At 35.9% G+C, this 57,671-nt stretch carries 52 protein-coding genes, 2 tRNA genes, 2 pseudogenes and 1 riboswitch (2 of these 57 cut by a window edge); of the genes and pseudogenes, 44 read left to right on the top strand and 12 right to left on the bottom strand.

Translation table 11 applies throughout. From position 1 onward, the window contains the following. Both ERK18_RS01430 and ERK18_RS01425 read right to left on the bottom strand, forming a co-directional pair. A protein-coding gene (locus tag ERK18_RS01430) for a C39 family peptidase (protein WP_187153982.1) crosses the window boundary here: on the bottom strand, positions 1–661 show its 5' portion. It extends 50 nt beyond the left edge of the window; only the first 661 of its 711 coding nucleotides appear in the window; its start codon is at positions 659–661; the stop codon falls past the left edge of the window. A 92-nt stretch (positions 662–753) separates the two neighbouring features. Then, entirely contained in the window at positions 754–2,331 is a 1,578-nt protein-coding gene (locus ERK18_RS01425) for a multicopper oxidase family protein (protein ID WP_187153981.1), read from the bottom strand. 360 nt (positions 2,332–2,691) lie between these two features. Between ERK18_RS01425 and ERK18_RS01420 the strand changes: the two genes are divergently transcribed. From ERK18_RS01420 to lacG, 6 genes are all read left to right on the top strand, one after another. Next, positions 2,692–3,237: a hypothetical protein gene (locus ERK18_RS01420; protein WP_187153980.1), complete on the top strand. Its 546-nt coding sequence runs from the start codon at positions 2,692–2,694 to the stop codon at positions 3,235–3,237. A gap of 121 nt (positions 3,238–3,358) precedes the next feature. Then, on the top strand, positions 3,359–3,979 hold the full coding sequence (locus tag ERK18_RS01415) for an LVIS_2131 family protein (RefSeq protein ID WP_187153979.1): 621 nt from the start codon (positions 3,359–3,361) through the stop codon (positions 3,977–3,979). Positions 3,980–4,160: 181 nt separating this feature from the next. Beyond that, positions 4,161–5,024 (top strand): PRD domain-containing protein, encoded by an 864-nt coding sequence (locus tag ERK18_RS01410; protein ID WP_187153978.1) that lies wholly within the window; start codon positions 4,161–4,163, stop codon positions 5,022–5,024. 4 nt (positions 5,025–5,028) lie between these two features. After that, complete coding sequence (locus tag ERK18_RS01405; protein ID WP_187153977.1) at positions 5,029–5,382, top strand: PTS lactose/cellobiose transporter subunit IIA; 354 nt, start codon at positions 5,029–5,031, stop codon at positions 5,380–5,382. A 23-nt stretch (positions 5,383–5,405) separates the two neighbouring features. Continuing rightward, complete coding sequence (locus ERK18_RS01400; RefSeq protein WP_187153976.1) at positions 5,406–7,160, top strand: PTS lactose transporter subunit IIBC; 1,755 nt, start codon at positions 5,406–5,408, stop codon at positions 7,158–7,160. A gap of 11 nt (positions 7,161–7,171) precedes the next feature. Beyond that, positions 7,172–8,596 carry a 6-phospho-beta-galactosidase gene (gene lacG, locus ERK18_RS01395; RefSeq protein WP_187153975.1) on the top strand — a complete coding sequence of 475 codons (1,425 nt, stop codon included), beginning with the start codon at positions 7,172–7,174 and terminating at the stop codon, positions 8,594–8,596. Positions 8,597–8,734: 138 nt separating this feature from the next. Here lacG and ERK18_RS01390 read toward each other — a convergent pair whose 3' ends face one another. Next, positions 8,735–10,270 carry an O-antigen ligase family protein gene (locus tag ERK18_RS01390; RefSeq protein WP_187153974.1) on the bottom strand — a complete coding sequence of 512 codons (1,536 nt, stop codon included), beginning with the start codon at positions 10,268–10,270 and terminating at the stop codon, positions 8,735–8,737. 108 nt (positions 10,271–10,378) lie between these two features. Further along, positions 10,379–10,693 (bottom strand): DUF2187 domain-containing protein, encoded by a 315-nt coding sequence (locus ERK18_RS01385; protein ID WP_187153973.1) that lies wholly within the window; start codon positions 10,691–10,693, stop codon positions 10,379–10,381. A 94-nt stretch (positions 10,694–10,787) separates the two neighbouring features. Between ERK18_RS01385 and ERK18_RS01380 the strand changes: the two genes are divergently transcribed. The 4 genes from ERK18_RS01380 to ERK18_RS01365 all read left to right on the top strand — a co-directional run bounded on the left by ERK18_RS01380 (position 10,788) and on the right by ERK18_RS01365 (position 14,023). Next, complete coding sequence (locus ERK18_RS01380; RefSeq protein WP_187153972.1) at positions 10,788–11,342, top strand: guanylate kinase; 555 nt, start codon at positions 10,788–10,790, stop codon at positions 11,340–11,342. A 190-nt stretch (positions 11,343–11,532) separates the two neighbouring features. Continuing rightward, a complete protein-coding gene (locus ERK18_RS01375) occupies positions 11,533–12,024 on the top strand; it encodes a C40 family peptidase (protein ID WP_390885848.1) in 492 nt (163 codons plus the stop codon). A 199-nt stretch (positions 12,025–12,223) separates the two neighbouring features. Continuing rightward, entirely contained in the window at positions 12,224–12,955 is a 732-nt protein-coding gene (locus ERK18_RS01370; protein WP_187153971.1) for a C40 family peptidase, read from the top strand. Between the two features lie 153 nt (positions 12,956–13,108). Next, positions 13,109–14,023 (top strand): C40 family peptidase, encoded by a 915-nt coding sequence (locus ERK18_RS01365; RefSeq protein ID WP_187153970.1) that lies wholly within the window; start codon positions 13,109–13,111, stop codon positions 14,021–14,023. A gap of 119 nt (positions 14,024–14,142) precedes the next feature. On the opposite strand, the gene hflX is transcribed toward ERK18_RS01365, so the two are convergent. After that, positions 14,143–15,423 (bottom strand): GTPase HflX, encoded by a 1,281-nt coding sequence (gene hflX, locus ERK18_RS01360; protein WP_187153969.1) that lies wholly within the window; start codon positions 15,421–15,423, stop codon positions 14,143–14,145. Between the two features lie 668 nt (positions 15,424–16,091). Here hflX and ERK18_RS01355 point away from each other — a divergent pair. From ERK18_RS01355 to ERK18_RS01290, 14 genes and pseudogenes are all read left to right on the top strand, one after another. Next, a complete protein-coding gene (locus ERK18_RS01355) occupies positions 16,092–17,525 on the top strand; it encodes an MFS transporter (protein ID WP_187153968.1) in 1,434 nt (477 codons plus the stop codon). A gap of 130 nt (positions 17,526–17,655) precedes the next feature. Next, positions 17,656–18,990: pseudogene (locus ERK18_RS01350) on the top strand (IS3 family transposase). A 153-nt stretch (positions 18,991–19,143) separates the two neighbouring features. Beyond that, entirely contained in the window at positions 19,144–19,431 is a 288-nt protein-coding gene (locus ERK18_RS01345; protein ID WP_187153967.1) for a type II toxin-antitoxin system HicB family antitoxin, read from the top strand. 344 nt (positions 19,432–19,775) lie between these two features. Beyond that, the gene (locus tag ERK18_RS01340) at positions 19,776–20,342 is read left to right on the top strand and encodes an aldose epimerase family protein (RefSeq protein ID WP_187153966.1); all 567 of its coding nucleotides are present in this window, start codon (positions 19,776–19,778) and stop codon (positions 20,340–20,342) included. A 102-nt stretch (positions 20,343–20,444) separates the two neighbouring features. Continuing rightward, positions 20,445–21,566, top strand: a complete 1,122-nt coding sequence (locus ERK18_RS01335; RefSeq protein WP_187153965.1) for an LCP family glycopolymer transferase — start codon at positions 20,445–20,447, stop codon at positions 21,564–21,566. After that, positions 21,566–22,185 (top strand): annotated as a pseudogene (locus ERK18_RS01330) (glycerol-3-phosphate acyltransferase). Before ERK18_RS01335 ends, ERK18_RS01330 begins: the two are co-directional and overlap by 1 nt. Before the next feature lie 26 nt (positions 22,186–22,211). Continuing rightward, positions 22,212–25,193 (top strand): LTA synthase family protein, encoded by a 2,982-nt coding sequence (locus ERK18_RS01325; RefSeq protein ID WP_187154258.1) that lies wholly within the window; start codon positions 22,212–22,214, stop codon positions 25,191–25,193. Positions 25,194–25,463: 270 nt separating this feature from the next. Then, complete coding sequence (tyrS, locus tag ERK18_RS01320; protein ID WP_187153964.1) at positions 25,464–26,729, top strand: tyrosine--tRNA ligase; 1,266 nt, start codon at positions 25,464–25,466, stop codon at positions 26,727–26,729. 100 nt (positions 26,730–26,829) lie between these two features. Next, positions 26,830–27,225, top strand: coding sequence for an NUDIX domain-containing protein (locus tag ERK18_RS01315; RefSeq protein ID WP_187153963.1), 396 nt, complete (start codon positions 26,830–26,832; stop codon positions 27,223–27,225). A gap of 70 nt (positions 27,226–27,295) precedes the next feature. Then, on the top strand, positions 27,296–27,634 hold the full coding sequence (locus ERK18_RS01310) for a heavy metal-binding domain-containing protein (protein ID WP_187153962.1): 339 nt from the start codon (positions 27,296–27,298) through the stop codon (positions 27,632–27,634). Between the two features lie 63 nt (positions 27,635–27,697). Next, positions 27,698–27,770, top strand: a tRNA-Thr gene (locus ERK18_RS01305). A gap of 185 nt (positions 27,771–27,955) precedes the next feature. Next, positions 27,956–28,522, top strand: coding sequence for a hypothetical protein (locus ERK18_RS01300; RefSeq protein ID WP_187153961.1), 567 nt, complete (start codon positions 27,956–27,958; stop codon positions 28,520–28,522). After that, complete coding sequence (locus ERK18_RS01295; RefSeq protein WP_187153960.1) at positions 28,513–28,722, top strand: hypothetical protein; 210 nt, start codon at positions 28,513–28,515, stop codon at positions 28,720–28,722. The genes ERK18_RS01300 and ERK18_RS01295 overlap by 10 nt, the downstream gene beginning before the upstream one ends. A 320-nt stretch (positions 28,723–29,042) precedes the next feature. Next, positions 29,043–29,696 (top strand): HD domain-containing protein, encoded by a 654-nt coding sequence (locus tag ERK18_RS01290; protein WP_187153959.1) that lies wholly within the window; start codon positions 29,043–29,045, stop codon positions 29,694–29,696. A gap of 60 nt (positions 29,697–29,756) precedes the next feature. Here ERK18_RS01290 and ERK18_RS01285 read toward each other — a convergent pair whose 3' ends face one another. Continuing rightward, positions 29,757–30,287: a methylated-DNA--[protein]-cysteine S-methyltransferase gene (locus ERK18_RS01285; RefSeq protein ID WP_187153958.1), complete on the bottom strand. Its 531-nt coding sequence runs from the start codon at positions 30,285–30,287 to the stop codon at positions 29,757–29,759. 294 nt (positions 30,288–30,581) lie between these two features. Between ERK18_RS01285 and ERK18_RS01280 the strand changes: the two genes are divergently transcribed. The 6 genes from ERK18_RS01280 (at position 30,582) to ERK18_RS01255 (ending at position 37,516) form a co-directional block, all read left to right on the top strand. Next, positions 30,582–31,673 carry a BMP family lipoprotein gene (locus ERK18_RS01280; RefSeq protein WP_187153957.1) on the top strand — a complete coding sequence of 364 codons (1,092 nt, stop codon included), beginning with the start codon at positions 30,582–30,584 and terminating at the stop codon, positions 31,671–31,673. Positions 31,674–31,793: 120 nt separating this feature from the next. Next, positions 31,794–32,864: a BMP family lipoprotein gene (locus tag ERK18_RS01275; protein WP_187153956.1), complete on the top strand. Its 1,071-nt coding sequence runs from the start codon at positions 31,794–31,796 to the stop codon at positions 32,862–32,864. 74 nt (positions 32,865–32,938) lie between these two features. Continuing rightward, complete coding sequence (locus tag ERK18_RS01270) at positions 32,939–34,474, top strand: ABC transporter ATP-binding protein (RefSeq protein WP_315984342.1); 1,536 nt, start codon at positions 32,939–32,941, stop codon at positions 34,472–34,474. Beyond that, positions 34,467–35,615 (top strand): ABC transporter permease, encoded by a 1,149-nt coding sequence (locus ERK18_RS01265; RefSeq protein WP_187153955.1) that lies wholly within the window; start codon positions 34,467–34,469, stop codon positions 35,613–35,615. The genes ERK18_RS01270 and ERK18_RS01265 overlap by 8 nt, the downstream gene beginning before the upstream one ends. Beyond that, the gene (locus tag ERK18_RS01260) at positions 35,612–36,568 is read left to right on the top strand and encodes an ABC transporter permease (RefSeq protein ID WP_187153954.1); all 957 of its coding nucleotides are present in this window, start codon (positions 35,612–35,614) and stop codon (positions 36,566–36,568) included. Before ERK18_RS01265 ends, ERK18_RS01260 begins: the two co-directional genes overlap by 4 nt. A 9-nt stretch (positions 36,569–36,577) precedes the next feature. Continuing rightward, positions 36,578–37,516 carry a nucleoside hydrolase gene (locus ERK18_RS01255; RefSeq protein ID WP_187153953.1) on the top strand — a complete coding sequence of 313 codons (939 nt, stop codon included), beginning with the start codon at positions 36,578–36,580 and terminating at the stop codon, positions 37,514–37,516. Positions 37,517–37,589: 73 nt separating this feature from the next. Here the strand turns inward: ERK18_RS01255 and ERK18_RS01250 are convergent, their stop codons facing one another. The 3 genes from ERK18_RS01250 to ERK18_RS01240 form a co-directional block, all read right to left on the bottom strand. Continuing rightward, complete coding sequence (locus ERK18_RS01250; RefSeq protein ID WP_187153952.1) at positions 37,590–38,906, bottom strand: C1 family peptidase; 1,317 nt, start codon at positions 38,904–38,906, stop codon at positions 37,590–37,592. Positions 38,907–38,998: 92 nt separating this feature from the next. After that, positions 38,999–39,610 (bottom strand): PH domain-containing protein, encoded by a 612-nt coding sequence (locus tag ERK18_RS01245; protein ID WP_187154256.1) that lies wholly within the window; start codon positions 39,608–39,610, stop codon positions 38,999–39,001. 546 nt (positions 39,611–40,156) lie between these two features. Next, positions 40,157–40,579 carry an Hsp20/alpha crystallin family protein gene (locus tag ERK18_RS01240; protein ID WP_034978036.1) on the bottom strand — a complete coding sequence of 141 codons (423 nt, stop codon included), beginning with the start codon at positions 40,577–40,579 and terminating at the stop codon, positions 40,157–40,159. A 208-nt stretch (positions 40,580–40,787) separates the two neighbouring features. On the opposite strand from ERK18_RS01240, the gene greA reads away from it, so the two are divergent. The 4 genes from greA to ERK18_RS01220 all read left to right on the top strand — a co-directional run bounded on the left by greA (position 40,788) and on the right by ERK18_RS01220 (position 43,741). Then, entirely contained in the window at positions 40,788–41,249 is a 462-nt protein-coding gene (gene greA, locus ERK18_RS01235; protein ID WP_034978035.1) for a transcription elongation factor GreA, read from the top strand. 78 nt (positions 41,250–41,327) lie between these two features. After that, positions 41,328–42,641, top strand: a complete 1,314-nt coding sequence (locus ERK18_RS01230; RefSeq protein ID WP_187153951.1) for a Y-family DNA polymerase — start codon at positions 41,328–41,330, stop codon at positions 42,639–42,641. Then, complete coding sequence (locus ERK18_RS01225; protein WP_187153950.1) at positions 42,634–42,990, top strand: hypothetical protein; 357 nt, start codon at positions 42,634–42,636, stop codon at positions 42,988–42,990. The genes ERK18_RS01230 and ERK18_RS01225 overlap by 8 nt, the downstream gene beginning before the upstream one ends. 88 nt (positions 42,991–43,078) lie before the next feature. After that, positions 43,079–43,741, top strand: a complete 663-nt coding sequence (locus ERK18_RS01220) for a CPBP family intramembrane glutamic endopeptidase (protein WP_187153949.1) — start codon at positions 43,079–43,081, stop codon at positions 43,739–43,741. A 66-nt stretch (positions 43,742–43,807) separates the two neighbouring features. Here the strand turns inward: ERK18_RS01220 and ERK18_RS01215 are convergent, their stop codons facing one another. From ERK18_RS01215 to ERK18_RS01205, 3 genes are all read right to left on the bottom strand, one after another. After that, complete coding sequence (locus ERK18_RS01215) at positions 43,808–45,871, bottom strand: BspA family leucine-rich repeat surface protein (RefSeq protein WP_187153948.1); 2,064 nt, start codon at positions 45,869–45,871, stop codon at positions 43,808–43,810. Positions 45,872–46,105: 234 nt separating this feature from the next. Next, positions 46,106–46,176 (bottom strand) — tRNA-Gly (locus tag ERK18_RS01210). 187 nt (positions 46,177–46,363) lie between these two features. Beyond that, a complete protein-coding gene (locus tag ERK18_RS01205; protein ID WP_187153947.1) occupies positions 46,364–46,969 on the bottom strand; it encodes an SOS response-associated peptidase family protein in 606 nt (201 codons plus the stop codon). A 97-nt stretch (positions 46,970–47,066) separates the two neighbouring features. On the opposite strand from ERK18_RS01205, the gene trpS reads away from it, so the two are divergent. The 10 genes from trpS to purR form a co-directional block, all read left to right on the top strand. Then, entirely contained in the window at positions 47,067–48,086 is a 1,020-nt protein-coding gene (trpS, locus tag ERK18_RS01200) for a tryptophan--tRNA ligase (RefSeq protein ID WP_187154255.1), read from the top strand. Positions 48,087–48,090: 4 nt separating this feature from the next. Beyond that, positions 48,091–48,570, top strand: a complete 480-nt coding sequence (locus tag ERK18_RS01195) for a deoxycytidylate deaminase (RefSeq protein ID WP_187153946.1) — start codon at positions 48,091–48,093, stop codon at positions 48,568–48,570. Beyond that, positions 48,500–49,162, top strand: a complete 663-nt coding sequence (locus tag ERK18_RS01190) for a TPM domain-containing protein (RefSeq protein ID WP_390885843.1) — start codon at positions 48,500–48,502, stop codon at positions 49,160–49,162. Before ERK18_RS01195 ends, ERK18_RS01190 begins: the two co-directional genes overlap by 71 nt. Before the next feature lie 67 nt (positions 49,163–49,229). Beyond that, positions 49,230–49,395, top strand: a riboswitch (M-box (ykoK) riboswitch). Between the two features lie 89 nt (positions 49,396–49,484). Then, entirely contained in the window at positions 49,485–52,175 is a 2,691-nt protein-coding gene (gene mgtA, locus ERK18_RS01185; protein WP_187153945.1) for a magnesium-translocating P-type ATPase, read from the top strand. Between the two features lie 116 nt (positions 52,176–52,291). Further along, positions 52,292–54,268: a methionine--tRNA ligase gene (gene metG, locus ERK18_RS01180; protein ID WP_187153944.1), complete on the top strand. Its 1,977-nt coding sequence runs from the start codon at positions 52,292–52,294 to the stop codon at positions 54,266–54,268. Further along, on the top strand, positions 54,268–55,035 hold the full coding sequence (locus ERK18_RS01175) for a TatD family hydrolase (RefSeq protein ID WP_187153943.1): 768 nt from the start codon (positions 54,268–54,270) through the stop codon (positions 55,033–55,035). The genes metG and ERK18_RS01175 overlap by 1 nt, the downstream gene beginning before the upstream one ends. Further along, on the top strand, positions 55,022–55,588 hold the full coding sequence (gene rnmV / locus ERK18_RS01170; RefSeq protein ID WP_187153942.1) for a ribonuclease M5: 567 nt from the start codon (positions 55,022–55,024) through the stop codon (positions 55,586–55,588). The genes ERK18_RS01175 and rnmV overlap by 14 nt, the downstream gene beginning before the upstream one ends. Beyond that, complete coding sequence (gene rsmA / locus ERK18_RS01165) at positions 55,578–56,471, top strand: 16S rRNA (adenine(1518)-N(6)/adenine(1519)-N(6))-dimethyltransferase RsmA (RefSeq protein ID WP_187153941.1); 894 nt, start codon at positions 55,578–55,580, stop codon at positions 56,469–56,471. Before rnmV ends, rsmA begins: the two co-directional genes overlap by 11 nt. 84 nt (positions 56,472–56,555) lie before the next feature. Beyond that, positions 56,556–56,801 carry a Veg family protein gene (locus tag ERK18_RS01160; protein WP_034978009.1) on the top strand — a complete coding sequence of 82 codons (246 nt, stop codon included), beginning with the start codon at positions 56,556–56,558 and terminating at the stop codon, positions 56,799–56,801. A gap of 122 nt (positions 56,802–56,923) precedes the next feature. Beyond that, on the top strand, positions 56,924–57,671 hold the 5' portion of the coding sequence (purR, locus tag ERK18_RS01155; RefSeq protein WP_187153940.1) for a pur operon repressor. Its footprint extends 83 nt past the window's final position; only the first 748 of its 831 coding nucleotides appear in the window; the start codon lies at positions 56,924–56,926; its stop codon lies off the right edge, out of view.

Below are 57,671 nucleotides of genomic sequence, written 5' to 3'. Positions count from 1 at the left end.
GATTTTTCCAAGGAATTTTCTTATTTTTATGACCAAAAGGATCGTTGACGTAGACAATACGTGCCTTTTTATCAAAGCCGGTAATGACACAAGCATGTGAAGACGGAGTCACGTGCACCTCACCTTGAGCTGTCTGCCACGTTTGCATGTCGCCCACATGATTAAAATTGGTGGTAGTAATGATCAGAACCGGATGACCGTCAGAAACCAGTTTCATTACTTCGATAAAATCATGGCTTGTGAAATTACGAATGCGATTAGTGTACTTGAGGGCCACTTGCTCTAAGGGTTCATTATAAACGCACCATCCTGCATTTGCCTGACTCATGTAACCAACAAAACCAACATGAGGGTTACCCCGATATTTGCCATTATCAGTATAAGAGGAAACGTGTTTTATGTTTTCAGACAAATTTAGTTTGTTTACCTTGATACCATAATAGCGTAAAAGCATTGACAGAGAAGTTACTTCGCAACCATTAGGCAGGTCAGGATATTGATTTTCTAGGGGAACACTTAGCTTCTGGGAAGATTTCAAGGTTAACCAGTCATAACGGTCTTTAAAACCAGACGAGTTAAAGATTGTAAAAACTAAACCTAGAGAAAAAATACCCAATAGTAGTATCAAAATTGCTTTAAGGGAAAATCTTTTCTTTTTCATAAAGCTATTTAAACATAGGAAGATTATTAAAAGCAAAAAATCGCTCAAATTAATGAGCGATTTTGCTAAATTTTATTTATTGAAGGTAGAGATTAATGGTGAGTTGCGCTTGATAAAGCATCAAGACTATGATCTTCACCTTTAACTGCCATACCTTCAACGTCCATACCTGGGCAGAAGACTTCATCTTCTGGCACGCCTCTTTCTTCAGCAAAAGCCTTATTCAGAGTTTCCATGTCCATCAAATGATATTTCTTGTCTGGGTGTTTTGGATCAACAATTTGAATTTGCGCCATCATACCGGCATCTTCGTGCTCGATAATGTGGCAGTGATACATGAAGACACCAGTGTTTTGGAAGTAAACCTTTATACGAACTGTTTCTTGAGGTGCTACTTCGATAGTGTCCTTATAAACTCCTCTTTCGTTTGGATATGGGTCTTTACCGTTACGTGATACAACAAGGAAGTGAGCTCCGTGAGTGTGGAATGGGTGCAACATGCCGTTAACTTTATCGTTAGTGTTAGTTACGTCCCAGTATTCAGCATTCATCAATTCCTGCTTCATGTCAATTCTTTCCATTGAGAACAACTTGCCGTTAATCATGTTGTGGTTATCCATAGTAACATGAGGAACTGGTGAGTTAGGGTTAACAACTGGATCATATGCTTTGAATAAAGTATCAGGAATTACGCTGTCGTCTTTTTCATAACTGTGAATTCTGAATTCAACCAGCTTGAAGTCGTCAGTGTAAAGGTTGACAACATCGCCATCTTTATAATTGCTGAAATCAACAACTACTTGTTGACGCTCACCTGGTCCAATTAAGACTTTAGTCAATTTAACTGGGTGCTCCAAGAATGAGTCGTCACCTGCGATTTGGGTCATTACCAAGTCATCGCTAAAGTGCAGGCGCCATTCACGACGGTTAGAACCACCTAAGAAAAGCAAACGTACTTTTTGAGTAGTGACATCAACGTATGGCCGAACAACACCATTGATGATTGGAGTGTCGCCAAAGATACCCATTGCGTTGTAGTCTGCCTTATAGTCAAATTGGTTGTCTTCGTGGAAAATACGGTCTTGTAAAATAATTGGGAACTCGTCCTTGCCGTAAGTCTTAGGAATTGGCAACTTAGCTTCGTTAGCATCAGTAATAACAACGCCCATAGCTAATCCCATCCAAACTTGCATGGCAGTTGATGGACATGGGTGAGCATGAAGCCATGTTAAAGCAGCTGGTTGCTTAACTATGAAGTCAATGTGCTTTTCTTCACCTGGGTAAACCGGTGAGTGACAAGCACCATCGTTACCAGGACCTGAAAGTTCCATACCATGCCAGTGGTAAGTAGTCAATTCTGGCAAGCTATTCTTCAAAGTTACGTGAACATGTTGACCTCTGGTTAAAACCATGGTCTTACCAAGAACTGGGAAGTTGTAGCCCCAAGTATGAGTCTTTTTACCTGGCAAAAATTGGAAGTCACCTTCTTGGGACTCAATTGTGTACCAAACATCATTGTTTTCTTGTTTATCAGGCTCTAATACTGGTGGAACGACTAAAGGTTGAGCTTCAACACCTTCAGGAATGTGAAGATCCTTGTATCCCATTTCGTGATTTTTATCAAAATCTTCGGAATTATAGAAATAATCTGTGTAAACTTTATCTGACATATTCGTCTACCTTTCAGTTAAAAAATTTAGTGAAAAATTTTTAGTTACATGATAAATTTACTCTATGTGAAAACGCTTGTAAAGTAGATACAGCTAAGTTTTTTTAATAATAATTTATAAAAGCGCTTTTTCAAAATTTTATAGAGCAAAGTGTTATTTAATATTGGCAAAAATTCTGCTTAAACAGTGGTTTTCTTTGAATAAAAACAGCATTTAACTATTTTTAGTTAACATTGATTAGCAAAAGTGTTTTTTAAAAAATTTTTTTTAAAAGAAATAAAAAAATTGTTTTTAAACAAAACTTTTTGTATCGTATAAAAGACTGATAAAATTTGATAAATTTAGATAAGGGATTTTAATTTGAAAATAAGCTTAACAGATTTAACTGCAAAAATAGAAAAACAAGATTATATTGAAGACTTAGAAACTGTTAAATACGCAGAAATTAGTAAGTCAAAAGCCAGAATACAAGAGTTGGCGGCTAAATTAGTTGAAGAAACCAGAGCTGCGCTTAAACATAATTCATTAAGTCATGTTGCACTTGAAATAAGCGGACAGAGATCAGTTGCCTTTGCTTTAGAAAGCAATATTATTAATTTGCCTTATAGTAATTACAAAAAGATCGCTAATTTCTTCGAAGAAGGTAAAGAATATCCTGTTGCTATATATTTTGAGACACAATCAGAATATTTGAATGCATCAGGGTTTAGAATTGACCAGATAGCAACAGAAGAAGAAATTGAACAAGATGAAACCGGTATTGTAGACAGACTGACAGATGCAATGCAGGAAAAAATTAAACAGGTGCGTGAATATCAAAAGCCTTCGACCAAAAAAAAGCCTGCCACTAAAAATACTGCAAAAACTAAGAAAACTAAGAAAACTACTACTAAAAAGACTAAATAGAAATCCTTATTTTTTAACAGGGAAATGTTTTTAATTATTGCTTTAATAATGCTATTTTTAAGCTCAGCTATTCAAAAGATACTTTTTACAATATAATGGAGAAAGAAGCAGGAGGTCCATTATGGTTAGCTGGAATCTACTTGGAGTTTTGTTATGGGTAATTGTTATTCTTTATTTAGTTTTTGTTGTGCAAAATATTCGCAAACGCCGAATTACTATGATTATCAAGAAGCACAGGCAGTTTAGCTGGCCAAATTTTTTAATCGATATTATTGAAGTGGTTGCTTTAATAGTAAGTATTGTATGGTTGTTTAACAAAACTATACTGGACAATCCTGACCTTGAGGATACAAGTAAAATTACGTCGCATATTACTTACGAACCTATTGTCATGAACACCGGGGAAGGTAATTCAAGTTACGTTACGATTAATTCGAAAAAGAAAAGAATTAGCACTCAGACTTTTACCTATTATAGACCAGGTAAGAAGATCAAAGTATCCAGCGATTTTGCCACTGTTGCATATGGCAAAAGCCCTTTAGACCTTAATGCTGCAAAAATTCCGTATGATAAAAAAGAACTACAGAAAATGGACCGTAAGTATCAACGTGCTTATGTTGCAATTTATACGGCCGATTATAAAAAAGTATGGCAGAATGGCATTGGAATGCATGCTGGTCATAATGCGACTCGCTACTATTTAATTAGAATTCCAGATTCATCATTTATCAAAGAGAAATAAAATTAATTTAAATAAAGCGCTTGCATAATTTTAAAAGTGTGCTATGCTTTATTTACATTGAAAGTTTAAGTAGATTGTTACTATCAAATTAGGCGAGACTACTAGTAAAACTGGTGAATTTTATATTATTCATCAGCTGTTGCTAGTAGTCTCTTTTTTTTCGTAAAAAAGGAACAAAGATATGCGCCTTAAAAAAATTTTTAATAATAACAGCATTTTAGTTGATGTTGGGAAAGGACAAGAAGCAATTGTTTTCGGTAAGGGAGTGGGATTTGAACAAGGAAAAAACAGACATGTTGATTCTAGTAAAATTCAGAAGATTTTTTATTTAGATAATAAAAAAGATAAAGAATCGTTTGACTATTTATTTCATAATATCCCGGCAGACATAATTGCAGCAGTTTTTGCAGTTATTGAAAATGCAAGAATAAATTATCATTTGCAAGTTTATGATTCGATTTATTTAACATTAAGTGAACATATAAATGGAGCTTATAAATTACTTTTGGCAGGAAGGTACCAAGAAAATGAGATCCCAGATTTAAGCGCAAAGTATCCTGAAGAATATCAAATAGCAAAAGAAGCACTTGGGATTATTAACAACAAGTTAGGCGTTGAATTTCCAAATTCTGAGGTTAAAAGTATAGCCCTTCATTTTATCAATAGCAAGATTCCTAATGGCATTGCAAAGCATGAAGGCAAATCAAAATATATTTTTGACACTTCCAAATTAATTAACGTGGTACTCAATGTGTTAGACAACAATAATGTTTATCAAAACAGCAAAAATAGGGATAGTTTCAGGCGATTTCTGATTCATCTGCAGTATCTGGCTAAAAGGCTTTGGCGCCCACCAGAAAAGAATGAATCTATTGATAAAAAGATTGAATGTGACATGATCAAAGTTTATCCACGTTCGTATCAAATAACTCAGGAAATCTTTCAGGCGTTAGACGGAGAATTTGATTTTCATCCTTCTGATGCGGAAAGAGTGTATTTTATCATTCATATTCATCAAATATTAGGACAAGAAAAAAAGGAGTAAAAATATGGTAACCAAAGAAGAAATTTCAATGGCCGGTTTTGAAATAGTTGCTTATGCAGGTGACGCAAAGACTGCAATAATCAATGCTTTAGATGAAGCCCGAAATGGCAACTACGATAAAGCCAGAAAATTAGTCAAAAGTGCAGATAGTTCACTAAATGATGCTCATAATGCGCAAACAAAATTAATGAGTAAAGAAGCCAGTGGTGAAGAAATGGAGACTACATTCATTATGTCTCACGGGCAAGACACATTAATGACTACAATGCTGCTAAGAGATGAAGCAAAGTATTTTATTGATTTATATGAAAAGTATAATTCCGCTTTAAAGGAATTGAATGAACTAAAAAACAAGTAATTGCATGAGAAAGAGGTTTAAAAATGAATGCTGTAATTAAGCAAATAGAAAAAGCGCAGCCGTTTTTTCAAAAAGTTGCTGCCAATAAATATTTGCGTGCCGTAAGAGATGGCTTTATAGCTTTAATGCCAATTATTATCTTTTCAAGTATCTTTTTATTAATAGCAAATGTGCCTTTAATTTGGCACTTTGCCTGGCCTACTAAAGTGGCTAATGCTCTAAACATGTTTTACAACATGTCAATGGGTGTTTTAGCCTTGATGGCTTCTTCATCAGTTGCCAAGGCTTTGACTGATTCATTTAATCTGGACTTGCCCAAAACTGACCAGATTCCAATGGTAGGTGTGCAGTTTACTGCTCAGGTTTCTTTTGTCTTAGTTGCTGTTGACACTTTAACTGATAAAATGAATAATCTGTATTTTGCAGTTGCAATGATCGGTACTAAAGGCCTGATTTGTGCTTTCTTAGTAGCATTTATTGTACCTAATGTCTACTATCAATGTTTTAAGCATAATATCACTATTAAATTACCAGATGCAGTACCTCAAAATATTGCGGGAGCTTTTAAAAATATTATTCCTTTTGCAATCAGTACATTTTTCTTCTGGATTTTCTCTTTAGCCTTTAGAGCGATGACTGGCACCAATTTAGCAGCTTGGATTATTCAGGTTTTATCACCTTTATTTACCGCAGCAGACGGGTATTTTGGCTTGGCAATAGTGTATGGTGCAATGGCTTTCTTCTGGTTCATCGGAATTCAGGGACCATCAATTGTTGAACCAGCGGTTACTGCTATTTATTTGAGTAATGTTGAATTAAACTTGTCGGCTTGGAAAGCTGGCAATATTGCTGGAGCAAACAGGATTTTAGCTCAAGGTACGCAATACTTTGTTGCTACTTTAGGGGGTACTGGTGCTACTTTAGTTATTACATTAATGTTTGCTTTCATGTCTAAGTCCAAGGAATTAAAAGCGGTTGGTCGAGCTGCTTCAATTCCAGTACTATTCGGGGTCAATGAACCGATTTTATTTGGAGCGCCCTTAATTTTGAATCCGGTCTTCTTTATCCCCTTCATTTTGACACCAATTGCCAACGTCTGGCTTTTTAAGATATTTGTTGATTTCTTCCATATGCCTGGTTTTATTTATAACCTTCCTTGGACTACTCCAGGAACACTTGGATTAATAATGGGTACAGGGTTCTCAGTCGGTTCAATTATTTTGGCAATTTTGCTATTAGTTGTAGATGTTGTAATGTACTATCCGTTCTTTAAAGCTTATGACATTCAAAAATGTGCTGAAGAAGAAGCAAAAGAAAATGCCGGCGCAAACACTGTGACTAATGAAACTCAAACCGAAACTAATGCTAATAATGCAGAAACAGATAATTCAAATAGTTCAGGATCAGGAAATAATGTTGCAAGCGCAAGCAAGATTCCTTTAGCAAGAACAAAAGATGGGAAGAACCTAAATGTTTTGGTTCTTTGTGCTGGTGGTGGTACCAGTGGTATTTTAGCAAAAGCCTTGAACAAGTTAGCTGCTGAAAACAATTTGCCTTTAGCAGTGGCTGCTACTTCATTTGGTGCTCACCATGACTTGCTTTCAGGAATGGATATTGTTATTTTGGCACCGCAAATGAATGCTATGAAAGATGAACTGAAAAAGGAATGTGATAAGAATGACGCTAAGATGATTACGACTACTGGGAAGCAATATATAGATATGACACAACATGCTGACAAGTGTCTGGACATGATAATTGCTAACATTTCAGAATAGAGGAGAATAAAATGACTTTACTAAATAGAGTACAAAAATTACCTCACGATTTCGTGTGGGGTGGTGCCACTGCCGCTTATCAAGTTGAAGGTAGCACTCAAGCTGATGGCAAGGGCAAAACAATGTGGGATGATTACCTTGAAAAACAGGGCAGATTTTCACCAGATCCTGCTAGTGACTTTTACAACCGGTATCCAGAAGACATTGGGCTTGCCAAAAAATATGGTTTAAATGCTGTGCGCGTTTCAATTGCTTGGACCAGAATCTTTCCTGAAGGTTACGGTCAAGTAAATCAAAAAGGCGTGGAATATTATCATAAATTATTCAAAGAATGTCTTGATAATGGCATTGAACCTTACGTTAGCCTGCATCATTTTGATAGTCCTAAAACTCTATTTGATAATGGTGACTGGTTAAATCGCAAAAATATTGATTATTTTGTGGAGTATGCCAAGTTTTGTTTTAATGAATTTAAAGAGGTAAAAAACTGGTTTACTATTAATGAACTAATTTCTTTAGCATATTCACAGTACATTGCCGGTACTTTTCCACCAAACCATCATTTTGATGTCACCAGTGCAATTCAGGCCGAACATAACGAATTAGTGGCACATGCCAGAGTAGTTAATTTATATAAAGAGATGGGTTTACCCGGTAGAATTGGCCTAATTCATGTTATTCAACCAGTATATCCAATATCAACCACTACTGAAGATAAACATGCAGCTAAATTGCAAGATGCGCTTTTGAATAAGTTTTTGCTTGATGGGACGTTCTTAGGTTATTACTCAGATGATACCATGGCATCAATTAATGAAATATTGCAGTTAAATGATGCTCATTTGAATATTCAAGACGGTGACTTGGACATTCTGGCTAAGGCAGCAAAGCAAAACGATATTTTTGGTTTGAATTATTATCAAAATCAGTTTATTAAGGCATATCATGGCGAAAGTGAAAACCACTTTAACGGTACTGGTGACAAGGGTACTTCTTCCTTTAAGTTTAAAGGAGTAGGAGAAACTGTCAAAAAGCCGGGGGTACCGACAACTGATTGGGACTGGAATATTTTCCCCCAGGGTCTCTATGACACATTAAAATGTATCAGTCATGATTATCCTAACTGCAAGACAATTTATGTGACTGAAAATGGTTTAGGTTATAAGGATAAATTTGTCAGCCCAGATAAGATTATTGATGATACTCCAAGAATTGATTTCATTGATCAACATGTCGCTGCCCTTTTAAAAGCTCGCAGTGAAGGAGTGAATGTCCAAGGCTACTTTGTATGGTCTTTGCAAGATCAATTTTCCTGGGCAAATGGCTACAACAAACGTTATGGTCTATTTTATGTAGATTTCAAAACTCAGAAGCGTTATGTTAAAAGGAGTGCTTTATGGTTTAAAGAATTAGCAGATACAATGAATAAAGAATAAAATTTAAGCAACTAACTTAGTTTAAACCCCGAAATTGGATAAATTTCGGGGTTTTCTAATGGTCAAAAAAGTTAATAAAGGTAAAAATAAAGGGACCGAGTCCGATAGTGACATGAGCCCCTTAATTAAAATTAAATCTTATGATAAATTTGCAATTTTGTATTGTACTGCTTCCTTTTTACGAACTTGAACCAGGAGATTTCCTTCGATAAAAGCGAGAATAAAGCTGGCTGTCAAGAAGTCGACTACATTACCGGAAGAAAAAGCTGCCAATAAAATGAAACTGCTGGAAACAATTAAAGAACTGGCTAAATAGGTGCGTGATGTCTTATATCTTAGCCATCTGTAAGCACTATAAATTAATACTGCCAAGTATGGTCCGACAAACAAGAGCATTCCGAGCCAACCTAAAGAATATATTTGAGCAGTGAAATCGCGCTCTAAATTAAAGATGTTGTTTTCTCGAATGTATGAAATACCCAAAAATTTATCTAGCTTGTTGTTATTGGTTTTGACTACTTGATTAAGCATTGCTTTTTCAATATGGCGATTTTCCATCCGCGCTTGACCCGGTTCATTCATAATTTTGAGCCAAAATTCTGGATCATACTGGTACGGGTAACTTTTGAAAACAAACTTGGGATTGAGAGCATATTCCTGATAATTTTTCTTAATGAAGTAACGTAAAAATTCAGCTCTTTTTTCGCCACTGGGATATTTTTGTAAGCCCGCAGTCAGCTCCTTTTTTTCATCAGTTAAGTCGTGGTCAGATTGTTTGGCTAAATAAATTTCATAATTGTAACGCTGAATTGCAGGGCCAAAAGGCAAAATTACCAGAGTTCCTACTTCAATCAAGACTGCAACTAAAAATGCCTTACCGCCTTTTTTCACATCTTTAATTAGATATTTATGAAGGCCGAATAGGATAAGGCCAATAATTATGCCACCAATTAGGCCAATTGCTGCTACTTTAGTACCAATCTCAATCATTGCCAGAGCTTGCACAACATTTAGCAAAACTGTATGCCAGCTAAATGAACTAAAAAGGTAGAACAGCATAAGTGGCAGCAGCATGAACAAGACTGCCGAGATCATATTGGTAAAGTTGAAGAAACCTTTGGAAGCCATATGAGAATAGCCAATATTAGGATTAAAAAACCATTCAAAAATATTGGCGCTAATAGTTCCTGTTTCATATGATTTAAGGGATATGACAAAAAGGTTGGAAACAACGATAGTGCCTGAAAAAAGTCCTGAAATGCCTTCAATCACCAGTTGCAACTGTTTTTGATTAAAGTCTAATTCATTAGTCAAATAAAGAACTGTTATGGGCAGCATCATTCTAATTAAATAAAAGATTTCTCCACTGGCAGTATAGCCGTAATTGTTGGGGCTAACACTGGTAAAGTGCTGCACATGCACTAAATGTAGCGCTGAATAGATGGCTAAAAGAACAAGATAAAATAGCAGCAATTTTTCATGTGATAGTTTCTGCCATGAATTTTTTGAGCTAAAGTAAAGACAAACTAGTGCAGCCACAGCCAAAATACGGATAATTGTGGGCAAAGTAAATGGTAAAATATTAGCCAGAGTGCCATGATAAAACCAATATAAATCTAAAAAAGGTTGAATTAAAATGAACCAAAATAAGACAGTTCTTGCTTTTTCTTTCACTTTTTTCTCCATAACATAAATATTTACATGGTTTAATTTTAGGCAAAAATGAGTCAAAAAAAAAGAGCAGTGAATCTAATTCACTGTTTCTTAATTAAAAAATAGTTATTAATCTTTCTTTTTATCAGTATTTGTTTTTTCTTTACCAGTCTTTTTGATTTTTTCTACCTTGACATCACTTTTGGCCAATGCTTGAATTTCTTTGATTTTCTTTTTAGAAATGCTTTTCAAGTTTTTAAAATTCACTACAATTTTTTGATTAAGATCACTAACTGCAGTTCTGTCAGCGGGATCAAAATCAATGATTTTTAGCAGGGCAGAATTTTCGTAAATTTTTTCTACTTTACCTAAAAAAGGTTTAGTCAGTTCTTCTTCAGATTTAGCGCTAAGAATGTCATCTGCTTTCACATCTGCTTTTTTCATAATAAGTTTTACTTCCTCTCTTACCCATGTTTCATTATAATAGAAAGATATTATTATAAAAGCGAATTGTTTTCAAGTAAAGGAAGCTTGGATTTTGCAAAAATTAATTTTAATTGCTGGCCCTAGTGGTGCAGGCAAAACTACTATTTCAGAGTATTTAGCAAATAAGTTTGATATTCCCAGAGTCTTGACTCATACGACTAGGCCAATTAGACCAGGAGAAAGTCCCGAGAGTTCTTATCATTTTGAAACTAATGACAGTTTTAAAAAATTGCATTTTTTTGAGCACGTTAAATATGGCTCATATCAATATGGCTCGAGCAGAGAAGCATTAGAGAAAGCCTGGCTGGACCATGATATAGTATCCTTGATTGTTGATATTAAGGGAGCTGCTTCATATTTGGCTGCAATCGATAAGCAAGTTTATTTTTTATATATTACTACCAGCTCTAAAGAGATGCTTGCTGAGCGTTTATTAAAAAGAGGTGATGATACGCATAAAATTAAGGAACGGCTAAGAGGTAGCGAGCTAAATGTGCTACCTGATAACTTGAAAAAAGATGCTCACATATTAATTAATGATAACTGGCAGCAGACTGAAAAAGAACTCCTTACCACTGTTACAAGACTTAGAAACTCGCCGAACTAATTAAATTACTTTTGTAAAAAATATCCGTTTCAAAATAAAATTCTTAACGTTTTGTAGCTCGTTTGAAACAAATGTGTAACATTAAATGAGTATTATAGAAAATGTCGGAGAAATAGGACGAATGATTCCTAACTATCATTTGTTGGAATTACGAACGATTTTTGTATATGAACTAGAAAAGAGTTTAATTTTGAAACACAGACACTCAAAGAGATTATTTAAGTTAATAACTTTCATTGCTTTGTTTTTCACTAGTGCAACTAGTGTAACGGTAGTTAGTGCTGTTACTGCAAACGATGTCAGTGCCAGTAGTGTAACCAAAAAGCGAACAGCTGTAGCTAAATTAGCCAAAAAACAGGTAGGTAAAGGCTATGTATACGGAGCCACAGGTCCTTACTCTTTTGATTGTTCCGGTTTAGTACAATATGTGTATAAAAAAGCTGGAAATAAAATTTTACCAAGAAGCACTTATTCTCAAGTAGCACAGGGTAAAAAAGTTTCATTAAAAAAGTTAAAGAAGGGTGATTTGCTTTTCTGGGGTTCTTCTGTTGAACCTTATCATGTTGGCATTTATGTTGGAGATAACCAATTTGTTCATGCAGCTACCCCACGTCAGGGTGTTTTAAAGCAATCACTTAGTGCATATTTCTATCCTTCAGCTGCTAAACGTATACTAGATTAATTAAGCTCTGATTCTAGATTTAAAATTTTAAAAAAGTAGGTTTGCCCTTTCAGGCACAATAAAGCTGAAAGGGCTTTTTTACTTACCGGTATTATTGTTGTAACCTTATTGTAACAATATGCGAGTAAAATTGATTTTGTGACGTAGAAATAGAACTTAATTTAAAAATATTTAATGCAAATACGGGGGGATTTTGATTTTGAAAGTTAAAAGTAATTTAGTTAAATTTACTACTGCTGCTGCTTTGACCGTTACTGGATTTGGCATTGCAAATGCAGTAAATACCAGTTCTGCTGCTACTAATGTTAAGGCTTCTACAAACAAGTTAAAAATCAATTATGTTCCTGGATATGGCATTAATGTGTGGGATAATTATGAAAATCCTACTTTTACTGGTAAAAGAATTAAGCACGGTAAAAAAGTGAGCGTTTTAAGCACTGCGATTGATAAAAAGGGAAATACTTGGTATCAGATTGGTGAAAATCAATGGATTCAAGCTCGTTATACTGTCAAGCCAGGAGTTAAAATAGCAAAAGTTCAAGCTAGAGCTATCAAGAAAAAAAGTGTAAAACAGGCAGAAAAAGTTGTTGATTTGGCAAACGCTGAAGTTGGAAAATCATACGCGTGGGGCGGAAACGGACTTCAAGGTTTTGACTGTTCAGGTTTAGCCCAATATGTTTATAACAAAGCTACCGGAGTAAACTTGGGTCGTACAACTTATTCACAAGTTAAGCAGGGCAAGAAAGTTTCAATGCAAAATTTAAGGCCTGGTGACCTTCTATTTTGGGGTTCATCGACAGCACCATATCATGTAGGTATCTATGTTGGCGACAATCAATATGTCCATGCTGCTACTCCAGCTCAAGGGGTTGTAAAAGAAAATTTAAGTTCATATTTCTACCCATCAGTTGCAAAACGTGTTCTGGAATAAGAATAAGCTTGAAATTTAAACACTTAGAAAATTTTCTAAGTGTTTTTTTATTGCTAATTGATTGGAGTAACTTGATTAAAAATCTGAAGCGTTTAAAATAAAATTGAATACTAATTTTTGATCACATTAAGCTATTGAAGGAGAACTGATTTGATGAAGCGTAATTTTTGGAAAATGGGTTTTGCCGCGGCATTGACTCTTACCGGAATTGGTGTGGTTTCACCGCAGAAAGCTGTGGATGCTGCTACATTAAAAGTCCCAATCAAGAGAATTCAAATTAGTTGTTTACCAAATAAAGATGTCAAGATTTGGACAAATTTTGAAGGTGGTCAACTGATAAGTTTTCGTGCCAAAAACAAAAGTAAGTGGAATGTTGCTAAAACTGCAGTGGACCGCAAAGGTAAGCTATGGTATATGATTGGTGACAGTGAGTGGATTGAAGCTCGTTATACTGAAGATCTAGAAGAAAAATCTGATGCTAAAACTGCTCGTGAACAAGTAAAATCTGTTGCCACAAAAAAGAAAGATAAAAAAATAAAGCCTAAAAAGGCATTAAAAGTACCAAAAAAACAAAAGGTTCAAAAACAAAAAGTAATGGTTCCTAGTTTAAATAATGTTATTAAAAAGAAGAGTAATAAAACTACCGTAAATCCAATTAATTTGGGTAATAGAACTGTTTCTAATAATTCTTCAAGCGATACTTCAAGACGTGCACAGGCTGTAGTCAGTTTAGCTGAAAGTCAATTAGGTAAGGGCTATGTCTGGGGTGGCAACGGTCCAGATAATTATGATTGTTCTGGTTTGGTGCAGTATGTGTATAATGAAGCTGGTGGTGTAAAATTACCACGAGTAACGACTGATCAAGTAAAGGTTGGGCAAACGGTGGCAATGAGCCAGTTGCACCCTGGAGATCTATTATATTGGGGCTCGACAGATGCGCCTTATCATGTTGGCATTTATGTTGGAAATAATCAGTACGTCAGTGCCGCTACACCGGAACAAGGCGTTGTATTACAAACAATCAGCTCATATTTTTATCCTTGTATAGCAAAACGTGTTCTTCTCTAATTTACAGGCAAATTTTATGATTAAATTGATTTTCGATTATCAATTTATATTAAAAAAGATTCTCATATTGAAGTGAGAATCTTTTTTATTAGTGTTAGTTTTCTATCGTTTATTTTCGTCTAGACAATATAACTGGCCAATTGTGCTTTTTCTCTAGATGATAGCCGCACAGCAATATGAACACCATCATTTTGATATGTCTCTGTTAATACTTGGGCATTTTCATGTAAATAGGATAAAATCTTTCCTGCGGATAAAGGCAATAACAAATTGATTTTTTTATAATTGGTAAAAATTCGTTTTGTTATTAAATCAGTGAGGGTTTCAATAGATTTAATGTCAACTGCAGAATATAAAATGCCGCTGCCTTCAATTTGGGGATAATTGCGTTCCGACTTGTCAGCCTTATTATAGGCAGTGATCATCGGAGTATTTTTAACACCAATTTCATTAAGCACATTTTGTGTAGTGCGAATCATTTGAATCATATTAGGATCTGAAGCATCAACAACGTTTATCAATAAGTCGGCATCTTTTACTTCTTGTAAAGTTGCTTTAAAAGATTCAATCAAATTATGAGGTAATTTAGAAATAAAACCAACTGTGTCTGAAAGAATAAAACTAAAATTATTCTCTAAGTCAATTCTGCGCACATTTGTGTCTAAAGTTGCAAATAACATATTTTTAACAAAAACCTGTTTATCACTATGTTTGGAAAATTCTTTTAACAGCCCATTCATTGTGGTTGATTTGCCAGCATTGGTATAACCTACAAGCGCTACTTTAGGAATATGGTTTTGATTACGCCTTTTGGCCTTGATTTGTTCCTGCTTATCAATTGCTTGTAATTCTTTTTTTATAATAGAAATTTGTTTACCAATGGTGCGGCGGTTCAATTCCAGCTTGGATTCTCCAGCACCACGGTTGGCAAAGCCGCCGCCAGTTGAGCCACCATTACCGCGTTGCTGGTCCAGGGTATTTTCTGATGGATGCAAACGTGGCAATTCATACTGCAGGCGTGCCAGTTGAACCTGCAGTTTTGCTTGCTTAGTGCGTGCTCTACTTGAAAATATTTCTAAAATTAATTCGGTACGGTCAATTACTCGTAATTTAGTTAATTTCTCTAAGTTCCGAATTTGAACCGGCGTCAATTCATCATTGAGTACTAGAACTTTTGCTTTTAAACCGTGTGCCATATCCTTAATTTCATTGATTTTTCCTAAGCCAAAATAAGTGCCAGCTATTATATGTTCCTCATTTTGTCGAGCTTGTCCTACAACCTCCATGTTTGCAGCTTCTGTAAGGTTGGCTAGTTCACTCATGTAGTATTCAAAATTAGGATCATTTAAATTAGCTCCAGCAATAAATGCTTTTGTTTTACGTGGAGTATTTTCAATCATTTAATTCTCTTTCTGTACATAAAGTAATTAAGTAGTATTTCTCAAAAAAATTAAAAATTATTAATCCTCATGTTTCGTACTTCTTTTGCGTGTATGATAGTTTAATTTTAATACAAAACGCTTAGTTTACCAAAAAGAAGAAGTAAATTAAAAAAATAAATAATTAACCTTTTGTTAATGATATTACAAATTACTGCTTTTGATGGACTTGCCAGTAATATATAAATTATCTTGATAATAATAATGATTAATAGTTAAAATATAAGCAGTCTATATTTAAAGAAAAGCTAAATCATCAAAAGTAAAAAAAGCACATTTCAAAAAATGCGCTTTTTTGTTGCCCAAATCTCTAGTTAACTGATTGCACCAGAAATAATAGATAACCTTGACTTTTGCTTATTCAGTCGTCGTGCTTGAATATTGGTTAAAAACGATTACATCTAGAAAGAGGCTAAATAATGTCAAGCATTTACTTAGTGCTCATAGTCTACAAGAAGTTCGTAAATTACTTTTATCAATTTAGATTACTTACATAATATTCACCTGCTAATCAGAAAAAGCGACTACATAAATATGTGGTCGCTTTTATACTTGGCAGATAGAAAAAAAGGTGTATAATTCAATCTATTAAGGTACCTAACTAATTTAGAAATGGAGAGTATATTAAAATGGCACAAACATTAAGCTATCAATCTAATCAAAAGGTACAAAAAAATCGCTGGTGGATATTAGTTGCTGTGGGGCTGTTTACATTTATGTCAACCCTAGACGGTACGATTGTTAATATTGCTTTGCCAGTGGTCAGTAAGGACTTACATATTCCGATGAGTCAATCTGAATGGGTAGTTTCACTATATTTGATTGTAGTTTGCAGCTTTATTTTATTTTTTGGCAAATTAAGTGACACATATGGCAAAATAAAGTTTTTTCGCTTAGGAGCCATATTCTTTATTGCCGGTTCGCTTTTATCAGGAATTAGAATTGATTTAATATTTTTATTGCTGGCTAGGGCACTGCAGGCTTTTGGTGCTGCCATGACCATGGCTACTAATAATGGAATCATTACTGAAGTTTTTCCGGCTACTGAAAGAGGAAAGGCATTAGGTACAATCGGTTCTTTTGTTGCTTTGGGTTCCATTGCCGGCCCCGGACTTGGTGGCTTAATTTTAAGTCATCTTTCATGGTCTTATATTTTCTGGTTAAATGTTCCTGTTGGCCTGATAGCTGCAATAATTGGGGCTATATTCCTGCCTAAGGACATTACTTATACTAAATCCGCTTTAGATAAGGCCGGTTCTTTCAGCTTTGCTTTAGGTATGATTACTTTGTTTGGCGGTATTTTTTTAGGGCAGCAGCTAGGGTTTAGTTCTTTACTCGTTTTATTAATGTTGCTAGTAGGTCTGGTCAGTTTTATCTGGTTTATTTATGTTGAAAATCATGTAGCAAATCCATTATTGCAATTTAAATTATTTAAAAATCCAGATTTTTCAGTTAGTCTGCTTTGTGCATTATTAATTTTTATAACTAACTTTTTCTTTAATGTGGTCACTCCTTTTTATTTGGAAAATGCTCGTCACTTGTCACCGGGAAAAACAGGCTTAATTTTAATGATATTACCTGTAGTCCAACTGTTTGCTGCCCCAGTTGCTGGTTCTGTTTCTGATAAAATCGGTCCTAAATTGATTACTTTTATTGGTCTGGTGTTATTGCTGATCAGTCAGATTGGTTATACATTATGCGGTTTAGATTCATCTATGTGGTTATTCATAATTAGTATCGCAATTATGGGATTGGGCAGTGGCATATTCAGTTCCCCAAATAATTCTTTAGTTATGAGCTCAGTCGAGCAAAAAGATTTAGGCATTGCAGGCAGTATTAATTCACTTTCTCGAAATCTTGGAATGGTCATTGGTATATCAAGTGCTACTACTGTATTGTTTGCTGCGATGAGCAAAGCAAAGGGAGCAAGAGTTACCGCTTATCTGCCCAAACAACCTGAAATTTTTATTTATGGCATGCATGTAGTTTTTATTATTTCAATGGTAATTTGTTTGATTACGGTTCTATTGAGTGGATGGAGACTATTTAAAAATAATAAATAATTAAATATAAAAAATGTGTTGAAAATTTGATATGACCCACAAATTTAGGACAAATTTTGGGGTTATTTTTATGTCTAAATTATCCAAACAAGATAAAATTGAAATCTATCATCTTTAGCATGATTATCAAATCGGCCCCGCTGAGCTAAGTCAGCGTTATTAGGTTGGCAAATCTAATATTGGTTACTTGTTGGCTTTAATTGACCGTCACGGTCTAGCCATTTTAGATCAGCCTTTCACTGCTTATACAAGTAATTTTAAGGAGCAGGCTCTTAGGCGAATCATAGTTGACCATGAGCCCCTTTATCACGTAGCGCTAGATTTAGGTTTAAAAAGTCATGGCATGTTGTCCAATTGGCTGCGCGAATACCGTAAAAATGGGTATAATATCGTTAACAAGCAGAGAGGACGACCGCCCCATGACCAAAAGAGAACAGCTGATCAAACAGGAAAACCATCGACTCAAGCAAGAAAACGAACGCTTACGCCAGCAGAACTTAAAGCTGAAAATCGAGAACGAATTTGTAAAAAAATTGAGTGTCTTAGTCGACCAGCGGACCAAGAACCGCAAGCCTCGGAAATAGCCCAGGCAGTTACCCAACTAAGGCGCGAGCTTAAAGTCAGCGTAACTTTTATTCTTGATGCCATTAATGCCAATCCCAATCTGCCCCATCTATCCCGCAGCAATTACTACTACACTTTAAAGAAGAAGGACAAAGAGCGGGACAATCGAGAAATAATGGCTGAAATCAAAGCTATTTATGAAGAACACAAGCACCGCTATGTCTATCGCCGCATTACTGCAGAGCTTAGGTGTCGCGGTTTATTAGTCATTCATAAAAAGGTGCAGCGCCTAATGAACAAGCTGAAGCTGTTCGGCATAGTCAGTAAACGCTGGCTCAAATATAATAGCTATCGTGGCACTCAGGGTCCGATTAAGCCTGACCTGATTAAACGCAGCTTCAGTGCGGTTTATCCCAATCACAAATGGTATTCAGATATAACTGAGTTCAAGCTCAAAGGGCAAAAGACCTATTTATCACCGATCATTGACGGCTGCACCCAAGAGATTGTTTCCTATACTATTTCCCGCAGCCCCAATCTTAAGCAGACCATGGATATGTTAAAAAAGGCCTAGCACAAATATCCGGCCTTGAATGGCTTGATCTTCCATACTGATCAAGGCTGGCAATACCAAAATGGCCAGTTTCAAGCGTGGCTCAAAAATCATGGCATTAGCCAGTCAATGTCACGCAAGGGCAATTCGCTTGATGATGGGTTAATGGCAGGCTTCTTCGGGATACTCAAGCGAGAAATGTTTTATGGTTTTGAAAAGCACTTTAAGAATCTCACTGAACTGGAAGATGCGATTAGAGACTACATTGAGTATTACAATCATAAAAGAATCAAAATCAAACTAAAAGGACTAACTCCGATTGAATATCGGCAATTAGTCCTTAGTTAGCAGCTAATAAAGTGTCCTAATTTTAGGGTTCACATCAATTATAAAAATCAACTCTTTTTTATTTTAAAAAATAATTTTTTAATAATTATTTCTTCTTTTTGGCAATTTGGGTATATTATGGTAGAAGGAAAGAGCAAAACGAGGAGGTTTAGGATGAACCATAAAGTTGTGACGTATCCAGCTATTTTTAAACCACTGGAAAATGATATATATGTAATCAGTTTCCCTGATGTTAAAGGTGGAATAACTGAAGGGCAAGGCTTGCGTGAGTCAATGAAAATGGCTGCTGACACACTTGCCAGCCGTCTTTATAATAAAGCAGTGTTGCCCAAGGTCAGCAAGGTAAGTGATATTGAATTGCCAGATGATGGCTCATTTGTTGCACCGGTTTCTGCAGACCTAACCGAAGCTTCACGTGATCGCATTAATTACGAAATATAATATATAAAAAAGCATCCCAATTTCTTGGGGTGCCCTTTTTATTAACTTGTTCCAAAAACTTTTTATATAATTCTCGGGAACAAATTAATTATAATATATCTGAGTAAATTTTTCTAATAAATTTAGCTTCTTTTAGTAAAATTGCTTTAAAATAACCTTTAGATTAAAATGTTATCTGAAAAGCGCAGTACTATATCATTTTTTGAAAATTTAAATATAATTTTTCTGCAATAATTTGATTGAATAAAAGAAAGAATTGCAAAAAATCTTGTATTTTGAGCTCAAATTGACAATAGCACTATTTGAGTGCTATTTTTGAGAGAGAAAAAATTTGGGAGTAGATTATGCAAACAATTGAAAGTTCTATTTTGCGTGTTGCTGTTTCTGAAAAGGGAGCTAAGGTGGTTAACTTTGTTGCCCAAAATAGTCAAATTGATTATTTTAAAGATGCTGCTACGCAAAAAGCATTAGAAGTTATTTTTAGAGGAGCCGAGCAGAAGGAAAATCTAGCAGATATCCTGCCATGGACAGTTGTAGACAAGGGAGATTCACGTGTTAGTTTGGCTTTGATTGATGACAAATCTAGTTATAAAAGGTTCCCGTTTCACTTTGAAGGAATATTAACGTACGCACTAGAGGGAAGTGGAATTGATATTAAATTTTACCTGAAAAATAATTCTCATAAAGATATGCCGTTTTCAGTAAAATTCGTGATTCCAGTTTTTTCAGGCTGGAAAGTGAATACTAATGCTAACGAAATAGTGTTAAATAAAGATAAAACTAATTTAACTGTAGCTTCTCCTAATTTAACTTTAACGGCTGAAAGCAATCAGATTAGTGCTGCTTATAATGCTGCTACACTAGCTAGTGACAGTGATGAAGATCTAAGATTAACCCTAGCCTTGAGCTAAATAATTAATGATTTTATAAGATAAAATAGACAAACCAGCAATGGTTTGTTTTTTTTGTTATAATGTACTCATTGTAATTAAAATTTGGGCAAGTAAAAAGTTATGGATCACAACGATAATCATCTGAATAAAAGTCGAGTTGAATTACATGCAAAAGATTACCATAAAAAAAGACGTATTTTAGCATGGTTATCATGTCTTATAGCGCTTTTAGCTTCGGCTGTTTGTGTGTATTCAGCATATATTTATTTTCGTACAAAAGATACGGTTGATGACGCGTATGACGCTAAAAACAGCGTGCGGATTATAAAAGGTGAATTCAACGGTAAGAAAAAATTTGCGGTGTTGTTAATGGGCAGCGATACTGGAGCACTTGACCGTAAAGAGAAGATAGGCAACACTGACACCATTATTATTGTCGTTGTTAATCCCCAAAAGAAACGCTATACCTTAATGTCAGTTCCACGAGACACTATGGCTCAAATGGTTGGTGCCGAACAATTTCAAGTTAAAAAAATAAATGCTGCTTATCCTGTTGGTGGGGCTGCCATGTCGATGGCAAGCGTGTCTAAATTAGTAAATGTACCAATTAAGTACTATGTTTTGGTAAATATGAAGGGTATTATGAGTCTAATCCGTTATGTTGGTGGTATTAATATTAGACCTACTATGAGTTTTGAATATGGTGGCTACATTTTTAAAAAAAATCAGCTGACTCACATGGGTGGCGGTGGTGCTTTGGCGTATTCACGAATGCGTTATGATGATCCAGAAGGTGATTATGGTCGTCAAAAGCGCCAACGTCAAGTGATTACTACTATTATAAAAAAGGCAGTTTCAATTAATACTTTAACTCGCTTGGATTCAGTATTATCGTCAGTTTCTGGGAATCTTAAAACTAATTTACCCTTTGATGCATTGCGTCAGATTGCCTTCAATTATCGTGATTCCACTAAAGATGTGAAAAGCGATTATCTTCATGGGCACAATGCTACAATTGATGGTTCTTCTTATCAAGTGCAATCTACTAAAGAATTACAACGAGTATCAGATTACTTACGATCAGAACTTGGTTTACCCGAAACATTTATAAATAATAATGAAACTTATCAGAATAAGCGTAATAAAGTTGATGGCTTCAGTTTTAAAAACCCTGATAGTCAAGAATATCACATATATGAGGATTATCAAGATCAAAGTTATCAGGAAGAAGGTGACTATTGATAATGCGTTTGTGGTCAATCATTATTGGATATGGGTTTGGTTGTCTTCTCACTGCAGTGTTGATTTGTCGTTTTGCCCTGAATCAAGATCCTACAAAAGTGGGGTCAGGTAATCCGGGAACTGCAAATGTCGGAGCAGTTTTTGGAAAAAATGGGGAATATTGACTTGTCTTGGCGATATACTAAAAACTCTTATTTGCATTTTAATAGTACACTGTTTTTTTTCAGACAGTATTGCTTTGTTATATGCTGGGTTAGGATTAATGCTAGGCCACTGTTTTCCTCTTTGGAAACATTTTCATGGTGGTAAAGGTGTAACGATTGCTGTGATAGTAGCAGCACTATATGATACACCAGTAGCTGCAGTGACACTGTTAATTGCTTTTTTCTTGTTAATAGTATTACAAAATTTGACGGTTCCACCAATAGTTTTTATAATATTGTTCAGTTTATATGAATTTTTAACGACTCAGGAAGCCAGAATCGTATTATTGATTATGACGTTGATTATGGTCTATAAATTTAGATATGATCTTCGTGACTTTTTTGTCGGAAAAGGAAAAAAGTTTGATGTTTTATACTCAATTAAGAAAAAGTTGGGTATTAAGCGCGATAACTAATAGCATCATTTTTAGTGAGGAAAATAATTGGAAATATGAATAAAAATAAAAAATCTTTAAAAGCTATCCAGATAATCTGTCTGCTGGTAGCATCTCTGTTCATGCTGATCCAAATGTTCAACTTGAAAGGAATTGCTGCCAGAGCAAATTTTTCATTTGTTCGTTTTATGCCAAATATGTTGCATAATGCGACTTTAATGATTGTTCCTATGATATTTGGTGCTGTTTATAGTAAGAAAAAACAAATTATTAGCGAAAGTTTGAAATACTGGTTGTTAGGCAGTGTGACTCTGATTGTCTATTACATTTTATTTTTCTTTATAGTTCCTACCCGCTTTAACATGTGGCGTGTATGGGGCATGCTGTTTCCGATCATTACCAGTACATCCGTTTTGTTTTCTGGTTTGATTTTCTGCTTGCTGATTCAGCCACATTTGTATGATTTTTTGCATAAGTTGACAATTAAGCAAAACCTCTTGGTGTTGAGCTTATTAACTCTGCTCGGCTTTTCTTTAAGTGCTGGCAACCTGTCATTTCAATATTCGCTATACGGTCTTTACTTGGTTTTATTTTTTGCCTGGGGCATGTTTTTAGCTAATGTCCATATTGGCAAAAAATTGCTCATCATATCTTTAATTAGCGGTTTTCTTTCTTTCTTCATTGTGATAATCGGTGTTTCTGGGTTCGATGCTGTTTACTGGTCACAAATTATTTCTGGCAACGGGGGTGGTGACTGGAACAGAGAGTTCTTAAATAATCCTTCCTCTCCGTTCATGTTTTTACTGGTAGTAGCTGTTTTCTTATTATTTAAAAAAGTTATTATGACTTTTAATAAAAAGCAAATGCGCTATTTTATCCCAGTAATCATGATCATGGATGCACCCATTTCTCCGAGGTTTATGAGAGCGTTTCAGTTCACTGACTCCTCAATAGTTAGCAAGTTGGTTTTGCTTGTTATTATGTTATTAATTGTGATTGTTTGGTACCAGTTACTTGATCGCTATTTGTTCCAAATCAATCCGTTTGCAAAAATGATTAATTATTTAGATAACGAACCTGATTTAGCTAAGATATGTGAAAAAGTATGGGCACTCTTTACCAAGTTTATAGTTACTAATAGAGTAAATTTGCTTACTTGGGCCTGGTTCTACATTCTAAGTTTTGGTTCTTTCTTAATTGAATCTGATAACTTACGAATTCAAATAAGTACAGCTTCTACAATTAATGCGATAGTTTATCTTCTAGGAACTAAATTCTTTGCCATGATTTTAACAACTATCTTTCTTGATGCGTTGTTCTCCATCTTTTACTTTGTAACTACACGATACTGGACTTCTAACATTTTAGTCAGTTTGATTGCGATCGGTTGGGCTGTTGCTAATAAGATTAAGCTGATTTTGCGTGGAGAGCCAATTTATCCGACTGAGCTCAGTGAAATTGTCAATTGGAAAACATTAATTCCAATGATCGGTAAGACTACTGTCATTGTGATTTTAGTTGCACTCGTTGTAGTTATTGCTCTTGATATTTTCTTAGAGTTAAAATTCCCTGTTAAAAAGCGCGGATCATGGAAGAGACGTGGTATTTGGGCACTTTTAAGCTTATTATTATTTGTAACGCCATTGCGCTTTAACCATGACGGCGGAGTTATCTATCATATCAATCGTGGTTTTGATAATAAGCAAAGGTTCCGTAATCCAGAACGTGATATTCAGGTAAATGGTCCTGTACTTAATTTCTTGAATTATATTGATTTGCAAATTATGGATCAGCCTGAGGGATATTCGGAAACAAGTATTAAGCAGTTAAATAATAAATATGAAAAAGTTGCTGCTAGGATAAATAAGAAACGCAAAAATACTCTTAAAGATCAAACTATTGTCTTTAATTTGAGTGAAAGTTTTGTTGATCCAAGCACCTTCCCTACGATTAGATTCGATCGTGATGTTCCAAATCCAGTTAAATTTATCCAGTCGATGAAGTCACGCTCAACCTACGGTAATATGTTGAGTGCTGGTTATGGTGGTGGTACTGCCAACATGGAATGGGAAACCTTAACTGGTTTGAATATGGGTATGTTCAAGTCTACTTTGACCCCTTACGTTCAGATTGTGCCAAATTATGACTTCTACCCAACAATAGGGATGAACTTTGATTATAAATCTGCAGTCCACCCATTTATTGGTACTTATTACTCAAGACAGGAAGACTACCATAGATTTAAGTTTGATAAGTTTATCTATGTTGGTTCAAAATATAAAATTATTGACCAAAAGAAGCTAGGTAAGAGCGGTTATAACTCTGACTTCACTACCTACGCCAACGGACTAAAAGAAATCAATTCACGTAATGGCGGCCAGTTTATCAACCTGATATCAATTCAAAACCACATGCCATACAATAACTGGTACCCCAACAACGAATACATGGGTAAGATTTCGGGAGAGTTGTTCAAGTCTCCAGCAGTACGTGATCAAATGGCTACCTATGTCAAGGGTACGCAATATACTGACAAGGCAGTTGAGCAATTTATCAAGCAGATTGATAAAATTCAAAAGCCTATTACTCTAGTCTTTTATGGCGATCACTATCCAAGCATTATTTCTCAAAACTATACTGCTAAGTATCCGGTACAAATGCATTCAACGCGCTACTTTATTTACTCAAACAAGTATGCTCGTCAACATGGTGCTAAGACTAGGTTGCCGCGTAGGGCTAATAACTTCGTCAGCTCGAGTGACTTTATTGCTATGATGCTGGAACAGACTGATTCGAAAGTTACTCCTTACCAGGCTCTGTTAACAGAAGTTCATAAAAGATTACCCGCAATTACTATTAACTTTAAAGGTGATAAAGGCTTCGAGTTAATTGGAAGGCAAGGACAAGTAATAGAACCGAAATACTTGACCAAGAAGCAGCAGGAAGTTTTAGCCGATTATGAGGCTATTCAATATGATATGACAGCAGGTAAAGCATATGGCTTAAAGATTAAAGGCTTCTATAAGTAATAAAATTGTGTTGACTTATTAAGAAAAAATGAGTATTATCATTATAATAAATTTTAAGTAGCACCTTGATTCAGCGTTCAGAGAACTAGCGGTTAGTGTGAGCTAGACAGGTCAAGAGTAGCGAAATACGAGTTGGGTGGTTCCCATAAAGACCGTAATTAAGGCACTTGTCATTGAAGTGCGAACGTGGGTGGTACCACGGCTGAAAAAAGTATTTAGTCGTCCCTAGATTCTTAAACGAATCTAGGGATTTTTTATTGGAGGAAAAAGATGGCAAACTTTGATATTTTAGCAGACTTAAAATGGCGTGGAGCGATTAACCAGCAGACTGATGAAGCAGGACTGACCAAATATTTGCAAGACCACGATGACATAGCCCTTTATTGCGGCACTGATCCCACTGGTGATTCACTGCATATCGGTCATCTTATTCCCTTTATGATTTTAAAAAGGTTTCAGCTGGCTGGATATCACCCTGTGATCGTTATAGGTGGCGGCACAGGAACAATTGGTGACCCCTCTGGACGTAAGTCAGAGAGAGTGCTCCTTAGTGCAGAAAAATTACACGAAAATGAACTTGCTCTGACTAAGCAAATGGAAAAATTGTTTGGAACTGATAACTTTCAAATTGTTAACAACGCAGAGTGGCTTGATAAATTAAGTTTAATTGAATTCTTGCGTGAATACGGCAAGCACTTCCAAGTTAATAATATGATCAATAAAGACGTGGTTGCCAGTCGCCTGGAAAATGGTATTTCATTTACCGAGTTTTCATACCAGATTTTACAGGCCATTGATTTCTACCAGTTAAATAAAAATTATGGTGTTCAAATGCAAATTGGTGGTAGCGATCAATGGGGCAATATCACAGCAGGAATTGATTTGATCCATAAATTAATGGGATCAGACAGACAGGCCTTTGGTTTGACTATTCCATTAATGCTAAAAGCCGATGGCACTAAATTTGGTAAATCAGCTGGTGGTGCAGTTTGGCTTGACCCAGAAAAGACCAGTCCTTATGAATTTTACCAATTCTGGATCAATCAGGATGATCGTGACGTTGTTAAGTACTTGAAGTACTTTACTTTCCTTAGTCATGAAGAAATTGATGATCTAGCGGAGCAAGTAAAAGCTGAACCGTGGAAGCGGACAGCGCAAAAGACATTAGCTAGAGAAGTAACAAAATTCGTTCACGGAGAAGCAGGCTTAAAAGAAGCAGAAATGATCACAGATGGTTTGTTTTCCGGAGATATTAAAAATCTGTCAGTTAAGCAGATTAAGCAGGGCTTAAAGAGTGCACCTGCAGCCGAATCAACATCTCAGAACAAAAATATTGTAGACTTCTTGGTTGACACCAAAATCGAACCCTCTAAGCGCCAGGCTCGAGAAGATGTGACTAATGGAGCAATTTATGTGAACGGAGACCGTGAGCAGTCGGTAGATTTTGAAGTTGATCCTTCTAAGGCATTTGATGGTAAATATGTCATTATTAGAAAAGGTAAAAGAAAATACACTTTAGTTACAATTAAAGATTAATCTAAAAGAGGCAGTTGCTATTTTCGCAACTGCCCTTTTTTAACTCCAATTAAGAGAGTATAATAAGAAACACATCATTTTTTAATTTAGGAGGATAAAAATGCGTGCACGCGTAATACTTTATAATAAAGAAAATAAGGATGTTTTATTAATCCACAGATTTAAAAATGGTCGTAACTACTGGGTAATACCTGGTGGTGGAGCTAAAGGACATGAAACTCCAGTTGAAACTGCAATCAGAGAAATTGAGGAAGAGTTAAATATTCAGCTAAGACCAACTGATCTGATACATTTTTTTAAATATGAAGGAAAAGAGGATGAGGAAATTTTTTATGCTAAAATTCCATATATAACTGCACCTAAAATCAGTGGTGAAGAAAAAGGGCGCTCGAGCAGCAATAATGTTTATCAACCAGAATGGATAGCAGCTAAAGAGCTGCCAAAGATTAATTTAATGCCACCTGAAATAGCTGCTAAAATAGTAACTCTGATTTGACAAAAAAATGCGGTGAATTCATACTATTAAATTAGTAAGATATATATTGATATACGTTAATAGGAAAAAAATGGCTCACAGAGAAATTTTAGTAACAACTACCGAAAATATACCTGGTAAAAAATATGAAATTATTGGTGAAGTGTTTGGTTTAACAACTCAGTCTAAAAATTTGGTTAAGGATTTTGGAGCTAGTCTTAAATCAATGGTTGGCGGAGAAATTCACAGTTATACTAAAATGCTTGAAGATTCACGCAGTCAGGCATTGAGTAGATTGCGAAAAAGTGCTGAAGATGAAGGAGCAGATGCAATCGTAATGATGCGCTTTGATTCTGGTTCGATTGGTGGAGACATGCAATCTGTTGTTGCTTATGGTACTGCCGTAAGATTTATTGCAGACAACGAATAGATATAGTATTATTTGAAGTATTCGCTCTATAAGAGATGGATGCTTTTTTATTATTGTTAATTTGCCACTTTAGCTCAGGAGGCAGAGCACCGCCGTGGTAAGGAGGAGGTCCTCAGTTCAAATCTGGGAAGTGGCTTAGTTTTATAGCGGATAATTATGGCTATGTTTCTTTTTCCTGTATGATGTAAAAATAAAGCAGCTTTTAAAGTTGTTATGATAACATTTATAAACTACTTTTATGTATAAAATTTTGTCTTAAATAAGTTTAAATAAATCAATAATCTTATAATTTTATGTTGTCTAAATTACGCGCTAGTTGGCTTGAATTCTCATTCGGTTGCTGCCAAGCCGCTACCGTCTCTACCAGTTGCAACGACAAAGGATTTTAATAAGTTACAGAATCTCTCTAAAAAACATGGCACTCATTGTATTAAAGCAAGAAAGTGGTATGCAAGCTTTGTTCCTGGCAATAATGTTGAGGCGTATCGCTATCTTAAATCACATAAAAGGACAGGAACTAAATCTGACCTAGGAGTTGATGACTGGGATATTTTTGTAGGTGCCGGAACAATTGCTGGTAAACGTTATTTCATTAGCAATATTGAAAACAGAGATGGAAAAACAAAGTACATGATTCCAGCAGAGTATTGTCATGTACCTTATGGCTACAAGTTTAAAAAAGGTCATGCTACAGTCCATGATTATATTGGCTCATTGGCAAATGCCTGGAATGGTTACACAGAATTAGATAATGAATATGGTCGCGCATTTACCGAAGAAAATATCATTTATAGTAATAAAGAAGATGCCACCTGTACTGTTACCTTCAAGGAAGATGGAAAAACACGAGGTAAATACAAAGGTTTCTGGATTGGGCTATGCCAATAAAATTCAGGGTTGACGGCACTGATACCTACAAAAATTATTATCCGCTATACAACTACGTGCCAAATGGTGAATTAGTTGTGGGTTATATTAAGACAGAAGATTTGAGTCAATTTAAACGCGCAACAGTTAAATATGATCACATTGGCACAATTACTAAGAGCCATAAATTTAAACCGGCTCATAAAAAGTTAGATATGTAGTTAATGTGAGTGAATTTACGCCTATATTAGCTGCTATATGCTTATAGACATTTTTGACCAATATTAAATAAATTTGGTCAAATTTAAAAAAAGAGATAGACTATTAAACTAGTAGTATAAATTACTAAAGTTAATAGTCTGTTTTTTTATAATATAAAGGGTAATAAAGCTAGTAATAGCTGTTGTCGTACTCATAAAAATTAAAATAACTGAGCATTTTGGTGCCTAGGGGACTTTAAATTGCCTAAGTAAAAGCCAAGCCATTATTGGAACTGCTTATTTTATGAAAAAGTATTTTACAAATTAGAAAGGAAATTAACTTGGATTTAACTAAAGTAACTGATTTTGTTAAAGAGCAGTTGAAAAATGAAAAAACAGGGCATGATTTTTATCATGGACAACGAGTAGCTCATCTGGCCAGCAAAATGTATTTACAGGATAATCCTGATGCACATGAAGATAGCCGCATGGTTGCTATTATTCAAACTGCGGGATATTTACACGATACTATTGATGAAAAAATCTGTGCTGACCCTGATCAAGTTCTTGCCGACATTAAAGAACTGCTTCCTAAAGTGGGTTTTGCTTCCCTAGAAGTCAAAGATATTTTATTCACTATGCAACATATGTCTTTTTCCGCTAATATAGAGCATCATTATCAATTGCCAGTATCAGGAGAATATGTACAAGATGCTGATCGCATTGAAAGTTTGGGTGCAATTGGCATCGCCCGTGCGTTTACATATGGCGGTGCTCATGGCAATGTGATATACGACCCCAGAATCAAACCACAGAAGCTTGTAAGTCATGAACAATATCGTGAACATACAGAAACAACAATTAACCATTTTTATGAAAAACTGTTTCATTTGGCTGATTTAATGAATACTGCTGGAGGTAAAAAAGAAGCGCAAAAAAGAACGGAATTTATGCGTGATTATGTGAAAGAATTTATGACTGAATGGAATGTTTAAGCTGCATATAGCCTTATGTGGCTTTTATTTTGCTCTTTTTAAAAACACGAACATTAAAAATCAAAGCAAGTCTAACTGACTGGAAAATTTGATTTGGGGATTTTCCATTTTTAACAGTGCCCTCTTGCGTTCAAGACCAGCGGCATAACCAGTTAAAGATCCATCACTGCCAATTACACGGTGACAGGGAATAATTAAACTAATTGGATTATGTTTGACTGCATAGCCAACAGCGCGCGCCAAATTTATCTTATTTTGTGCTTTTTGTACGCGATTAGATAATTCTTTATAAGTGACTAGTTCACCATAAGGTACTTTTTGTAATTCTTTAAGCACTTTTTGACTAAAAGTAGACCCATTGGGTTTAATTGGTACAGCAAATGGATCAGGAGTTTGGCCAGCAAAATAGTTCGTTAGCCATTTTAGAGTTTGTTTAATAGGTCTAGTTGCAAAAACTTCGGCAACATTCAAATCATAGCCGGCACCAAAATATTTTTGACCGTTAAACCATAATCCTAATAAATTATTTTCGTTACTTAAAAGCGTTAATGTTCCTAATTCTGATTCGAAAAATTCTTTATATAGCTTCATTTTATTTCTTCTGTAATAAATAAATTTTTTACTGTATTATACGTTAATTCCTGAACAATAGGTGATTTCAATTTTTAGCACTAAAGCTTACTCAAGATTTAGCAGCTTAACCAGTTCTATACGAAAATTTTAACTTTTTTCATTGTTGTATACAAAACATTATGAATAAAGCTTAGTTTCGTTTTCATGAAAAAATAGAAATGCTATCAGATCAACACTTTATCTTGTAGTGATTTTTTGACAATGGTACCAGATGTGGTATGTTAATTAATGTAAAAAATAGGAGGTCACAAGATGAAGTCAAAATTTAGAAAATTCTTTTCCATTAGTGCGGTGGCAGTCGCTGCAGGATTAGCGCTTACAGCATGCTCAGGTAAAAAGCAGGGAGGTAGTAGTAATTCGAGCAGCAGTGCCAAGCACTCCATTGCGCTAATTACTGATACTGCTGGGGTCAATGATAATTCTTTCAATCAGTCTGCATGGCAAGGATTTAAAGAATACGGCAAAGATCACAGTCTTAGTCGTGGACGTAATGGCTACCAGTATTTTCAATCTGGCAGTGCTGCAGATTTTGAACCCAATTTTGATCAAGCAAGCAAAGCTGGCTATCAGACAATTTTTGGTATTGGCTATAGCTTAAAAGACGCTGTCAAAGCAGCTGCTAAAAAGAATCCTAAAAAGAACTACGTTATTGTTGACGAAGTAATTAAGGGGCAGAAGAATGTGGCCTCCGCCAATTTTAAGAGTGAGCAAGCTTCTTACTTAGCGGGTGTTGTAGCAGCAACTGAAACAAAGACCAACGTCATTGGTTTCATTGGTGGTGCTCATGGCAATATTATTGACTTGTTTGATGCTGGTTTTACTAAAGGTGTTAATGATCAAGCCAAAAAGCTGCATAAAAAAATTACACTGCTAAATCAGTATGTGGGTGATTTTAAGAGTGCAGACAAAGAAAAAGCCATTGCTCAGTCAATGTACGCTAAAAAAGCTGATATTATCTTTCATGCTTCTGGTTTAGCAGGCAATGGTCTGTTCCAAGAAGCTAAATCTATTAATCAAACTAGAACAGGTGCTGAAAAAGTCTGGGCTATTGGTGTTGACTCTGATCAATCACATTTAGGCAACTATAAAACTAAAGATGGTAAAAAAGATAACTTCGTTTTGACTTCTGTGATTACTGGTGTCAATGTTGCTACCCGAGATATTTCGAACCGTGCTTATGAAGGTAAATTCCCAGGTGGCCAGCAATTGGTTTATGGCCTAAAAACCAATGGTGTCTCAATCAAACACGGACAAATAAGTGCTAAAGCTTGGCAATATTCACGTCAGGCACGTAATGAAATAATTAAGGGCAATATTAAAGTGCCAATTCACCCAAGTAAATAGTTCGTTGATAAGCCGATTTCTTTATCTAAATCTTACCAAAAAAATAATTATCTTGAATTAATACGTATTTTATTATAATATTAGTTATGAAAAGTTCGTATTTTGTGGAGGGTAATATAAATGGGTAAGAAATTTACGAAATTTTTGTCATTAGGAATCTTAATGGCTTCATTTACTTTGTTTTTGAATGCTTGCTCGGGAAAAAAGCAGGGAACAAGCAGTCAAAACAAGAAGGACAGTATTGCGTTAATTACGGATAGCAACGGTATTAACGATCAGTCCTTTAATCAGGCTGCTTGGGCCGGTTTTAAAGATTATGGTAAAGAACATAACTTTAAACAAGGCAAAGGCTACCAGTATTTTCAATCTAGCAGTGCCACTGACTATACGCCTAATTTTAATCAGGCTGCCAAGTCTGGTTATCAAACAATATTCGGTATTGGCTATATGTTAAAAGATTCAGTTAAGGCTGCTGCCAAGAAGAATCCTAAGAAAAATTTTGTAATTGTTGACGATGTGATAACTGGTCAGAAAAATGTAGCTTCTGTTACTTTTAAGAGTAACGAATCATCATATTTGGGTGGTGTAGCTGCAGCTTATTCAACTAAAACTAATAAAGTTGGTTTTATCGGCGGAGCAAAATCTGCAATCATTGATACTTTTGAAGCAGGTTTCAAACAGGGTGTAAAAGACGCTGCCAAAGCTCAACATAAAAAGATCAGTGTCAGCACGCAATATATCGGAAACTTTACTTCAAATGATAAAGCTAAGTCAATTGCACAATCTATGTACGCTGACAACTGTGATGTAGTCTTCCAAGCTGCCGGTTCTGCCGGTAGTGGAGTTTTCCAAGAAGCTAAAGCACTTAATCAAACTAAGTCGGAAAATAAAAAGGTTTGGGTAATTGGTGTTGATGTTGATCAGGAAAACCTGGGAAACTACAAAACAAAGGATGGTAAAAAGGCTAACTTTACTTTAACTTCTGTATTGAAGGGACTAAATGTTGCAACCAAATCTTTAGCTGATGATGCAGCCAAAGGTAAGTTCCCTGGAGGAAAGCACCTGGTTTATTCATTAAAAGGCAATGGTGTTTCAATTACTAAAGGCAATCTGACACCAAAGGCATGGATTGCAGTACAAAAGGCTAAGCAGCAAGTAGTTTCCGGAAAAATAACAGTAGCGCAGAATTAAAGTAAATTAACGTTTAAAACTCTTTGTGTAAATTTATGCAAAGAGTTTTTTTAGAAAAAGGAAATTTACGCAAAATGAAAGATATGACGAACGTAATAGAGATGCGCCATATTGTGAAGGATTTTAACGGTTTTAAAGCCAATAATGATATTAATTTGACTTTAAGGAAAGGTGAAATTTTAGCTCTTTTGGGAGAAAATGGTGCAGGTAAATCAACTTTAATGAGTATTTTATCTGGCTTGATTACCCCTACCGCAGGTTCAATTTTGGTTCGGGGGAAAAAGGTTAATATTAAAAATCCAACTGTCGCAAAAGATTTGGGTATAGGAATGGTACACCAGCATTTTATGTTGATGGATTCCTTTACTGTTTTAGAAAATATCATTTTGGGTCATGAAACTACCAAGGGTCCTAAACTGGATTTTAAAAAAGCAGAAAAGCAAATAATGGCCTTGTCTGAGCGTTATAACTTAAATGTTGACCCATTGAAAAAGGTCAGTGAGATTACGGTTGCTCAACAGCAAAGAGTGGAAATTTTGAAAGTTCTTTACCGTGGAGCAGACATTATGATTTTTGATGAGCCCACTGCTGTTTTGACCCCCCAGGAGATTACAGAATTTATTCAAATACTGCATGAACTGGCAAAAGAGGGCAAATCAATCATTTTAATTACACATAAACTGGAAGAAATCGAACGAGCAGCTGATCGTGTAACTGTGATTCGTGCTGGTAAAAGCGTAGGAACTTTTGATGTCGCTAATGTTGATAATAATCGTCTGGCAGAATTAATGGTGGGACGTCACGTTAACATGCAGGTTAATAAGTCCACAGAAAAAGGTGGACGCACAATGTTGCAAGTTGAAGACTTACATGTTAAAAACAAACAAAATGTTGCGGTAATTAAAGGTTTGTCTTTTGAATTGCATGCTGGAGAAATATTGGGAGTCGCTGGTATTGATGGCAACGGTCAGGATGAACTTGTCAGAGCTTTAACCGGTTTGCAACATATTGATTCTGGCAAAATTTTGATTGACGGTGAAAATATGACTAATCGTAAGGTACGGCAAATAACCGAAAAGGGCGTGTCATATATCCCTGCTGACCGACAAAAATATGGTTTGATCCTGCCTTTTTCAGTTTCTGATAATTTGGCTTTACAAACTTATTATAAGGAACCATTTTCTCGCCATAACGTGATGCATTATGATGTAATTCATGAACATGCCAAGAAATTAATTAAACAATTTGATATCAGAACTACAAGTGAAAGAATGCCTGTAAGTGATTTATCTGGAGGTAACCAGCAAAAAGTCATTATTGCCCGTGAATTGAGTCGCGACAGTAATTTAATTATTGCTTTTCAGCCGACTCGTGGCCTTGACGTTGGTGCCATTGAATATATTCATAATCAGCTCTTAAATGAGAGAGCTCAGGGCAAAGCAATTTTGTTAATATCTTATGAGCTTGATGAAATTATGCAATTGTCAGACAGAATTATTGTGCTTCACGATGGTAGAATTTCTGGTGAAGTCAAGCCAGAAAATACTAGTGATGAAGAATTAGGTTTGTTAATGACCGGCGTTAAGAAAGAAGGTAATGCACTTGCTTAAAGTTACACTAAAAACCAAGAAAATCTTAGTGCCAATCATTTCTATTTTGGCAGGCTTTTTAGTCGGAGCAATCATCATGCTGGTTTGGAGTTACAATCCGTTTCAAGCATATGCTTCAATGTTTTCCAGTGCGTTAGGAAACATGAACGGCATAGGTGAGACGATCCGTGAAGCTACCCCGCTGATTTTTACCGCTATTGGTTTTGCTATAGCTTCTACTGCCGGTTTTTTCAATATTGGCTTGCCTGGTCAGGCTCAAGCTGGCTGGTTATCTTCTATCTGGGTGGTTTTGGCTAATCCTAATATGCCTAAGGCAATTTTGCTACCTTTGGCAGTAATAACAGGCATTCTGGCTGGCGCACTTGTTGCTGGTATTGCTGGTTGGCTCCGTGCACAATTTGGGACTAATGAAGTCATAACAACCATTATGATTAACTATATTGTGCTTTATTCGTGTCAATATTTAATGCAACAGGTTATGTCATCTAAATTGCGTATTGATACTGATACTACTAAAACAATTGCTGATAATGGCAGCTTGAAAATTGGATGGCTTAGCACAATGTTTGGTGATTCACGCATTAATGCAGGTATTTTTATTGCTTTGGTTGCAGTTTTTTTATATTGGTATTTAATGAGAAAAACTACTACAGGTTTTGAAATTCGTTCAGTTGGTACCAATGCTGAGGCGAGTCGTTATGCAGGAATGTCAGCCAAAAAGAATATCATGCTTTCTATGTTATTATCTGGTGGATTTGCTGGCTTAGGCGGTGTTGTTCAAGGTCTTGGCACATATCAAAACTATTTCACCCAAACGACCAGCTTAGATATCGGGTGGGATGGTCTGTCCGTTGCTCTTCTTGGTGGTGGGACAGCTGTTGGCATTTTACTGGCTTCACTATTATTTTCAATTTTAAAAATTGGCGGTCTAGGGATGCAAACCATTGCCGGTATTCCTTATGAAATTGTTTCAATAGTAATTGCTGCTATCATTTTCTTTGTTGCTATTCAATATGTAATTGGATTATTGTTTAAAACTAAAAGGGCTAAAGAAATCCAAAAAGATACAGCGACTGAAGAAACTGAACCAAATAATGTTACAGTGAGTTCTACAAAGACCCAGGGAGGACAAAATTCATGAATTTAGTTACAATTTTAGCGTTAATTGTGTCATCGACTTTTGTCTATTCAGCACCATTAATTTTTACCGCTTTAGGCGGTGTTTATAGTGAAAATTCAGGTATTACCAACATTGGCCTTGAAGGAATAATGACAATGGGCGCTTTTTCTGCCATTGTGTTTAACCTGACTTTTGCTTCTAATTTTGGTAAAGCAACTCCTTGGATTGGTCTTCTTGTTGGGGGAGTTGTAGGTTTGCTATTTTCACTGCTCCATGCTGTAGCAACCATTAATTTTCACGCCGATCACATCATCAGTGGAACTGTCCTCAATCTTATGGCTCCACCATTAGGAGTGTTTTTAGTCAAAGCTATATATGATAAAGGTCAAACTGAAAACATTACGCAGAGCTTTGGTTATTTTAGTTTTCCAGGCCTTGCTAATATTCCTGTTATTGGGCCTGTTTTCTTTCAAAATACTTCTGCACCTGCCTGGCTGGCAATAATTGTATCAATCTTATTATGGTGGATTTTGTATAAAACTCGTTTTGGCTTGCGTCTGCGTTCCTGTGGTGAAAATCCTCAAGCTGCTGATACTTTAGGGATCAATGTTTATGGTATGCGTTACGCTGGCGTGCTAATATCCGGCTTTTTAGGCGGAATTGGCGGAGCAGTTTTTGCGGAAGCAATTTCAGGCAATTTTTCAGTTTCTACTATTGTTGGACAAGGTTTTATGGCGCTGGCAGCCATGATCTTTGGTAAATGGAACCCATTAGGGGCAATGCTAGCTTCGCTTTTCTTTGGTTTTGCTCAAAGTATCAGTATTATCGGCAACCAATTACCGTTCTTTAGTCACATTCCTGCTGTTTACATGCAGATTGCTCCTTATGTAATTACCATTTTAGTTTTAGTTTTGTTCTTTGGAAAATCCGTTGCTCCAGCAGCAAATGGCCAGAACTATATTAAGTCAAAATAGGGAAGAATAATGAAAGAAATTTATTTTAATCATGACGGTAATATTGATGATTTAGTATCATATTTGTTACTCTTGCAAGCACCGGAGATTAAATTATTAGGTGTTAGCGCAATTGATGCGGATGGTTACGTTGACCCGGCTGTTGAGGTGTGTCGAAAGATGACAGACCGGTTTAACTTAAGAGGCGATCAATTAGAAGTTGCCAAATCAGATTCAAGAGCTGTCAATCAGTTTCCAGAAGCCTGGCGTAAAGCGGCATATTCATTTAATTATTTGCCGTTATTAAACGAATCTGGGAAAATGATTACTAAAATGGCAGTAAAACCGGCTCATTTAGACATGGCTGAAAAAATTTTGGCAGCAAAGCAACCTGTCACGTTAGTTATGACGGGACCTTTAACCGATTTGGCTCGTGCGCTGGATACTAATCCCAAAATGGCGGATAAAATTGAACAGTTATACTGGATGGGCGGTTCTCTTGATGGTCATGGTAATGTTGTTCAGGTTAATGTTGATGGTACACAAGAATGGAATGCCTTTTGGGATCCGTTTGCTGTTGATAGGGTTCTGAAATCAAATATTCCTATGCAAATTATCGGTCTTGAAAGTAGTGAAGAATTACCATTAACTGATGAATTAAGAATGCATTGGGCCAGTTTGCGTGAACATCCAGCTGTAGACTTGGTTGCGCAAGGCTATTGTCTGCTGGTTAATCCCCCAATTCCAAGCTCGCAACTTTATTTTTGGGATGTATTAACGACAATTAGTGCTCTTTATCCGGAAGTCGTTTTGGCCACTGAAAAGCACAAGGTAAAGGTGGTTACACAGGGATTGGCTGCAGGACGAATGGAAGATGATCCCAATGGACGCGAAATTACTTTGGTAACTAAAGCAAATAAAAATTTATTCTTTAAAAAATTTGATGAGCTATTATTACGTGGCAAGTAAATAATTTTTTATAATATAAAAAAGACGAAATTCGTTTTTGAATTTCGTCTTTTTCTATTAGTTATAAATTCGCTTAAGCTAGTGAATCCCAAGCTGGTAAGTCTGTAATTGGACCCTCAGCAATAGCTACTTGTTCTGGTGTCAAGTACTTTTTGTGGACAACAACTTCATAAACATAGTCATTGAACCAATCATTATTCATAACAAAGAAACCTTTGTCACCGTTCTTTTCGCCCCAGGAATTTTCAACTTTCCATTGACGCACATGGCCACCATCTTCATCAACACCAACAAAAGCCATAGCATGAGTTGAAGCGCCGGCACCGGTACGCAAGCGGTCAGCTTTGGACATCTTGAGGTCAACACCAAAGAGATCACTTAGTTTATATAAGTCGCTGTCAAGATATCCCTTTTTACGATCGCTTTGTTCACCAACATCATTACCAAACCAAACAGCTTCACCATCTTTTAATTGGTTAACAGCTGCAGTTTCCAAGTATTCCATTGGTACATTCAAGAATTTGATGCGGTATGATCCTTCAACGTTATCTTCAAATGGCAGTCCATATAATTTATCATATTCATGATCTGGTGCATTAGACAATACAACGTAATCATTAAAGTCAACATCGCCCATGTATTTATGCAAAAATTCTAGTGGAGTTAAATCTTTGTCCAAATGATATTTCTTGTCATCATCACGGTATTCCAAGTCAAATTTCTTAGGTGGTTCTCCAACTGCAATTGCTGTTATTTGGTAAATTTCACTTAAGAACTTCTTACGGGCCTTTTCTATTTCATCATCTTTACCGTCTTGCTTTAATTTGCGTAAAACCAGAGCGTCTTTTTTCAGTTTATCGCCCAAAGCTTTACCTAAACCGGCAGTGTTATTGGTATTAAAACTTTCAGGCATTGCATAGGAAGGCACAACACCGTATTTTTCAATTAAAGCGGCACCCATGTGGAATTGCCCCCCGTCTGTGCCAGCACTGTCTAAATATGCTTTCACGGTACGGGAATCAAGTGGTTCATCAGCAGTATCTAAAATATTGTCATAAAAAATATTTGCCCGTTCAACTTTGTCCCAGAAAAAGTTGTAACTTTGTGAGAAAGTAAAATTCTTGCAGTGATATTTTTTGCCAAAATAATGTCGTAAAATATTTAAGGTGGCAAATTCCCAGCAACGACCTGACTGGCGCTGGTTAGTAACATTTTCAGTATCCAGCTCTGTTGAAAATACCCGAGTCAATTCGCCTTGAACACGTTCATTGTAAGATGCTGCAAAAACACCGCTTTTTTGAGCAGCTCGTGCCACAACTTGATTTTGCGGCTTTTCATTAAAGTTTTTCGCAAACTCTTCTAGTTCTTGAACAGTTAGTTTGTGAGCCATAATATATATTCTCCTTTTTTAATCTATTTTTAAATTACCTTATATTTTAATCTAAAAGAAAAACGAGTTCAATAGCTGACCACGCTTTGGTTTTATAATCCTAAAACTTGTTTCTTCTTAGCCGAAAATTCTTCTTCAGTCAATATCCCCTCATCAACTAACTCTTTTAATTGCTTTAATTCTGCAATCATATCTTGAGTATTATCTGTTGTATTTTGTACTGGAACATTTTGAATACTTTGTTGGTAATTCTTTGACATGCTTTTAATAGTATCTGCTAAAATTGGTGCAGCAGTTTTATCTAAATCGTTAAGAAAAATATTTGTTGCTCCATTAGTTATTTGAATGTCAGATAAGAAAAGTCGCGTTTTTATTGATACACCATTAATCATATTAAGTGGTATATCTGTAAAATCTCCCCCAATAAACATGTTCTTATTAATTATCATTACACGCATGTTTGTACAAATTATCAGTGCAGTATGATTATCGTAATTGCCACTAGCTGCATACTGGATACTCTCACCGCCTGCAATATCAATATTATCTGACAGGGCTCTTAATTCTTTATTGTTAAACCAAAAATCAAAAACTTTCTTATCAATTAATTGTTTTTTAATTTCATCTGGTATGTTCAATTTATTTATTTTTTTAGCAGCACTCGAAGCTCGATTTTCTATGTATATGTCATTATTTTTGCTCAATTTATACTCCTCCTAAGGAAAAATTGCCCTAGGTTTAACGTCACTGGCTGTGGTGGACTGGTCAGCTATTATTTGAGATTAATGACTAATAATCTTGAAATTGGAAAAAGAGTAGAAGAAAGAGTTAAGCCTAAACTTTAGCAGTCCTAGTATTAACAATAACAAAGATGCAAAATTTTAAATATTAAATTTTACTGATATTATTAGATTAAAACTATTGCAAATAGATATCAATTGTCTTTGCGAATTTTAAATACTATATAAAAGAACCTATAGATGGAAATGCAAAAATAATATTTAAAATGATAGGTTCTGTTAATAATCCTGAAATTTTAAACGAAATATAGTCTCAAAACTTTATTACTTAATCTGGTGCTAAAGAAAAATCTAAAAAGTAACTGGAAACAAAATAAGCCATCCAGACTTTGATCTGGATAGCTTATTTTGGTGCTTCTGACATGTTTTATTTTAAAAACAGTTCAGACAAGTTTAAATAGACTTTCTATTATTTCAGTGAGTTAATATACTTTGATAATTTGAAGACAATTAGTCAATTTGGATTGAGTTATCGCTTGCGCCAGCTTGTTGCTTTGGCAGGGTAATTGTCAATACACCGTTATCGTATTTGGCATGAATATCACTTGCAACTACGTTTGGTAATCTGAAGCTGCGTGAAATGTGACCTTCACTTCTTTCACGGTGAATAATGCTGTTATCCTTGGACATATCTTTAAATGACTTTCTTGAACCTGATACACTTAAAATACCATTATTGTAATTTAGGTGAATTTTATCCTTGTCCATTCCAGGCATGTCAACTTTGATTACATATTCTTTGTCGTTTTCAACAACATCTGATTGCATTAATTTTGCTACTTCGTTATCATCGAAAAATTTTCTTGGAAGATCAAACCAATCGTTCATCGCATCGAATAAATCATTGTGCCGATTCATCATATCATTTGCCATAGTAAAAAACTTCCTTTCAAAATTTATATATTTGTAACAGAAGACTTTCATTTCTTCCTTACAATTATTATTATAGTATGCAGATTCATAAAAAGGAAATATTTAGCACTATTATTTTTAGAGTGCTAATTTATAAAAACTAAAACCTCCATAACAGTAATTATAGCTTGTGGATAATATTGAAAAGAAAAAATTAGGAGAGAATATTTTGGTTTATTATCAAAAAATGACGCCTCAAGGCTATCAAAAAATTAAAGATGAGATTGCTGATTTGAAAAAGGATAGACCTAGAAGAATTAAAATTTTGCAGGAAGCACGCTCTTTGGGTGACTTGTCTGAAAATACTGAATATACAGAGGCAAAACGTGATTTAGGACACCTTCAGAGTCGTTTGCGCTATTTGGAAAAGCAGTTGAAATATGCAGAAATTATTGAAAAAACAGCTGACGGCAAGGTAGATCTGGGCAAAACGGTCACCCTAAAATTTGATGATGATGCAGAAACTGAGATTTACCAAGTTGTTGGCCGAATGGAGGCAGATATCAGTGCTGGTAAAATAGCTTTCGACTCGCCATTAGGTCAGGCTATCATGAAAAAGAAAGTTGGCAAAACTGTTAAAGTGGAGGCTCCGGCAGGGGAATATCAGGTAACGATTGAAGCAATTGAATAATTTTTCACTTGATTATTCGAACTGGTGTTTGTATAATTTATTTTAGCGAACATAAGTTTGCACTAGGAAGTGAAAGCAATGTATGATTATCGTTATGAGCCCCATCATTTAATTTTTATGATTGATAACAAATCATTCTTTGCCAGTTGTGAGGCACTTCAATTAGGTCTAAACCCAATGAAAGCTGTGTTAGCAGTTGTTTCGCATCAGCCACATACAAATTACGGCTCGGGGCTAATTATGGCAGCCTCACCTTTAGCAAAGAAAAAATATGGGTTAACTAATGTTATGCGGGTACGTGATTTACCTACGAAAAAAGAAGCGCCAGACCTTATTTTGGCAGACCCACATATGAATTTGTATATTAAACGTAGCATGCAGGTATTGAAAATTTTTCAGAAATATGCATCAGATGAAGATATCCATGTTTACTCAATTGATGAAAGTATGATTGATATGACCAAGTCTTGGCGTTTGTTTGGGGATGATCCTTATCTGGTTGCTCGCAAAATTCAGGTAGAAATAAAAAATAAGATTGGTCTTTATACTACTTGCGGAATAGGAGAGAATCCACTGCTAGCTAAACTAGCTATGGACATTTCTGCTAAACATCGGTGTTCGATGATTGATTATTGGCATTATATTGATGTACCCGATACAATTTGGCAAATTAAAGATATGGAAGAAGTTTGGGGGATTGGCAAAAGAATAGCTGCACGTTTGCGCAGCCTGCATATTAACAATATGTATGAATTGGCTCATACTGATCCAGCAATTTTAAAAAATGAGTTTGGCGTGATTGGCGAACAGCTATTTGCGATTAGCTGGGGAGTTGATCGCAGCATTATTAGTGAAAAATATTTTCCCATAATGAAAAATTACGGCAATTCACAGATTTTAAACCGTGATTATACGAATCAGCGAGAAATAGAAATAGTTTTACGTGAAATAGGCGAGCAGGTGGGTGCCAGAATAAGGGCACACCGTTTACAAGCAGGCTGTATCAGCTTGTTTGTTGGCTTTTCTAAGTACGAACAAGATGGCAGTCGTAAGGGCTTTAATGTGCAGCAAAAAATTTGCCCTACTAATGATAATGATTTATTAGTTGAAGAAATACTGGCTCTTTTCCGTAAAAACTGGCATGGAGAAACGGTCCGAGCCTTAGGAGTCAATTGTAGTCGCTTAGAACCTGATAATTGCCAGCAATTAACTTTTTTTGTTTCGGCCACTGAACAGATAAAAAAACGTACTATAAATATAACTGTTGACAAAATCAGAAAAAAATATGGTTTTACCAGTTTAGTCAAAGCCTCAAGTTTGTCTAAGGGCGCTACGGCAATAAGGCGCAGCAGTTTAGTTGGTGGACATAATGGTGGAAATGCATATGAATGATTTTGATAAAGTAGTTCAAGACTTTTTTAAGAATTACCAAGATCGCAAAATGAAAAAGTGGCAGGGTTTCTTTTTGAGCGATCATACTATGGCAATTAATAAAGATAAACAAAAGCGCAGCGTGAAGCATCCCGTTAAAGATACTATGAGTATAGAAGAAATAAGCTTGCTGCTGCTTAAGGCATACGGCAATCACCGCATGGTACATCTGCAGGTTAAAGTTATGAACAGCGATAATCAATTACCAGCTGATATTTGCGGCTTTGTCAATGGTTATATTGAAGACGGCATTATTGTTGACGGACAAAAAATTGCTCTAGAAGATATAAATAATATCTGTGTAGATTAAGAAAAATTACCTTGATATTTTATATAGATATCTTTTTTTGCTATAATATGAAACTTGTAAGGTACATAATAGTATAGAGGTAATTTTTGTGAATACACCAGCATCAAGGCAGGGCAACATAATACGCTATCTTATTTATTTTATTAGCTATTTGATGGTAGCCGGGGTGATTAAGTTAGTTACTGCTAATTCACCAATTCATATTTGGGATCTAATTTTATTTGCAACTATCTCATTAATGGTTTCACTGTTTTTTATTTATCGCTTTAATAGGGAACAACGCTTTTTTGATCGTAGTTTCGCGGGATCTTGGCTTAGCAATTTTGGCTTGATCATTGGTTTGACTGCTGTGGTAACAGCATTGCGTATCAGTGTTTCCTGGTTGCAATCCTACGGCAGACTTAAATTATATAATTTTCAAATTGCATATTTGCATCATGAAGCAACAGTAACCTACTGGTTTTTAGTAGTTGCAATTGGTATCGTTTTACCAATACTACAAGAATTTTTAATTACCGGTTTTTTATTCAATTATGCTTTTAGGAGCAATACTGTTTTAACTGCAATTCTAGGAATATTGACTTCAGGGATTCTGTTTAGTTTACTTAATTGGCAAAACTCACTGACACTATTATTAATTAATATAATTTTTGGAGCACTTTTTGCTTGGTCATACCTTTATACGCAAACCTTATGGATGCCGATCTATTTAGCAATTTTAAATGGGGTTCTCCTAATGATTATGACTTAAAGTATTGAAATTAAAATAAGAGTCAGGAAAAATTTCCTGATTCTTATTTTTTACTTGTAATATTTATTAAAAGTTACTCTTTTTGACGTATTGGTTTTTCCCTACGATATAATATAACTTCCGGTGTATCTTAACGGTTGCGCCATAAGTTCTAACTTTTTGCCCCTTCTTTAGGGCTTTTCGCTGCAGCTTTTTAGCCATTTTACTGTAAACGTAACTGTTGCGCCTGAGCCTGCGCTTAACACCTGAGACGTTAGTAGCCTTAATATAGTTATTTTGACCTAATTCGTAATACTTCTTGCCCTGAATAACTTTAGCGCCATAGGTCCAAATGGTCTTGCCCATAAAGTATTCACCAGTTTTACGACTGCCATTTTGGTCGTACAGATAGGAATTATGAAGAACTGTTCTCCTCACTGCAGTCCAGTTTGTGACGTTTTTCGAGTAAATATAGGTGACACTTTGTGGTCTATCAGTATAGAAACCAGTGGCATTATTTGGTCTTTGGGTCAGCTTATAGCCAGTCAATTTTACTTCTTGCGTAAGATAACCATCTCCAACATTACCGTTTAGAACCCGATCAGGAGCAAGCTGCTGGCCGGTTTCATCTTGATAGTGAACTGTAACGACTCCTTCTCCAATATAGTGGGAGCCTGTTTGTCTCGGTTTCTTAGCATAAACATAAGTAACCTCTTGGATTTGGTCAGAAAAAGTTCCTTTGGTGTTTGTCGGACTAGTTTTTAAAATATAGCCATTAATGTCTTTGGAACTACTGGAATATGGATCACCACTGTTTCCAGTTAGAGCATTATCCGGAGCAATGTTTTTTCCTGATTCATCCAGAAAGTGCTCTATGACTGCAGAATTTGTTCTAACATAAGTATCATGATCTTGTGCACCCGTATATTTGGACATTAATTCCTTGGATGTCCAATGTTTACTGCCTTCGGGATGCTCCAAAGTGCCGCTGCCAATATTTAACCAAAAGCCAGGTCTATCTAGTGCAGTATTTTTAAGAGAACAATTTGGTCCTAAAATTAAAGTATTTAAATTAGACGCTCCGGCTAGCATGTAACTTTTCTTTGCAGAAAGCATATTGAAATTACTGATATCTAAAGTTTTCAAGTTAGTACAATTACTAAACATAGCTGTCATTTCAAGCACTTTAGCAGTATCAAAATTTTTAAGATCTAGGCTGGAAAGACTAGTACAATAGCCAAACATGCTAAACATCCTCTTGACTTGAGAAGTATTAAAGCTGCTAAGATCTAAACTGGATAGGTTGGTGCAATTATTAAACATGTTAGTCATTTCATTCACAGAGGTCGTATCAAAGTTTTTAAGGGATAAGCTGGTAAGGCTTTTACAATTTTGAAACATTGCGTACATATTGGTAACGTTTCTGGTGTCAAAACTGCTTAAATCAAGTTGTTTTAACTTCTCACATCCACTAAACATTTGACTCATATTGGTAACTTGAGATGTATCAATATTTTCTAAACCTTCAATTTTAGTCGTGTAAGCAAGGCCAGAAAATATCCCGTTTGCTTTACCAATAATTTTCAACGGACCATCAAACTTTAATGTTTCAGCGAGTCCGAATGTATTGGGAATATAGGGAATAAGTTGATCAGGATCAGTAATTGTACCACCTGAAATAGTGCATATACGTGCATCTGTATCAAGTGTTACTTTTAATCCGTCCCACTCACCAGTCATTACTGATTCAGGATCCTCTTCCTTCACTAACTTTGTTCCTGCTGAGGATTTTTGCGCATCTTTTATGTTTTGGATATTTGATGGCTGAAGTTGTTCTGCAGTATTAAGAGTAGGATTAGAATTTGCGCTAGCATTAACAACTCTTTTTAGGTTAACGTCTGTATTATTAGAAACAAAACTATTAGTATTATTGACTGTGTCCTTGACTTTTAAACTGTCATTATTTTGATAAAATATTTTCCGCTTGCTTTTGTGCTTATTAATTGCTTTTCTTTTTGTAGTCAAAGGTTTAGCTACTGCAGTATCAGCTTTAATGACAGCAGGATTCATAGCAATTAAACCTAGAGTTGCTGTAACGACACTGGTTAATATTAATTTTTCTCTGCCGTGTAAATTAAATTTTGAATTCATTATTATACCTTTTGACCTTTCAAAATTAAAACCAAAACAAAACTGACATTAATTTTAAAAACAATACCTAAATTTATATTAACACTAAATTAATTATAAATATATAAAATTAAATTAATATATATTTATAGTATATTTAAATATTATATGAACAAAACAGATATAAAGGCCTTAAATTAATAATTTGATAAACAAAAAAAGCAACAGCTATTAAAGCCATTGCTTTTTTATTTAAGCGGATAGCGTGAATCGAACCCGCATCTTCAGCTTGGGAAGCTAACATTTTACCATTAAACTATACCCGCATTACTCAAACAGTTTATCATGTTTCGTTTTCGAAACCAAGTTTTGTTTTTTAAAATTTTACAAGTAAGCTGCTAAGAGAAGGAAAAATTTCTTAAAGCAGCGTCGTTTTCTAAGAGTTTCCGTATAAATTTGCGTAATAATAAATAGGAGCAAGAAGTTATTTGAATTAAGTTGGAGATATAGTTGTCACTTTTTAGGTGGTAACTTAACCGAATTAAGACTTAACTGGCTGCGATCAACTAAAGATGAAAAGTTCTGGAATAGCCATTGGCGCAACTCAGCAGCTTGGAGAACTAAAGGCATCCGATTATGAATTTCAGCGTAAGTCCTATTTGGCTGAGTAGTAACCATTGAAAAATAATCCTTTTGGTAAATTCCGGCAATTAGTGTTAATGCACCATTTGCATTCTTGAAACTGAAGCGTTCATGGTAAGTATGACCATTTTTGGCAGAATAAGTATTATGCCCTGATTCAAAAAATTGGCTGGCAACTATAATACAACGAGATCTGGCAAAAGAAGAGTCCCACATTGACCTTTTTTCTTCAAAAAAGCGTTCAATTCGCGCATTAAATATGACTTTATTTTGATCATACGGACTGGGATAACCCCATGATTTGGGCAGCAGCTGCAACTGGTTATCAGCATAAACCAAAACGGGAGCGAGACCTTTAGGAAAAATGCTCTGATTTTGAGGCAAATTTCCTGCCGGTTCTATTAGTGGTAAATTTAAGTCGTTTGCTAAGTATTTTTTAATTTCTGCCAGGCTTGGCAGCTGAAATTGATTGCACATTTTTTCCTCCGTGTTTAATCATTACGTGATTTTTGGTAGAATTACTATAAATTATTATATTAAAAAGATTTTAATTATTTAAGGAAGGCAGATTATGATGAAAAAGAAAGTTATCCTTACAGGTGACCGCCCAACAGGAAAATTGCACGTAGGACACTATATTGGCTCACTAAAAAACAGGGTCAAATTACAAAATTCCGGTGAATATCATCCTTATATTATGATTGCTGATACGCAAGCACTGACTGACAATGCCCGTAATCCTGAAAAAATTCAAAAAAGTTTAATTCAAGTAGCGCTGGACTATTTAGCAGTTGGCATCGATCCTGAAATTTCTACAGTTTTTATTCAATCACAAATACCCGCCTTGTTTGAATTAACTGCTTATTATATGGACTTAGTTACAGTTAGCCGCTTGGAGCGTAATCCAACTGTTAAAGCCGAGATCAAACAAAAAGGTTTTAACGATTCCATTCCCGTGGGCTTCTTAAATTATCCAGTATCACAGGCAGCTGATATCACAGCCTTTAAGGCAACTTTGGTACCCGTTGGGGATGACCAAGAGCCGATGCTAGAGCAAGCACGTGAAATTGTGCGAACCTTTAACCGCGTTTATAACTGCAATGTCTTAGTAGAACCTAAAGGCTACTTCCCAGAAAAGGGTGAGGGGCGCTTGCCTGGTCTAGATGGTAATGCCAAAATGTCCAAATCCTTAAATAATGCTATTTATCTGTCTGATGACGCCAAGACCGTTGAACAAAAAGTAATGTCAATGTATACTGATCCCCAGCACATCCATGTTGAAGATCCAGGTAAAGTTGAGGGCAATACTGTCTTTACCTACCTTGATATTTTTGATCCTGACAAGGATAAGGTAGCGCAATTGAAAGAAGATTACCAAAAAGGCGGCTTGGGTGATGTCAAAATTAAGCGTTACTTAAATGCAGTCTTGGAAAAGGAACTGACTCCAATACGAGAACGGCGCGCTAAGTACGAACAGAATACATCTGCTGTCTATGATATGTTAATTGAGGGCTCTAAAAAAGCAAACGAAGTAGCAAACCAGACCTTACAAGAGGTAAGGGATGCAATCGGTTTGAATTATTTTAAGAGGTAAAAAAATGCGTAAGCGAATTCCCTGGAAGCAGTACTTTATGATGCAGGCCTTAGTAATTGCTCAGCGCTCAACATGTGACCGGGCTTTGGTTGGTAGCGTTTTGGTAAAAAAGAATCGGATCATTGGCACAGGCTATAATGGTTCTGTTACGGGACAACCTCATTGCGATGATGTGGGACACCAACTGGTTGACGGGCACTGCGTGCGCACCATTCATTCTGAAATGAATTCACTGATCCAATGTGCACGTAACGGTGTTTCAACCGATGACACAGAAATTTATGTCACACACTTTCCCTGTTATAATTGTGCTAAGGCATTAGTGCAGGCTGGAGTGAAAAAAATCAATTATTATTTTGATTATAATGACAATCCGCTTGCAATCAAACTTTTTAAAGACTGCGGGGTTCCTTATGAACAAATTAAAATCGATCGACAATATGTGGAGCAATTGGCCCATAAGCTGGAAGACGCTGAAAACTAAACTAGTATTATTTACTGCTTTAATTGGTATTTTTCTAACAATGACTGGTTTTTCAAGTCCTAACATTAAAGATAATAGCAATCTGCTTGAACGAGAAACCAGCAAATTAATTTTAGCAAAAAATGACCGTTATTTTCAGACTAGTGAGCAACCACAAATTATTGTAAAAACGGTAAACCGGGTTGACCATTTAACGCCTGCCAAATTAAATAAGTATAAGCGGACGGTTTTTATTGTTGTTGGCACTAAAAACAAAAAACGCAATGTGCAAATTTATTCCAGTAAAGATCTGCACAGCGCGTTTTCGGCTGATGTTCGCGGCAATATCATTCGCTCACAATCCGATAAATTGCGCAGTACTAATAAAAAGAAATTTAACGAAGGTTTGCGCTTTGTATTTAGAGCATGTGCCACTACTATTGATCAACGTTACCAATATTCACTGGATAAGTATGATTTGTCCAGTAATGAGCGGGCGCAGCTTTCTCACCCTCACAGGTTGGCCTTGCCCATAGCCTTGGCGCTTGCTTTATTAATTGGCGGTTTGATTTATTTCTTCAAAAACAATTTGAACCTAAGAAAAGATAAATAAAAAAAGACAAAAATGTTGACTTTATCATGTGTTATGTATTACACTCACAATGCAATTAAATAAACAACAAATAAACTGTTAGGTGAGACTCCTACGTGAACAAATGCTATCGCCCGGAAACATCCAGAGATGCCAACGGGTCAAATAGTTTTCGTCGATATAAGGCGAAAACCAGATAGCTAGCTGTATGACTTACGTCACGTAGTGTTAAAACTGAACGATGAGTATAATAATACCTGTTGAAAAGGGGCGCCAAGCGGTTAGCATAGGCGGCTCTTTTTTTAGTTTGTTTGAATTAATTCTGTGATGAGGAGTGGGGATAATGCTGAAAAAACCAAATGGCACAACTAGCAACAAAGATTTGGCACTGGTCAAGGCAATTGCCAAGGAAAGCAGATCAGAAACTTTGGCGCGGCTACATGCGAGCAGTAACGGGTTAACCAGCAAGCAGGCTGAAAAAAATAGGGAGGAATACGGTGCTAATACTATTGCTTCAAATAAACATAATTCTAAGTTGCGTTTTTTAGCAGAAGCTTTTATTACTCCTTTTACATTAGTATTGTTAGTTTTAGCAACATTGTCTTTGTTTACCGACTATATTTTTGTGCCGGCTGGTGAAAAGGATTTGACTACCGTTGCAATAATGGTCACGATGGTTTTAATCTCTGGTGTTACCAGTTTTGTGCAAAACGTCAGATCATCAAATGCTGTTGACTCTTTGCTTAAGATGGTTTCTGTCACAACTGACATTATTCGTGACGGCAAAGACCAAGAAATTGATACTAGTGAAGTCGTTGTTGGTGATGTAATTCGCCTGGCTGCTGGAGATATGGTGCCAGCCGATATGCGCCTTTTGACTAGTAAGGACCTCTTTTGTTCATCTAGTTCTTTAAATGGTGAATCAAACCCAGTGGAAAAGATTGCTACAGAAAAACCTAAACTTGGTGCTGATCGCGACTATCTTGATTATCCCAACATTCTCTACGAGGGCACGACGATCGTTTCCGGTTCTGGTTTAGGAATTGTTTTTGCTACTGGTGAGAGAACCATGTTCGGCAAACTGGCTCATGATATTTCACATAATGATGTTAAGAATACTACCTTTGACATTGGTATCAAAAATGTTTCTAAATTATTGATTATCATGACTGCAATCATTGCTCCTTTGGTTTTCATCATCAATGGCATCACCAAAGGTGACTGGGTCAATGCGCTAATTTTCTCAATTGCTACAGCTGTTGGCTTAACCCCTGAGATGCTGCCCGTAATTGTGACCACCAATCTAGTCAAGGGGTCAATTGAGATGTCCAAAAAAGGCACTATTGTCAAAAAGATGAATTCAATTCAAAACTTTGGCTCTGCTGATATCTTGTGTACGGATAAGACAGGAACATTAACGCAGGATAAAGTGGTTTTGGAACGTCATTATGATCTCAACTTAAGAGAAAATCCGCGTATTCTGGAATTAGGCTACCTTAATTCTAACTACCAAACGGGAATGAAAAATCTGATTGATAAAGCAATAATTGAAGCTGCCGGCGATGAATTGGATATTAATGAAATTCAGCGTGATTACAATAAAATCGATGAAATCCCCTTTGATTTTTCCAGAAGGCGCATGAGCGTCGTGGTGGAAAACTCTGATGAGCAACATGGTGAGCACCTCTTAGTAACCAAGGGTGCTTCAGAAGAAATGATGGCTGTTGCTACCAAGCTTGAAGTTGACGGTCAGATTCTGCCTTTGACTCCTGAGCGAAAACAAAAAGTAATGGCTAAGGTTAACGATATGAATGATGATGGCTTGCGCGTTATCATGCTGGGATACAAGCGTAATCCTGCTCCTGTTGGAGAATTTTCGGTTAAAGATGAAAATGACCTTATTTTATGTGGTTATTTGGCCTTTCTTGATCCACCTAAAGAAAGTGCTAAAGATGCTTTGGCACGCCTAAAATATGATGGCATTAACGTTAAAATTTTAACAGGGGATAATGAAGCAGTTACCAGAACTGTAGGCCTGCAAGTTGGTTTGAATGTTGATACGGTTTATTCAGGGGCAGATCTGGAAGGAAAGAAACCAGAAGAATTAGCTAAAATGGTGGAAGAGTGCAACATTTTTGTCAAATTATCACCAGAAGATAAAACCAAAATTATTAATCTGTTAAAGAAAAATGGTCATACAGTAGGCTACATGGGTGATGGCATCAATGACGCGCCAGCAATGAAAGCAGCTGATGTCTCAATTTCTGTTGATACAGCCGTGGATATTGCCAAGGAATCTGCTGATATTATTTTGCTGCATAAGGACTTAAATGTTTTGGAAGCTGGCGTTAGAATTGGACGCAAGGTATTTGGCAATACTATGAAGTACATTAAGATTACTCTTTCTTCCAATTTTGGTAATATCTTGTCAATTATGGTAGCCTCTTCTTTCCTGCCATTTCTGCCAATGCTGCCCTTGCAGCTGTTAGTTCTTGATTTACTTTATGGAACCAGTTGCCTCGCACTGCCATTTGATGATATGTCTGATAAGTTTTTAAAAGAGCCACGAACCTGGTCAACTAAAAAGTTGCCTAAATTCATGTTTTATTTTGGCCCAACTTCATCTGTTTTTGATATTTTAACATTTGCCCTATTATTCTTTGTGATTTGTCCCCAATTAACAGGTGGAAATTACAGCGCACTGGGAGCAACACAAAAAGTAGCATTTGTAGCACTTTTCCACACTGGCTGGTTTATTGAATCACTATGGACTCAAGAAATGGTCATTCACGCACTGCGTGATCCACGTTTGCCGTTTATTAAACAGCATGCTGCACCAGGAGTAACTTTAGCCACATTTGGAGCTGGAGTAATTGGAACATTGATTCCATTTTCGTTTTTAGCAACAAAACTGGGCTTTGGCAAGATGCCAATTGAATTCATGTGGGTAGTATTTGGTATACTTGTTCTATATATTTTACTGACTACAGTTATCAAGCATTTCTATTTAAAGAGTGAAAAATTTTTAATCTAAAAATAAGCGTAAAATGCTAAATATCTACTAAAAAAGAGGACTCCGTAAGGAATTCGCTTTTTTATTGGTGTAGTATAATATAATATAATTAAACAAAAATTAAGGAGAAAATGAATATGGCTGATAAAAAAACTTTTTATATCACAACACCAATTTACTATCCATCTGGCCGATTGACTATCGGTAATGCGTATACTACTATCGCTGCAGATGTAATGGCTCGCTACAAGCGTAGTCAAGGATACGACACCTTCTTTTTAACCGGTACTGATGAGCATGGGTTAAAAATTGAGCAGAAAGCTGAGAAGCAGGGAGTTAAACCGCAAGAATTTGTAGATAAAATGGTAGTTATTTATAAAAAGTTGTGGAAAAGCCTTGATATTTCTTATGATAAATTTATTCGTACTACTGACAAAGAGCATGTAAAAGGCGTCCAAAAAATATTTGAACAGTTGCTAAAACAGGGGGATATCTACCTTGGTGAGTATACTGGCTGGTATTCCGTAGAAGACGAAGAGTACTTTACAGAATCGCAATTGGCTGAAGTTTATAAAGACGATGATGGCAATGTGATTGGTGGTAAGGCTCCATCAGGTCATGAAGTGCAGCTTGTTAAAGAGCCTTCATACTTTTTTAAGATGAGTAAATATGCTGATAGACTTTATCAATATTATCAAGATCACCCTGATTTTATTCTTCCTCACACTCGTGAAAAGGAAATGGTCAATAACTTCTTAAAGCCAGGTCTTGAAGACCTTTCAGTTACTAGAACTACTGTTTCCTGGGGTATCCCTGTTCCAAGTGATCCTAAGCACGTTGTTTATGTTTGGATTGATGCCTTATCTAACTATATTACAGCTCTAGGATATGGTTCGGATGATGATTCGCTATTTAAGAAATACTGGCCTGCAGATGTTCATCTGGTAGGTAAAGAAATTGTGCGCTTCCATACTATTTACTGGCCAATTATGCTGATGGCCTTGGGATTACCATTACCTAAGCATGTTATTGGTCACGGCTGGGTTTTAATGAAAGACGGCAAGATGTCCAAATCAAAGGGCAACGCTGTTTATCCTGAATCTATTATTAACCGTTATGGCGTGGACGCACTGCGTTACTACTTGATGCGGGCCTTGCCGTTTGGTTCTGATGGTGTCTTTACTCCAGAGGACTTTGTTGAACGGGTTAACTATGACTTGGCCAATGATTTAGGCAACTTGCTTAACAGAACTGTTTCAATGATCAATCAATATCAAAATGGAAAAGTTGAACCCGTTGCGCAAGAGCAGGATGACTTGGGTAAGGATTTAGCCCAAACTGCAGCAGACGTCATTGCCAGCTACAAAAAAGAAATGGATACTCTGCACTTTACTCAGGCAATCGAGGATACTTGGAAGTTTATTAATCGTGCTAATAAGTATATTGATGAAACTATGCCTTGGAATTTGAATAAGGAAGGCAAAACAGCTGACTTAACTCGTGTAATGTCAAACTTAGCAGAAAGTTTGAGAATTATTGCTTTGCTGATTGCTCCAATTATGACCAGAACTCCAGTTGAAATGTTCAGACAATTAGGTCTTGACTGGAAGAACGATGAAGAAAAGAAATTTAAATTTGGTGCATGTGATTGGGATACTAATGTTATTTCTGATCCAAAACCGATTTTCCCAAGAGTTGAGCCTAAAGAAGAAATTAAATACATTCAAGATGAGATGGCTAAAGCTAAGCCAAAGAAAGAAAGCCGCAATGAACAAGGTAAAGATAAGGAAATTTCAATTGACGCTTTCGATAAGGTAAAAATTCAAGTTGGCAAAATTTTATCTGTTGAGCCTGTTCAAGGGTCTAAGAAACTGTTGCAATTCCAAATGGACTTTGGCAATGGTGATGAAAGACAGATTTTAAGTGGTATCCGGCAATATTATCCTAATGCCAGTGAATTATTGGGTAGAAAAGTTTTGGCTGTAACTAATCTTAAGCCGCGCAAGATGCTGGGTCATTTAAGTCAGGGTATGCTCTTGTCCAGTGAGAAAAATGGCGAAGTAAAATTAGCTTTAGTTGGTGACGAACATGAAGTCGGGGCACAACTAAGTTAATGGAGTTAATTGATAACCATACTCATTTACAGGATGAGCCGTTTCGCGGTAAAGAAGAATTTTATCTTGAACGTGCGCAAAAACTGGGTGTGACTAAAATAATTTGTGCAGGGCAGGATCCTGATTTTAACAAGCGTGCCATTGATTTAAGTCAACGCTTTACTCAAATTTATGCTATGGTTGGCTACTGCCCTGATGTTGCCAAAGATTATGACCAAAAAGCAGAAGATTTATTGATCGAGCAGTTACAACTGCCTGGTGTGGTTGCCTTAGGAGAAGTAGGCCTTGATTATTATTGGGATGAATCTCCAAGAGCAAAGCAACGGGAAGTTTTTGCAAGACAAGTTGAACTGGCACATGAATTAAAAAAGCCTGTTGATATTCACACTAGAGATGCGTTTGGAGATTGCTACGAAATACTAAAAAACAGCAATTTGGAATATGGTGCAATTTTGCATAGTTTTAACGGTGACATTTCATGGCTGACCAAATTCTTAGATTTGAATGTATATTTTTCTTATTCTGGGGTTGTTTCCTTTACTAAAGCCGTGGAGGTACATGAAGCAGCTCAAAAAACTCCTTTAGAACGGTTGTTGGTTGAAACCGATGCACCTTATCTCACCCCTAAACCATACCGCGGCAGGCAAAATGAACCAGGTAATGTTTATTATGTGGCACGTGCAATTGCTGAATTAAAAGGTCTTCCGCTAGATGAGGTTGCTCAGGCAACATATGCAAATACAATGAGGGTCTATGGACTTAACTAAAAAACATTTTGATGCCGTCGTAGTCGTTGAGGGAAAAGACGATACAATTCGGCTTAAGCAATTTTTCCCAGGTATTGAAACAATTGAAACCAATGGTTCAGATGTTCCTGAAACTGTACTTGCGGAACTGCAGGAATTGGCATGCAAAAGAGAAATTATTGTTTTGACTGATCCTGATTTAAATGGTGAGCGAATAAGACGTCTGGTGACTCAGGCAGTACCAACAGTTAAACAGGCTTTTATTACTCGTAAAGAGGGAGAGCCTCATAAAAAAGGTTCCCTTGGCGTTGAACATGCATCAAAAGAGGCTTTAAAAAAAGCTCTGAGTGATTTACATGAAAAAAAGGTGCCAAATACTGATTTAACAAGAGAAAAGTATCAAAAATTGGGTTTAGCAAGTGGCCCTAATTCACGCAAAATACGTGAAAAAGTTGGCAATAAACTGCGCATTGGTTATGGAAATGGTAAGCAGTTTTATCACCGTTTACAAACTTTTGGTATTTCACTTTCTGAACTTAAACAAGCTCTTGAGGAGGTACAAGATGAGCAGTGAGATTCCCATTGGTTCCCCTGTTAGAACTCAGGCAATTATTAATCGCTATTTTATGAAAGCTAAAAAGAGCCTGGGTCAGAATTTTTTAGTAGACCTGGACGCTCTTCATGGTATTGTCAAAGCGGCAGCAATTAAACCCGATGACCAAGTAATTGAAATCGGTCCTGGAATTGGCTCCTTAACTGAGCAATTGCTGGATGCCGGCGCTAAGGTTTTTGCTTATGAAGTTGATGAAAATCTTTTAGAAGTATTACAAAATGAACTACCAAAAAAAATAAACGGTTATCCTTTAGATCAACGTTTCAAATTGAAGATAAAGGACATACTGAAGGCTGATTTTAAGCAAGATTTGAAAGGTTTTTTTGATTTAAGCAAACCGGTCAAAGTTGTAGCGAATTTGCCTTATTACATCACAACGCCAATTATTTTCTTCCTTAACAATTCTGAATTAGAATTTGCCAGTCTGACGCTGATGATGCAAAAAGAAGTGGCAGATCGTTTAAGTGCTCATTCAGGAACAAAAGAATATGGACCTTTAACAATCGCTGTTCAAACAGAAATGGCCGTTAAGTCATTTATGACTGTAAAAAGTTCTTCCTTTATTCCCAGACCAAAAGTTGACTCTAGTGTTGTGGTTTTAACACCTTTGCCCGCAGAAAGTAAAATCGATATAAATGATTCTAAGCACTTTAATTGGGTAGTTAAGATGTGCTTTGCACAAAGGCGGAAAACATTAAATAACAACTTGAAAGCACTCATACCGAACAATGAAGATCGAACACATTTAATTAAGTCGTTAGGTGTCGATTCCCGAGTTCGTCCCGAACAGCTAACTCTTAAGCAATTTGTCCAAATTGCTGCATGTGTGCCAGTTAAAAGTTGACGAAAATATTCTGTGGTTGTTTTTAAAAAGAATTGAAAAAATAATAATAAAGTGGTATAATTCACTCCAAAGGAGTTGTTTTCATTGCCAACATCTATTATGACCATTAAGAGTAAGCTGGATTCACATTTGGGTGATTCGTTGACTGTAGTTGCAAGAGCCGGACGTAAGAAAGTTACAAAAAGACGTGGAATTTTAAAGAATACTTTTCCCGCAGTTTTTGTAGTTGATCTAGACCAAGATTCAAACAATTTTGAACATGTTTCTTATAGTTATACGGATTTGTTAACCAAAAACATTACATTAAAATTTGATAACGCTGTACAGTAAAACTAAAGCGATATCCAAATAATACTTTTTGGCATTAACATTTGGTAAAATGTTAGTGCCTTTTTTTATGGTTAAGTGTATAGTAGTAACTGGCAAAAGACAAACAATAGGAGGGTAATTCTATGAAACGTTCAGAGAGATTAGTTGACATGACTAAATATTTGATGGAACGACCACATGACTTAATTCCGTTGCCATTTTTTGCAAAAAGATATGGTGCAGCAAAGTCTTCGATCTCGGAAGACCTTGCCATTTTGAAACACACTTTAGCAAATAATCAAGATGGTATTTTAGAAACTGTAGCAGGTGCGGCCGGTGGTGTGCGCTATATTCCTTTTTGGGGTAAAAAGCATGCTCAGAAATATTTAAATGAATTGGCCAGTCGTATTGAAGATCCTGACCGTATTTTAGCGGGAAGTTTCGTTTACCTGTCCGATATCATTGGTAATCCGCAAGACTTAGACAAGATAGGTAAATTAATTGCTACCAGGTATGCATATTCTGACATTGATGTTGTAATGACTATTGAAACTAAGGGTATCGCTTTAGCACAGGCAGTTGCACGCTATTTAAATGTGCCATTTATCATTGCACGTAAGCGTTCAAAAGTCACAGAAGGTGCAACGGTTTCAGTAAACTATATTTCTTCTTCACTTGATCGTGTTTCTAAAATGGAATTGCCAACTAGAGTGTTAAAAGAAAATTCTAATGTTTTGCTGATAGATGACTATATGATGGCCGGTGGTACTTTAACAGGAATGCAGCAATTAGTTAGAGAATTTAATGGTAATATTGCTGGTGTTTGCGTTTTATGTGAAGCAGATTTTGATGATGTTAAATTAATTGAGGGCCATCTTTCTTTAGTAAAAA

Origin of the sequence: Lactobacillus kimbladii (genome assembly GCF_014323605.1) — a bacterium.
Classification (GTDB): domain Bacteria; phylum Bacillota; class Bacilli; order Lactobacillales; family Lactobacillaceae; genus Lactobacillus; species Lactobacillus kimbladii_B.
The sequence above is the reverse complement of the archived record's forward strand: the minus strand, read 5'-3'. Positions and strand labels throughout refer to the sequence as shown.

Bases quoted from the DNA above. Each gene is read 5' to 3' on its own strand.
- ERK18_RS01310 (WP_187153962.1), top strand. From the start codon at position 27,296: ATGGCTCACAGAGAAATTTTAGTAACAACTACCGAAAATATACCTGGT.
- ERK18_RS01335 (WP_187153965.1), top strand. From the start codon at position 20,445: ATGGATCACAACGATAATCATCTGAATAAAAGTCGAGTTGAATTACAT.
- ERK18_RS01355 (WP_187153968.1), top strand. From the start codon at position 16,092: ATGGCACAAACATTAAGCTATCAATCTAATCAAAAGGTACAAAAAAAT.
- ERK18_RS01190 (WP_390885843.1), top strand. From the start codon at position 48,500: ATGAACAAATTAAAATCGATCGACAATATGTGGAGCAATTGGCCCATA.
- rsmA (WP_187153941.1), top strand. From the start codon at position 55,578: ATGAGCAGTGAGATTCCCATTGGTTCCCCTGTTAGAACTCAGGCAATT.
- ERK18_RS01195 (WP_187153946.1), top strand. From the start codon at position 48,091: ATGCGTAAGCGAATTCCCTGGAAGCAGTACTTTATGATGCAGGCCTTA.
- ERK18_RS01425 (WP_187153981.1), bottom strand. From the start codon at position 2,331: ATGTCAGATAAAGTTTACACAGATTATTTCTATAATTCCGAAGATTTT.
- rnmV (WP_187153942.1), top strand. From the start codon at position 55,022: ATGGACTTAACTAAAAAACATTTTGATGCCGTCGTAGTCGTTGAGGGA.
- ERK18_RS01270 (WP_315984342.1), top strand. From the start codon at position 32,939: ATGAAAGATATGACGAACGTAATAGAGATGCGCCATATTGTGAAGGAT.
- mgtA (WP_187153945.1), top strand. From the start codon at position 49,485: ATGCTGAAAAAACCAAATGGCACAACTAGCAACAAAGATTTGGCACTG.
- ERK18_RS01205 (WP_187153947.1), bottom strand. From the start codon at position 46,969: ATGTGCAATCAATTTCAGCTGCCAAGCCTGGCAGAAATTAAAAAATAC.
- ERK18_RS01255 (WP_187153953.1), top strand. From the start codon at position 36,578: ATGAAAGAAATTTATTTTAATCATGACGGTAATATTGATGATTTAGTA.
- ERK18_RS01315 (WP_187153963.1), top strand. From the start codon at position 26,830: ATGCGTGCACGCGTAATACTTTATAATAAAGAAAATAAGGATGTTTTA.
- metG (WP_187153944.1), top strand. From the start codon at position 52,292: ATGGCTGATAAAAAAACTTTTTATATCACAACACCAATTTACTATCCA.
- ERK18_RS01275 (WP_187153956.1), top strand. From the start codon at position 31,794: ATGGGTAAGAAATTTACGAAATTTTTGTCATTAGGAATCTTAATGGCT.
- ERK18_RS01250 (WP_187153952.1), bottom strand. From the start codon at position 38,906: ATGGCTCACAAACTAACTGTTCAAGAACTAGAAGAGTTTGCGAAAAAC.
- ERK18_RS01175 (WP_187153943.1), top strand. From the start codon at position 54,268: ATGGAGTTAATTGATAACCATACTCATTTACAGGATGAGCCGTTTCGC.
- ERK18_RS01400 (WP_187153976.1), top strand. From the start codon at position 5,406: ATGAATGCTGTAATTAAGCAAATAGAAAAAGCGCAGCCGTTTTTTCAA.
- ERK18_RS01260 (WP_187153954.1), top strand. From the start codon at position 35,612: ATGAATTTAGTTACAATTTTAGCGTTAATTGTGTCATCGACTTTTGTC.
- ERK18_RS01225 (WP_187153950.1), top strand. From the start codon at position 42,634: ATGAATGATTTTGATAAAGTAGTTCAAGACTTTTTTAAGAATTACCAA.
- ERK18_RS01285 (WP_187153958.1), bottom strand. From the start codon at position 30,287: ATGAAGCTATATAAAGAATTTTTCGAATCAGAATTAGGAACATTAACG.
- trpS (WP_187154255.1), top strand. From the start codon at position 47,067: ATGAAAAAGAAAGTTATCCTTACAGGTGACCGCCCAACAGGAAAATTG.
- ERK18_RS01295 (WP_187153960.1), top strand. From the start codon at position 28,513: ATGCCAATAAAATTCAGGGTTGACGGCACTGATACCTACAAAAATTAT.
- ERK18_RS01365 (WP_187153970.1), top strand. From the start codon at position 13,109: ATGAAGCGTAATTTTTGGAAAATGGGTTTTGCCGCGGCATTGACTCTT.
- ERK18_RS01240 (WP_034978036.1), bottom strand. From the start codon at position 40,579: ATGGCAAATGATATGATGAATCGGCACAATGATTTATTCGATGCGATG.
- lacG (WP_187153975.1), top strand. From the start codon at position 7,172: ATGACTTTACTAAATAGAGTACAAAAATTACCTCACGATTTCGTGTGG.
- tyrS (WP_187153964.1), top strand. From the start codon at position 25,464: ATGGCAAACTTTGATATTTTAGCAGACTTAAAATGGCGTGGAGCGATT.
- ERK18_RS01410 (WP_187153978.1), top strand. From the start codon at position 4,161: ATGCGCCTTAAAAAAATTTTTAATAATAACAGCATTTTAGTTGATGTT.
- ERK18_RS01345 (WP_187153967.1), top strand. From the start codon at position 19,144: ATGAACCATAAAGTTGTGACGTATCCAGCTATTTTTAAACCACTGGAA.
- ERK18_RS01340 (WP_187153966.1), top strand. From the start codon at position 19,776: ATGCAAACAATTGAAAGTTCTATTTTGCGTGTTGCTGTTTCTGAAAAG.
- ERK18_RS01385 (WP_187153973.1), bottom strand. From the start codon at position 10,693: ATGAAAAAAGCAGATGTGAAAGCAGATGACATTCTTAGCGCTAAATCT.
- ERK18_RS01230 (WP_187153951.1), top strand. From the start codon at position 41,328: ATGTATGATTATCGTTATGAGCCCCATCATTTAATTTTTATGATTGAT.
- ERK18_RS01415 (WP_187153979.1), top strand. From the start codon at position 3,359: ATGGTTAGCTGGAATCTACTTGGAGTTTTGTTATGGGTAATTGTTATT.
- hflX (WP_187153969.1), bottom strand. From the start codon at position 15,423: ATGATTGAAAATACTCCACGTAAAACAAAAGCATTTATTGCTGGAGCT.
- ERK18_RS01280 (WP_187153957.1), top strand. From the start codon at position 30,582: ATGAAGTCAAAATTTAGAAAATTCTTTTCCATTAGTGCGGTGGCAGTC.
- ERK18_RS01405 (WP_187153977.1), top strand. From the start codon at position 5,029: ATGGTAACCAAAGAAGAAATTTCAATGGCCGGTTTTGAAATAGTTGCT.
- ERK18_RS01215 (WP_187153948.1), bottom strand. From the start codon at position 45,871: ATGAATTCAAAATTTAATTTACACGGCAGAGAAAAATTAATATTAACC.